Origin of the sequence: Georgenia satyanarayanai (assembly GCF_009193135.1) — a bacterium.
GTDB lineage: Bacteria > Actinomycetota > Actinomycetes > Actinomycetales > Actinomycetaceae > Oceanitalea > Oceanitalea satyanarayanai.
This window is the reverse complement of the sequence record NZ_VUKC01000003.1, coordinates 55,735-111,318: the sequence shown is the minus strand read 5'-3', so window position 1 is coordinate 111,318 and position 55,584 is coordinate 55,735. Positions and strand designations below refer to the sequence as shown.

Genomic DNA, 55,584 nt, shown 5'->3' with positions numbered 1-55,584 from the left:
CGCAGCCTCGATGTGCGCGTCACGCGTGCCGGGTGCTCGGGCGGCATCACCGGCCAGGTGCTCGAGCCGCGCGTGCAGTACGAGGACGGTCGGGTCGTCGTCACGACGGAGGTCGAACCGCTCGGCGACGGTACGTGGGCGTGTCCGAGCAACGACGCGGTCACGGTACGCGTCGAGCTCGACGAACCCCTCCGCGACCGCGATCTTGTCGACGGCGCTTGCCTCGCGGCAGAGTCCGGGAGTGTGAGGCTGTGCGAGGACGCCGTGCGCTGGCGGCCGTGAGGGCCGGTCTGCGCACGGCGCCGATAATGTACATTATGTCAGGTCACGCCAGGTCGTTCCTCCGGTCCTCCCTCGCCGGCTGCTTGATCGACCGGGTCACTGTGAACCTGCCGTTGTCCCCCATCACCTTGGTGGACCCGACGATGCGGCGCAGTGCGCCGGCATGACCGAGCCGTGAGTTGAACACCGTCCACAGCTCACCGCCGGGACGCAGCACCCGGGCGGCCTCCTTGAACAGCGCGATCGCGACGTCCGGCTGGACGCTCGCACCGACGTGGAAGGGCGGGTTGCACACGATGAGGTCCGCGGAGACAGGCGGCTGGCTCTCGAGCCCGTCGGCCCGCACCACCTGGACGCGCCCGCCCAGCGAGTTCGCCTCGACCGTGGCACGCGCCGAACGGACGGCGGCGCTGGACGTGTCGGTCGCGACGACGTGGAGGTCCGGACGGGCCGCTGCGAGCTGGGCGGCGAGGACCCCGGTGCCACAGCCGAGATCGACCGCGTCGCGTGCCGTAGGGCTCATCTCCCCCAGGAAGGTCAGGAGGTAACGCGTCCCGAGGTCGAGCGACGGGCCGGCGAAGGCGGCGCCGTGAGCGGCGATCCACACGCCGTGCTCCTCGTCGAAGTGCCGCCGCGGGAAGGACGGGAAGGTCCCGGGCGGCGTCGGCTGCCGCGCGATGAGGCAGCGCGACTTCTGGCGCGCGAGGGATGCCGTCACGTCGGTGAAGTGCTCCCCCAGGACCTCGTTCATGCTCCGCGACATGTGCTTGAGCCGCCCGCCTGCGACGACGACGACGTCGGGTGCCGCGTGGGCGGCGACCAGCTCGGCGGCCTCCTCCAGCGCCGCCAGCCCGCGCGGGAGCTGCAGCAGCACGACGCGCGCGCCGCTCACGAGCTCCGGGCCGAGGCCCAGCGACCGGAAGGCCCCGGTGAGGCCCTCCCGCTCGGCGTTGGCCGTGAGGGCGCGCTCCTGGACGAGCGCGTCCTGGTGCACCCGCACGTCACGAGCGCCGTGCAGGGCGACCGCACCGAGCGTGAGGGCGCCGTACCGGTCGCCGATCACGGCGACCTCCCCCGGGCCGGTCGCGGCGAGTGCCGTCGTGGCCTCGTCGAGCACGAGCCGGTCAGTGGCGTCGACCGCGACGAGGTCCGGAGCCTCCACGTCGGGGAACCTGCGGAGCCTGCTGAGGTCGAACGCGGGGGCACTCATCCGGCCATTGTCCCAGCATGGCGCCGGGGGTCGTCCCGCTGCCGCGGTCGACCAGGTCGGTACCCCAGGCCCGGGCGGCGAGTACGACGACGCCCCCGGGGACAGGGTCTCCCGGGGGCGTCGTCGTCGGTGCCGCGGCTACTCGACGGTGATCGACAGCTCCGCGGTGAGCGGCGAGGCGTTCCAGCCGCCGTAGCTGATGATGTGGACGCCCGCCGGCAGCTCCAGCTCCAGGTACGGGTCGAAGGCGCCGCCGGCGCCCTCGCTGCTGTCATCCACGCCCTCGAGCTCTCCGGTGGACGTGAAGACCCCGAGCTGGGCGTCGCCCTCGGTGGACACCGAGTCCAGGACGACGGTGCTGCGGTCGGTCAGCTCGAGAGCGGCCAGCCACACCTCCCCCTCGGCGAGGTCGACGGGAACGGGCTCACCAGGAGTGACCATCTCCGGGACCGCGGTCGTGACGGTGAAGTCCGTCTCGACGCTGCTGTGGTAGGCGGCGACCATCACCTCGTACTCCCCCGGCTCGAGGTAGGCGCCGACGGCGGGGTCGAGGGAGCTCGCGTCCGGGTTCACCCGGAAGCGGCCGTGGTCGTCGTTCTCGACGTCGATCGCGCCACCGACCAGCGACATCGTGAGGTCACCGCTCTCGGAGGCGACGTCGACGACGATCGGGGTCGCCTCGTCGACGACGATCGTGCCGGTCCAGGTCTCCCCTGCCCCGATGGAGCCGGGCACGGACTCGCCGATGGCGATCTCGCCGCCGCTCACGGACCCACCGGTGGGGGCGTCCTCGGTGGCGTCGTCGGTCGTCGGGTCCTCGGTCCGCTCGTCGGTCGCCGTGCTGGCCGGAGCCGGCCGCGACGTCGGCTCCGGGTCGTCGTTGCCCCCGAGGAGGAGGACGACCGCGGTCACCGCGACCGCGATGAGGACGGCGGCGGCGACGATGATGCCGATGACCAGGCCCTTGCCCGAGCCCCCCTCGTCCGTGCCGGGCTGCTGGCCGTAGGTGTCCTGGCTCCTGGCGTAGGGCGACTGCCCGTAGGCCTGCTGACCGGCCGGGTACTGCGCGTAGGGCTGCTGCTGGCCGTAGTCCTGCTGCCCGTAACCGGTCTGGCCGTAGGCCTGCTGGGCCTGGTGGCCGTACGGCTGCTCCGGCTGCTGCCCGTAGGCCTGCTGGTGCGGCTGCGCCCCGGTGTTCTGCCCGTAGCCAGGCTGCTGCTGGCCGTACTGGCCCGCCGGGTAGACGGCGGTGTGCTGGGCGCCCGGCTGGTCACCGGTCTGGGTGGGCAGCTGCTCGGTGGGCTGCTGGGCCGTGGCAGGCTGCTCGGCCCCCTGGGCGGGAAGCTGCTCGGTGGGCTGCCCGCCGTACGACTCCCGCGCCGCGGTCTGCTCTGCTGTCGGCTGCCCGCCACTGCTCGCGGCGGACTCCCCCACCTGCTGCGCGGCGCCCTGTGAGGGCGCGAAGTGCTCGGTCCAGGACGCGCCGTCCCAGTAACGAAGCTTGCTCGGGTCTCCTGAGGGGTCCGGGTACCAACCGGCGATGGGATTGCTCATGGGCTGAATAGTAGGAGAGAGCGCACTCATTCCCCGCCACCGGACCATCCTGCGGCATGGGGACCTCTCCCCTGTGCTCCCGGCCTGCGGGGAGCACGACGAGGGGCCCGGGTCGTCCCCCGGGCCCCTCGTCGAGAAGCTGTGTCAGCCGGCGTCGCGGGCGCGCCGCCGCCGGGACAGCTCGTCCTCCACCTCGGCGCCCCCGCGTTCGGCGCGCTCGGTCGGCAGCTCGGCCAGCGAGCCCTCGACCTCGCGCCACACGCGCCCGACGGCGATGCCGAAGACGCCCTGGCCGCCCTGGACGAGGTCGATGACCTCGTCGGCGCTCGTGCACTCGTAGACGCTCGCGCCGTCGCTCATGAGCGTGATGCCGGCGAGGTCGTCCACGCCGCGCTCGTGCAGGTGGTGCACCGCCGAGCGGATCTGCTGCAGCGAGACGCCCGTGTCGAGCAGCCGCTTGACGACCTTGAGGACGAGGATGTCCCGGAAGCTGTAGAGGCGCTGGGAGCCGGAACCGCTGGCGTTGCGGATGGTCGGCTCGACGAGCCCCGTGCGGGCCCAGTAGTCCAGCTGGCGGTAGGTGATCCCTGCCGCCCGGCAGGCCGTGGGCCCGCGGTAACCGGTCTCGGTGTCGAGGTCGGGAAGGGAGTCCCCGAAGAGCATTCCCTGCGCCCGCTGGGGCACCCCGCTCGCTGCGCCGGCCGTCGCGTCGCTGCCGCTCACGTGCACTCCCGTTCGTCCACGCCGCGCACGAGATGTGCTCCGGCCCTGATGACCCCCACGCTATGACCAGGGCGCACCCCAGTCAACGACATGCGCGGCGAGCCGCCATCGGCGTGTCGGTCCAGCGTGTCTGAGGCTCAAGTCGAGGTTGAGGTCGGGGGGCGGCGGGCCGTCTCAGGGCTCGAAGTCCTCCGGCTCGACGTTCTTCAGGAACTCCTGGAAGTCAGAGACCACCTCGGCCTCGTCCTCCGCGTCCATGACGACGCCGGCCGCCGTGAGGACGCTCTCCTCGCACAGCACGGGGCAGCGGGCCCGCAGCGCGAGGGCGATGGCGTCGGAGGGGCGCGAGTCGACGTGCTGGCCCGAGGACAGGACGAGCTCGGCGTGGAACGTGCCCTGCTCGAGGCTCGTGACCCGCACCTGGTCCAGGCGCACGCCCGTAGCGTCGAGGAGGGAGATGAACAGGTCGTGGGTCTGCGGCCGCTCGGGCACGATGCCTGCCTGCGCCGTCGCGATGGACGCGCCCTCACGCGGCCCGATGACGATGGGGAGGACCACCCGCCCGCCGTCGCGGACCGCCAGGACGACGACGACCTCGTTCTCCGGGATGCTCACCCGGACGCCGAGCACGTCCATCTCTCGCATGCCGTAAACGGTACGGCCATCCCAGCGGCGGTGCGCGCGAAACGCGCCCGTGCGCGCGGGGGGCACGGCTCAGCCGAGGTCGTCGACGGCGGCGCGGAGCAGCTCGGCGTGGAGCCGTCCGTACAGCTCACCGAGCTCCTGCGCGCGTGCGGCAGCACGTTCCCGTCCGGCCCCCGAGCGCTGGGCGCGGACCGGGGCGACGACCTGCTCGATCGTGTCGGCCTGCCGCTCGGCTGCCGTGCGCACCGTGCGGAGGTGGCGCGGGCTGATGCCTTGACGGGCGAGGGCCGCCGCGTGCTGGACGACGTCGACGGCGCGGCCCGGGTAGCGCCCGCGCGCGTCGGCGGCGATGAGCCCGGCCTCGGCGATCTCCTCGATCTCGGCGAGGCTCACCCCGGTGAGGTCGGCGATCTCCTGCGCCCGCACCCGCGCCGAGGGGCGAGGGCGGACCAGCTCGCCGTCGCGGGCGACGACGCGGGTGCCGGGGACCGACTCCACGGGACGCCCGGCGTCGAGGTCCTCGAGCTGGTCGCGGATGACGCGCAGCGGCAGGAAGGAGTCACGTTGCGCGGTGAGCGCAAAGCGCAGGCGCTCGACGTCGGCTTGGCTGTACATGCGGTAGCCGGAGCCGCTGCGGCTCGGGCTGACCAGTCCCTGCTCCTCGAGGAAGCGCAGCTTGGAGATGCGGACGGCCGGGAACTCCGGCTGCAGGGCGGCGAGCACCGCGCCGATGCTCATCGTCGGCTCGGTCGACGCACCCGGGGGCCACGGCCGCGGCTGCTCCTGCGGCTCCTCGGGGCGGGACTCTGCTGCGCGGCGGGCGGTCGAGCTCACGAGGCCGGCGCGTCGCCGCGGTGCGGGCTGGGGTGGTAGGTGAGCCGGTACTTGCCGATCTGCACCTCGTCGCCCGCGTTCAGGACGGCGGAGTCGATGCGCTCCCGGTTGACGTAGGTGCCGTTGAGAGAGCCGACGTCACGCACGACGTAGCCGCCCTCGTGGGCGAGGAACTCCGCGTGGCGGCGCGAGACCGTGACGTCGTCGAGGAAGATGTCCGCGGTGGGGTGGCGGCCCGCGAGGGTGCGGTCGGTGTCGAGGAGGAACCGCGCGCCCGCCGTCGGGCCGCGCTGGACGATGAGGAGGGCGTGGCCCGGGGGCAGCCCGTCGATCGCGGCGCGGTCGGGCGGGGGGACGTCGGAGCGCTCCGCGGTCTCGTCGCTCGCACCGATCGCCCCGAAGCGGGCGGTCGTGCTCGACAAGTCCTGCGGCTCGGGCTCGATTCCCATGGCGTGTACTCCCCTCGGCGGCACCACCGGGTTCGTCACCCGGCGCTGGACACCACCATAGTTCCCCACGGGGCCCCTGTGACAGACACCGCGTCCTCCGGACCGGCTCAGCGGTCCTCGACCGGCGCCGGCGTGGCCCACTCGGGCTCGGACAGGGAGCGCACCGAGGTGATCGTCAGCTCCTCGTGCTGGGTCACCTCGGCGGCGGCGCCGGCGCCCCGGATCGAGGACAGTGCGCCGCCGGGGATGTCGAGGGCGACGGCGAGGGTCTGGGGGTCACCGATGGCGTGCCACACGTAGGGGGCGCTGATGTCGACGCCGCTCACCACCAGTCCCCCGGGCCGCGTGCCCAGCCAGCTCGAGGCGGTGATCCGCTGGTCGTTGAGCTCGATGGCCTCCGCGCCGGCGTTGCGGAGCTCCTCGAGCACGGTGACGAAGGTGGGGGCGCTGACGGCGCCGGAGGGGTCGTGGACGACGAGCTCCACCCCGGGCCCGGTCACGGGCAGTGCGCCGGCGAGGATGCCCTGGACCCTGGCCTGCTGCGCGGCCGCCTCCTGCGCGGCCGCGCGCGAGCTCGACCCGGACTCCAGCTCCCCGAGCTCGCGACGCAGCTCCAGGCCCTCCTCGGTGAGCTCGCGGTTGCGCACACTGAGCTCGTCGAGGAGCCGGACGATGTCGTCCTGGCGCATCGTCGCGTACGTGTCCTCCTGCGTCTGGCGGACCTGGACGGCCAGCGCGAACCCGACCGCCGCGCAGAGCAGGACGATGAGGACGTGCACCCACGACGGGTGGCGGCGCAGGAGCAGGTGCCGCAGGCGCCCCGCTCCCCCGCCGGCCGGGGTGGTCTCCGCGTGGCGAGTCATGCCTTGAAGACGTGCCGGCGGATCGAGGCCGCGTTGGAGAAGATGCGGATGCCGAGGACGACGACGACCGCCGTCGTCATCTGGGCACCGACGCCGAGCTGGTCACCGAGGAAGACGAGCAGCGCGGCGATGAGGACGTTGAAGAGGAAGGACACGACGAAGACGCGGTCGTCGAAGACGCCGTCGAGGTACGCGCGCAGGCCACCGAAGAGCGCGTCGAGGGCGGCGACGACGGCGATCGGCAGGTAGGGCTGCAGCACCGCCGGCACCGTCGGCTCGACGGCGATCCCGACGACGACGCCGATGACGAGCCCGATGACAGCGAACACTCAGCGCTCCTCCCTCGGCACGTGCACGCGGCACGGCTCGTCATGACGTCCCATCATCAGCCCTCCCCGGCCTCGTCGTCGCCCAACGGCTCGGCGTGGCGCAGCGTGCGCGCCGTCGTCCCGGGCAGCACGAGCTCCTCCGCCTCCTCGATGGCGACGGAGATCCCGAAGGAGTCGCGCAGCGTCCCCAGGTGCGTGCCACCGGTGCTCCGGGTGAGGCGGGCACGCATGTCACCCGGCGCGCCCACCGCCTCGACGACGTAGGGACGGGCGAGCGGGGCGAGGTCGACGAGGATCGCGGGACCGGCCGAGCGGATGGCGCTGAGCCCGGAGAGTCGGTGCCCGTTGATCGCCACCGCCTCGGCGCCGGCGGACCACAGCGCGTTCGCGAGCACCTGGAGGTCGAGGTCCTGGACACGGCCCAGGTCCGCACCCGGCGCTCCGGCCTGCGCGTCGCGCGAGTCGTCGAGGGTGATGCGCAGGCCCTGGCCGCGGACGCGCGCGCTGCCCGCGTTGAGGGTGAGGAGCTGGACCCGCTCGAGGAACTCCGGGTCGCTGCCGCGCAGGGACTCCTCCTGCAGGCGGTCGATCCGCTCGACGAGCGCGGCGTTGTCGGCCCGCAGCTGCTGCCCGCGTGCGGCCCCCTCGGCCACCTGGGACAGGAGCAGTGCGCGTGCGTCCCCGGCACCGTCGGTCGGGGCGCGCAGCTCGCGCGCCGCCCACACCGCGCCCAGCCCGAGGGTGCCGGCGAGCACGACGACGATGCCCTTGCGCCACCAGGGGAGGGCCCGGGCCGTCCCCTCCGCGCGACGCCGGGCGGCAGCCGCGTAGCCCGGGTCGAGGGGCCGTTCGACGACCTCCCGCAGGAGGGTCATCGACTGATCGGGGCGACCGGGCTGCTCCTTCACGCCGGGCTCGCCGCCCGGCGGTCGCGACGCACGATCCAGGCCACCTGCTCGAGGTAGAGCAGGCAGGCAAACCAGTAGAGACCCACGCCCCACAGGGCGATCGCCCAGCCGGCCGTCGACGCCGCCGCGCCCAGGGCTCCGGGTGCGGAGGACAGGAGGAGGAGCGGGAAGGCGTACATGAGGCAGAAGGTGCCGGCCTTGCCGGCCATGTGGACCGGCAGCGTGCCGTAGCCGTGGCGCAGGAGCACGGGGATCGTGCCGGCGAGGACAAGCTCACGGGCGACGATGACGACGAGCAGCCACCACGGGATGATGTCGCGGTAGGCGAGCCCGATGAGGGTGACGAGGATGTAGAGCCGGTCCGCGGCCGGGTCGAGCATCTGCCCGAGCCGGCTGGTCTGGCCGAAGCGCCGGGCGATGTAGCCGTCGGCCCAGTCGGTGAAGCCGGCGACGGCGACGACGACGACCGCCGCGGCGTCGTGCTCGGCGACGATGAGCCACGCGAAGACGGGGATGAGCGCCAGGCGCAGGAAGCTGATGGCGTTGGGGACCGTCCACACGCGCTCCTCGGCGACGCGCGCCGGCTTCTCGGTGGTCACGTGCTCCAGGGTACGCACGAGGTCGGTCGTGACGGGCGGCGCGCGCCCGGCGTGACCACGCTGTGACCTGGCCGTACTCTTCTCGACCATGCGACTCGGAATGTTCCTTCCCCAGGGCTGGCGCTTCGATCTCGTCGGCATCGACGACGCGCGGCAGTGGCCGCTCATGCGGGACCTCGCCCGCCGCGCCGACGCCGGCCCGTGGGAGTCGGTGTGGGTCTACGACCACTTCCACACGACCCCGGTGCCCAGCGAGGAGGCCACGCACGAGGCGTGGTCGCTCATGGCGGCCCTCGCGGCCAGCACCGAGCGCGTCCGCCTGGGTCAGATGTGCACGTGCATGGCCTACCGCCCGCCGATGTACCTCGCCAAGGTCGCCGCGACGGTCGACCACGTGAGCGGTGGGCGCCTGGAGATGGGTATCGGCGCCGGCTGGTACGAGCACGAGTGGCGCGCCTACGGCTACGGCTTCCCCCGGGCGGGCGAGCGGCTGGCCATGCTCGACGAGGGCGTGCAGATCATGCGGCAGGCCTGGCGCGAGGGCCGGGCGACCTTCTCCGGCACGCACTACGAGGTCGACGGCGCGATCTGCCGCCCCCTCCCCCTCCAGGAGGGCGGTGTCCCGCTGTGGATCGCCGGCGGCGGGGAGAAGGTCACGCTCAAGATCGCCGCCCGCTACGCCGACTACACGAACTTCGACGGCACGCCGGAGGGCTTCGCCCGGAAGTCCGAGCTCCTCGCCGGCCACTGCCGCGAGGTCGGCACCGACTTCGGGCGCATCACCCGCTCGGCCAACTACAACGTCGCCATCGGCCGTGACGAGGCCGAGGTCCGTGACCGGATCGAGCAGCTCGCCGACCGGCTCCGTACGGCGGGCGTCGACGAGGAGCGGGTCCAGCGCGAGCTCGGCTCCGTGCGCGACATGCCCGCGTGCGGGACGCCGGAGCAGGTCGTCGAGAAGCTCCGCGGCCTGGAGGCGCAGGGCATGACCTACGGGATCTTCTACTTCCCCGAGGCCGCTTACGACACGAGCGGCATCGAGCTCTTCGAGCGTGAGGTGGCGCCCGCCCTGCGCTGACCCGCCCCATCTGTGGTTCAACGGTTAGTCAAGCGGTCATCAAGTCCATCACGTTGCGATAACGATCGTCCGGCGCCCGGTCACGGGCCGCGCACCCGCCGCGCGGCCCGGGACGACGGTGACCTCCGCGCAGCGCAGCGCGGATCGCGAGGGGTGCCGACGGCGCCGGCCAGCCCTGTCTGGGGCGTGTTTCGGCGCCTTGTGATCCCCTGCCCAGTTCCCTAGCGTGGCTGGGCACCATGACCACTCGGGGCGACTGGCCGTCTCCGTGCGCTGCATCCTGCGGCCCGGAGGGGGTCCCGAAGACCACAGCCTCGTGCAAACCGAAGGGACCATGATGACCACGACTTCTACCCGCCGACGGGTGGCCGTCCCGGCGGCCGCAGCAGCGGTAGCCCTCGGGCTCGCAGCGTGCGGCGGTGACAGTGGCGGCGAGGACGGCGCGGTCGAGCCGAGCGAGGGCCAGAGCAAGCTCGAGGCTCTCCAGGAGGCCGGCACGATCACCGTGGGCTTCGCCGGCGAGGCGCCCTACAGCTTCCAGGACGACTCCGGTGAGCTCGTCGGGGCGTCGGTGGCGCTCCAGGAGCGCATCTGGGCTGAGCTCGGCATCGACACCGTCGAGGGCGTCGAGTCGCAGTGGGACCAGCTCATCCCCGGGCTCAACGCCGGCCACTTCGACGTCGTGGCCGCCGGCATGTCGATCCTCCCCGAACGCTGTGAGCAGGCGGTCTTCTCCGACCCGGAGTTCCAGTACACGACCGCGCTCATGGTCGAGGAGGGGAACCCGTTCGACGTCCACGACATGCAGGACGTCCTCGAGGCCCAGGGTGAGGGCCTGCGGATGGCGGCCATGTCGGGAGCCATCGAGGCGACCTACGCCACGGACCTGGGCATCGACGCGACCGAGGTCGGCAGCCCGCAGGACGGCATGGACCAGGTGACCGGGGGCCGCGCCGACGTCTTCGCACTCACCGGCATCTCGCTCAACTGGATGGCGGACAACAACCCGGACGCCGCCGTCGAGGTCACCGACACCTTCGTGGCCGTCGTCGACGACGTCGAGCAGGTCGGTGCCGGCGGCACCGTCTTCCGGACCGAGGACACCGAGCTGCGCGACGCGTACAACGAGAAGCTCGCGGAGATCGTCGGGAGCGAGGAGGAGTACCTCTCGGTCGTCGGCGAGTGGGGCTTCACCGAGGGCGAGCGCCCGACCGGTGACTTCACCACCGAGCAGCTCTGCGCCGGCGACATCGGCTGACCGACCTCCTCGACGCCTCCACATGAGTGACAACATCGATGCGCTGATCGCGCTGTGGCCACGGTTCCTCGACGGGATCGTGGCGACCCTCCAGCTGACGATCGGTGGTTCTGCGCTCGCGTTCGTCCTCGCCGCAGGACTGGGCATCATCGCGCGCCACCCCAACGTGGTGGCGCGCGGTGCTGCCCGCGTGTTCATCGAGTTCTTCCGCGGGACCTCACTGCTCGTCCAGCTCTTCTGGCTCTTCTACGTCCTCCCCCTGTTCTTCCCCGACCTCTTCGTCAACCGGGAGGTGGCCGGCCTCGTCGCGGGCATCGTGGGCCTGGGGCTCAACTACGGCGCCTACGGTGCCGAGGTGGTCCGGGGCGCGCTGAACTCCGTGCCCCGGGGGCAGTGGGAGGCGAGCGTCGCCCTCAGCCTGTCTCCGCGGCGCCGGCTGTTCCGGATCGTCTGGCCGCAGGCGTGGGCGATCATGCTCCCCTCGTTGAGCAACCTCGGCATCATGCTGCTCAAGGGCACCGCCGTGGCCTCGGTCATCTACATGCAGGACATCACCTTCGTCGGAGGCGTGCTCCGCCAGCGGACGAACGACACCTTCTTCTCCTACGGCGTGACCATGGTGATGTACTTCCTCATCGCCTACGTCCTCGTCCTCGTCGCCAACTGGGGCGAGGCCCGCGCCAAGCAGCGGTTGGGCACGGCGCAGCCGGCGCGGAGCCTCCTGCGGCCGCGTGCCGCCAAGGCCGGGGCGGTGAGCGCATGAGTGAGGTCTGGAACTGGGAGTACGCCAGCGCGGCCCTGCCGCAGCTTCTCGAGGCCTTCTTCCGGGTGACGCTCGTGGCCACCGTGCTGGGGTCGGTCATCGCCGCCGTCCTCGGGCTGGTCGTCGCCTTCGTCCGGCGCTCCGCGCCCGCGGTCATCGCCAAGCCCGTGCACTGGGTCATGGAGTTCATCCGGATGACGCCGCTGGTCGTCCAGCTGCTCTTCGTCTACTACGCGTTCACCTCGTGGGACCCGCTGTGGATCGGGATCGGCGTCCTCGGGATCCACTACGCGACGTACATGGCCGAGGTCTACCGCTCCGGTATCGACAACGTGCCACCGGGACAGTGGGAGGCGGCGACTGCGCTGTCCCTCCCCCGAGGGCGCACCTGGACGAGGATCGTCATCCCGCAGGCCCTGCGGACGACCGTCCCGGCGCTCGGCACCTGGGTGATCTCGATGTTCAAGGACACTCCGTTCCTCTTCGTCATCACGGTGCCGGAGCTCGTCAACGCCGCGCAGAACGTGGGCTCGCGGACGTTCAGCTACGTCGAGGCCTTCACCCTCGCGGGACTGATCTTCCTCGCGGCCAGCTACCCCACCTCGATCCTCGTCCGGAAACTGGAGAACCGCCTTGCCCGCTACTGACACCACCCCGGTCATCCGCTTCGAGAACGTCGTCAAGCGTTTCGGCGACAACACCGTCCTGGACGACCTCAACTTCGAGGTGGCCAAGGGCGAGCGCGTCACGCTCATCGGCCCCAGCGGCTCGGGAAAGACGACGATCCTGCGCCTGGTGATGACGCTCGAGGACCTCACCGACGGCTTCATCTACATCGACGGCGAGCCCTTCGTGTACGAGAAGCGCGGCGACAGGCGCGTGCGGCAGAAGCAGAAGGCCATCAACCGCGTCTCGACGAAGATCGGGATGGTCTTCCAGCAGTTCAACCTCTTCCCGAACATGACGGTCATCGAGAACATCGTCGAGGCCCCGGTCCACGTGCTGGGCCGGAGCAAGGAGGAGGCCCGTGCCCGGGCGCACGAGCTCCTCGAGCTGGTGGGCCTGTCGGACAAGGCGGACCAGCACCCGACCCGCCTGTCCGGTGGCCAGCAGCAGCGCGTGGCCATCGCCCGCGCGCTGGCGATGGACCCGGAGATCCTCCTCCTCGACGAGGTGACCTCGGCGCTCGACCCCGAGCTCGTCGGCGAGGTGCTCACCGTGCTCCGGGGCATCGCGACGAGCACCGACATCACCATGCTCATCGTCACGCACGAAATGCAGTTCGCCCAGGAGGTCTCCGACCGGGTGATGATGTTCGACCACGGCCGGATCATCGAGGACGGCGCGCCTCGCGAGCTCTTCTCCGCCCCCCGGGAGCAGCGGACGCGGGACTTCCTCCACGCGGTGCTCTGACGCTTCGCAGCGCGCCGGGCGACGAGTCCTGCTCCCGGGTCGGGTCGGGCCTACGATCGGTGCCCATGGCCACCGTGATCCTCGTCCGGCACGCCCGGAGCACCGCCAATACCGCGGGGCTCCTGGCGGGGCGCACCCCCGGCGTCGAGCTCGACGAGACCGGGCGGGAGCAGGCGGCCCGGACCGGCGCCCGGCTCGCCGCGGTCCCGCTCGTCGCCGTCGTCTCCAGCCCGCTCGAGCGGTGCCGCCAGACGGCGCAGGCCGTCCTCGACCACCAGACCGCCGCGCTCCGGGTGGAGGAGGACCTCACCGAGTGCGACTACGGCGACTGGCAGGGCGGCGCCCTCGCCGAGCTCGCCAAGGAGGACCTGTGGTCGGTGGTCCAGCGCCAGCCGTCGGCCGTGGTCTTCCCCGGCGGGGAGTCGCTCGTGGCGATGCACGCCCGCGCCGTCCGTGCGATCCGGCGTGTCGACGCGGCGGTCGAGGCCGAGCACGGCCCAGCGGCGGTGTGGGCCGCCGTCACCCACGGTGACCTCGTCAAGGCGGTCCTGGCCGACGCCCTCGGGCTCCACCTCGACCTGTTCCAGCGGCTGCACGCCGACCCGGCCTCCGCCTCCATCGTGCGTTACACGCCGACCCAGCCCCACGTCCTCGCGGTCAACACCCACGCCGGGGACCTCTCGTGGCTCCGTGCCGCGCCCGAGGGGGCGCAGGTCGGTGGCGGCGTCGGGCCAGCGGTCTCCGCGCCCGCCTCGTAGCATGGGCCCTGTGCCTCAGACCGTCCACACCTTCGACTGGCCCGACCGTCTCGTGATCGGCACGGTGGGACGGCCGGGGTCGCGCACGTTCTACCTCCAGGCCCGTGCCGGCACCCGACTGCTCAGCGTCGCGCTGGAGAAGGAGCAGTCCGCCGCCCTCGTCGAGAAGATCGACGAGCTGCTCGACGAGCTCATGGCCACCGAGGGCAACCGGTACAGCGTCCCCGAGGAGGCACCCCCGGAGCTCGTCGACGACGCCGGCCTCGACGATCCGGTCGAGGAGCAGTTCCGGGTCGGCATCATGGGCCTGGGCTGGGACCCGTCGACCGCGCAGCTCGTCATCGAGGCGGTCCCCGCCCAGCCGGTGGACCCGGAGACCCTCGAGCCGGTCGGGCCGGAGCCAGAGGAGGCGCTCGTCGTGCGGATCCCGGTGGGCGCCGCCCGTGCCTTCGCCGAGCGCACGCGTGAGGTGGTGGCCGCGGGGCGGCCGCTGTGCCCGCGGTGCGGTGAGCCGATGGACCCGGACGGACACGTCTGCGGGCTCCCCGACGACCTCCGGTGACACCCGACCTCGCCGGTGGGGACATCGTCCTCGACGCGCGGATCACGACGGCGTCCAACGCCACCTTCCTCGGCCGGATCGGGGACGTGAGGGTCGTCTACAAGCCGGTCGCCGGCGAGCGGCCCCTGTGGGACTTCCCCGGCGGCACGCTGGCCCAGCGCGAGGTCGGCGCCTACCTGCTCTCCGAGGCCCTCGGCTGGGACCTCGTGCCGCGGACCTGGTTGCGTGACGGGCCGCTCGGCACCGGCATGGCCCAGCTGTGGTGCGAGCCGGACCCGGAGCAGGAAGCCATCACGCTCGTCCCCGCCGACGGGGTCCCAGGCGAGGGCTGGTGCCTCGTCCTGCGCGGCGTCGACGAGGAGGACCGCGAGGTCGCCCTCGTCCACGAGGAGTCCCCCACCCTGCGGCGGATGGCCCTCTTCGACGTCGTCGCCAACAACGCCGACCGCAAGGCCGGGCACGTGCTGGCGATGGCCGGCGGCCACCGGTACGGGGTGGACCACGGACTCACCTTCCACGTGGAGCACAAGCTGCGCACCGTCCTGTGGGGATGGGCGGGCCGTGAGCTCGACGCCGGGGAGGGTGCTGCACTCGAGCGCGTGCGGCACGCCCTGGACGGCGACCTCGGTGCCGCGCTCGCCGGGCTGCTCGCCGCGGCGGAAGTCTCCGCCCTCGCCGGGCGCTGCGAGCAGCTCCTCGCCGCGGGACGGCTGCCCGGCCCGCGCGCGGGGTACCCGGCGATCCCCTGGCCGCCGTTCTGAGCCGCCGCGCTCAGCCCCGCCCGGCGGCGGCTCGGGCCCGCAGCGCCCGCTCGAGGTCGTCGAGCTGCTCGAGGAGGGTGCGGCGCAGCCCGGCCGGTGCGTCCTCGTGCTCGGCGAGCCACCGGCGGGTGCGGGCGACCACCGGGTGGTCCTCGACCGGCCCCTCCGCCGCGTCCACCCAGTCCGGGTAGAGGCCCTCGACCAGGCGCTCGGCGATCTCGATCGACCGACCCGACCACAGCTGCGGCAGCAGCGCGAAGTACGGCTCGACGTAGCCCTCGAGCAGCTCGGCGTGCAGCGGCTGCGTGAGCCCGGCGATGACCGCGTCCACCTCGTCGTTGGACAGCGGGCTCTCCGCCAGCGCCCGGTCCTCGCCCGGTGCGGGCAGGCCGAGGGAGGCCCAGGCCTCCGCCTTCACCGTCGCGTCCGGCCGACCGACCAGCGCGGCGCGGTGCTCCAGCCGCGTGGTCGCCGTGTCCTCGCGGGCGAGCTCGGAGTCCAGCTGCTCCGGGCCGGCCAGGCCGACGGCGGCGAGCGCCCGCCACAGCGTCCACCGCAGCTCGGGGTCCAGACGCAGGCCCGGCACGTCGCTCTCGGCGCCCGCGCCGAGCACCGTCCGGACCCGGCCGGCGGCCTCCGGCGCGCGTGCCGCCGCGTCGGCGAAGGCGCGTGCCCACACCAGCTGCAGGCCCGAGCCGGGCTCCTGCCGCCCGAGCTGGGTGAACGCCTCCTCCGCGAGCAGCGCCCGGGCCCCGGCGCGTACCTCGGTCGGCAGGTAGTGCTCGACGGCGCTCGCCGCGTGGGCGAGCAGGTCACGGGCGATGCCGATCTCCCGCTCCGCCGGCAGCTGGGACACGACGGCGTCGAGGAAGGCCGCGGCCGGCAACGCGCCGTCGCGGGTCGCGCTCCACAGCGCCGACCACAGCACCGCCCGCGACAGGGACTCCTCGATCGTGCCGGCGGACCGCAGCGCGGCCGCCGTGCTGCGCCCGTCGAGGCGCACCTTGGCGTAGGTGAGGTCGTCGTCGTTGACGAGGACGAGGTCGGGCACCAGGATGCCGACCGCCCCGGGCAGCTCGGTGACGGGGCCCGACACGTCGGTGAGGAAACGGTGCGTGCGGACGAGGACGCCGTCGTCGTCGGCCGAGTAGCACCCGACGGCGAGCCGGTGGTCGCGCAGCACCCCGCCGTCGTCGTCCTGTCGCACCCGCAGCGCCGTCACGGTGCCGTCGGCGGCCTCCACCTCCGCGCTGAGCGTCGACGGGCCGGTCGTCTCCAGCCACTGCCCGCTCCACGCCGACAGGTCGCGGCCGGAGGCCTCCTCCAGGGCGGCGAGGAGGTCCGGCAGGGTCGTGGTGCCGAAGGCGTGCCGCTGGAAGTAGGTCCGCGCCCCGGCGAGGAAGGCCTCGGGGCCGACGAAGGCGACGAGCTGCTTGAGCACCGAGGCGCCCTTGGCGTAGGTGATGCCGTCGAAGTTCTGCTTGGCGGCTTCGAGGTCGGGGATGTCGGCGACGACGGGGTGGGTCGTCGGGAGCTGGTCCTGCCGGTAGGCCCAGGCCTTGCGGCGCAGCGCGAAGCTCGTCCACGCGCCGGTGAAGCGGGTGGCGGTCGCCGTCGCGTAGGTGCCCATGTAGTCCGCGAAGGACTCCTTGAGCCACAGGTCGTCCCACCAGCGCATCGTCGCGAGGTCCCCGAACCACATGTGTGCCATCTCGTGGAGGATCGTCGTCGCCCGGCCCTCCCGCTGCGCCTCGGTGGCCTGGGAGCGGAAGAGGTACTTCTCGGTGAAGGTCACCAGGCCCGGGTTCTCCATCGCGCCGAGGTTGTACTCCGGCACGAGCACCTGGTCGTACTTGCCCCACGGGTAGGGGTAGGCGAACGCGTCGTGGAACAGGTCCAGGCCCTGGCGGGTGATGTCGAGGAACTCCTCGGCGTCGAGGTGGGGCGCGAGCGACGCGCGGCACCACAGCCCGAGCGGGACGTCGAGGGTGGTCCCGTCGGCCAGCTCGCGCGACCAGTGCCCCTCGGCGCGGTGGTACGGCCCCGCGACGACGGCGGTGACGTAGGTGGACAGCGGCGGGGTGGGCGCGAAGGTCCACGTGCGCGAGCCGTCGTCGCCATCGACGACGGACTCGACGACCGAGTTCGACAGCACGTGCCACCCGGCCGGGGCGGTGACGACGAACGTCGACGGCGCCTTGAGGTCGGGCTGCTCGGTGCACGCGAAGACGCGGCGCGCGTCGGCCGGCTCGTACTGCGTGTAGAGGTAGGTCTCGCCGTCGACGGGGTCGACGAAACGGTGCAGCCCCTCCCCCGTGCGCGAGTAGGCGGCCTCGCCGCGCACCACCACGGTGGACTCCCCGTCCGTGCGCAACCCGTCGACGGCGACGCGCCCGTCGGCCACCCGCACGAGGCGCTCCTGCCCGTCGACGGCGACGGCGTGCACGCGCGGGCCGAGGAAGTCCAGCCACGTCGTGGTCGCCGTGCTCGACAGGCGCAGGGTCGTCGTCGTCGGGAAGGTCGTGGTGTGCGGGTCGCGGGCGGCGCGCAGGTCCAGCTCGACGGTGACGGCGTGGAGGGTCAGCTGCGCGGCGCGCTCGCGGGTCTGGGTGCGGGTCAGGTTGCTCACGGGGAGGAGCAAAGCACGGAGGGCCGGTCCCGGGCACACGCGGGGACCGGCGCAGCACCGAGCGCACCGGCCCTCTGCGCCGAGCGCACCGTCCGGTGCGGATGGGGTCGCGGCGGGGCCGCGGCGGGGCCGCGGCGGGGTGAGAGGGTGGGCGCATGGCCGGCGACCTCCGCGTGACCTCCTCCGTCACGCTGCGCGAGGAGGAGCTCCAGTGGCGTTTCTCCCGGTCCTCCGGGCCCGGTGGGCAGAGCGTCAACACGACCGACTCGCGGGCCGAGCTCACCGTCGACCTCGCCGCGACGCCCGCCCTGAGCGAGCACCAGCGTGCCCGGGTGCTCGAGGCCCTGGCCGGGCGGCTCGTGGACGGGCGGCTCACCGTGAGCGCGAGCGAGCACCGCTCCCAGCTGCGCAACCGCGAGGCCGCTGCCGAGCGACTGGCCCAGGTGCTGCGCGAGGCGCTCGCTCCCCCGCCGCCGAAGCGCCGGCCCACGAAGCCCTCCCGCGGTGCCCAGCGCCGCCGTGCGGAGAGCAAGACCCGCCGCAGCCAGACCAAGGCCCTGCGCCGCCGTCCCACGGACTGAGGCTGTTCCCTCACCCGTGTACTCGGCGGGGAGGGGGCGGGGCTACGCTCCGGCGGACGCGGTGCCCAGCCAGGTGTGCGGGTTGCGGTCCCAGCACCAGCCCAGCTTGGGCCGGCGCTCGGAGATCCACACGGCGGGCACGCGTTGGTTCGTGCCGGTACGCGAGCCGGCGAGGGAGAAGCAGCGGCCGGGGCGCAGCATGTCCGGACGCAGCACGACGAGCGCCAAGCCCTCGGCGACAGTGAGCGGCCGGCGGCCCTCGGCGCGGATCGCGGTCACCGCGTCCTCGGGCGTGACGCCGAGGAAGCGGGAGCCGGTGTCGACGTCACGCAGGAGGTAGGCCGGCCCCACGGGCACGTCGACGACGGGACGGTAGGTCGCGAGCTCGTCGTCATCGATGACGCTCACGCCGGTGCGCCGTCCCAGCCGCATGGCAGGGACGGCGTCCCCGGGCCGCTCCAGCGCGAGGACGAGGACGAGGGCGACGTGGTCTTCGGGCGGCACGGATGTCGGCTCACCGGCGGGCGGCAGCTCGGCGCGCAGCGGCTCGACAAGCGCTCGCAGCCCCGCCTCGTCGGTGCCGAGCAGCGCGGCGAAGCCGAGCTCGACGTACGCGCGCACCTGACGCTCGAGCTCCTGCTCAGGCGGCGCGGCGGGGTCGAAGCTGGCGGCCGCGGCCGACGGGCCGGCGACGACGGTGGGCAGGTCGGCGGGGTGGGTGACGGTCTGCTGGGGCATGAGGGTGTCCTCCCGGGGTGGTGGGCAGGAGGGGCAACGCGGCGGGGACCGCGCCTCTTCCCACGACGTGGTCCACGACATATCGTCGAGGTGGGCGGCTCGACGTGGAGCCGCCTCCGGTCACCACCGGCGGATCGAGCCACGAGGGAGTACTCGTTCATGACCATCGAGACGGACGTGCCCCAGGACACCGCAGCCCCGCAGCCCACCGTCTACGCCGCACCCGGCACCGACGGCGCGCTCATGTCCTACGAGAAGCGCTACGACAACTACATCGGCGGGCAGTGGGTGCCGCCGGTCAAGGGCCAGTACTTCGAGAACCCCAGCCCGGTGGACGGGAAGACCTTCACCGAGGTCGCCCGCAGCACCGCCGAGGACATCGAGCTGGCGCTGGACGCCGCCCACGCAGCCGCCCCCGCCTGGGGCCGCACCTCGGTGGCCGAGCGCGCCCTGATCCTCCTGCGGATCGCCGACCGCATCGAGGAGAACCTCGAGAGGATCGCCGTCGCGGAGACCTGGGACAACGGCAAGCCGATCCGGGAGATCCTCGCCGCGGACCTCCCGCTGGCGGCCGACCACTTCCGCTACTTCGCCGGCGCCATCCGCGCCCAGCAGGGCGGCATCTCCCAGCTCGACGATGACACCGTGGCCTACCACTTCCACGAGCCGCTCGGTGTGGTCGGGCAGATCATCCCGTGGAACTTCCCCATCCTCATGGCCACGTGGAAGCTGGCGCCGGCGCTCGCGGCCGGCAACGCCGTCGTCCTCAAGCCGGCCGAGCAGACGCCCGCCTCGATCATGTACCTCATGACCCTCATCGGGGACCTGCTGCCCGACGGCGTGCTCAACGTCGTCAACGGCTTCGGCGTCGAGGCGGGCAAGCCGCTGGCAGCCAACCCGCGCATCGCGAAGGTCGCCTTCACCGGTGAGACGACGACGGGTCGGCTGATCATGCAGTACGCGACCCAGAACATCATCCCGGTCACCCTCGAGCTGGGTGGCAAGTCCCCCAACGTCTTCTTCGCCGACGTCATGGCCGCCGACGACGACTACCTGGACAAGGCCCTCGAGGGCTTCACGATGTTCGCCTTCAACCAGGGTGAGGTGTGCACCTGCCCGTCCCGCGCGCTCATCCACGAGTCGATCTACGACGACTTCATGGCGCGGGCACTGCCGCGCGTCCAGGCCGTCAAGCGCGGCCACCCGCTCGACCCGACGACGATGGTCGGCGCGCAGGCGTCCTCCGACCAGTTCGAGAAGATCAAGAGCTACCTCGACATCGGGCGCCAGGAGGGCGCCGAGGTCCTCGTCGGCGGTGACGTCGACACCGTCGAGGGCCTGGACGGCGGCTACTACATCCAGCCGACCGTCTTCAAGGGCCACAACAAGATGCGGGTGTTCCAGGAGGAGATCTTCGGCCCGGTCCTGTCGGTGACGACCTTCAAGGACTTCGACGAGGCCATCGAGATCGCCAACGACACCCTGTACGGCCTCGGTGCCGGGGTGTGGAGCCGCAGCGCCGACACGATGTACCGGGCGGGCCGCGCCATCCAGGCCGGGCGGGTGTGGACCAACACCTACCACCAGTACCCGGCGCACGCGGCCTTCGGCGGCTACAAGCAGTCGGGCATCGGGCGCGAGAACCACCTCATGATGCTCGCGCACTACCAGCAGACGAAGAACCTGCTCGTGTCCTACGCGCCCGGCGCGCAGGGCTACTTCTAGACCGCAGGGCCGGGGCCGCCCCGCGCGGCCCCGGCGCCTCGGGAGTGGAGGACCGATGGACGTCACCGTGCCGCGGGTGGTGGCCCTGCCCGCCGCCGCGGAGCTGCTCGACCGCCTGCGCGACGAGCACGGCCCGCTGATGATGCACCAGTCGGGCGGCTGCTGCGACGGCTCCTCCCCCATGTGCTACCCCCAGGGGGAGTTCCTCGTCGGTGACCGCGAGGTGCTCCTCGGCGTCCTGGACCTGCGCCTGTTCACCGGCCAGGTGCGGCCCGATGCGCCCTCCGGTGCCGACGGCGTGCCCGTGTGGATCTCCCCGCAGCAGTTCGGCGCGTGGCAGCACACCCAGCTCGTCCTGGACGTCGTGCCCGGCCGCGGCTCCGGCTTCAGCGTCGAGGGACCCCACGGGCTCCGCTTCCTCACCCGCTCCCGCGTGTTCAACGCCTCCGAGCTGCGAGCGCTGGAGGACCAGCCCGTCCTCACCGGCGCCGACTGGGACGCCGGGGCCCGCCCGCCGGCGGCCACCCGTCCCCAGGTGGTCACCGACGTTGCCGACGCCTGCGCCATCCCCGGCGGCTGAGCCGCGGCCCTCCCAGGCCTGGACGACGACCTCTCCCCCGCCGCTGAGGTGCTGCTGGACGACGGCTCAGCGCCCGGCCGGACAGGGCGTCCCGGCGAGCAGCGCCGCGCCGAGCACGCCGGCGTCCTGCGGCCGGTCGAGCAGCGTGACGCGGGCGGGCAGGCCGAGCGACGCGAGGAACGGGGAGGCCGCGGCCATGGTCTCGAGCGCGGCCCGGACCCCGGTGAGCAGGCGGACGCCGAGCCGGCTCACCCCACCGCCCAGGGCCACGACCTCGACGTCGAAGGACAGGTGGACGAGCCGCACGGCGTCGGCGACCCCCCGGAGCACCCGGTCGCGGACGGACCGTGCGGTCGGGTCCCCCGCCGCTGCTGCGGCGAAGAGCGCGGCGGGCGGGGGCTGGTCGGGAGCGGGCCACAGGCGGCCGATGGCCGCGCCCGAGCACAGCGTCTCCAGGCAGCCACGCTGGCCGCACGGGCACCGCTCCCCCGCCGGGTCGACCGGGACGTGCCCGATCTCGCCGGCCGAGCCGCTCGCGCCGCGCCACAGCAGCCCGTCGAGGACCACCCCGCAGGCGACCCCGGTGCCGATGTTGAGGTAGGCCATCGACCCGGGCGGCCCGCCGCTCCCGGCCAGCAGGTGGTGGGCGCCCACCGCCGCGGCGTTGACGTCGTTCTCCACGTGCACGGGGGCACCAAGACGCTCACCGAGCCGGGACGCGAGGTCGAGCTCGGCGACACCGAGGTTGACCGCGTTGTGCACCCGCCCGTGCTCCACCGTGCCCGGGACCCCGACGCCCACCGCGGGGACCGCCTCGAGGCCGGCGCCGGCGCACAGCCCGGCGACGGCCGCGACAGCGACCTCGACGACGGCGGCGGGGCCGTGGCCCGAGGGCAGGGCGACCCGGGCGACGAGCGAGCCGTCGTCGCCGAGCAGGGCGGCCGCCGTCGTCGTCCCCCCGATGTCCACCCCGGCCCTCATCCCTTGACCGCCCCGGCGACGAGACCGGAGGTCATCCGGCCCTGGACGAGGAGGAAGAAGACGATGACCGGCACCGCGACGAGCGAGGACGCCGCCATCACCTGTCCCCAGTCGACCTCCCGCGTCGCACTGGCCTGCACGAAGCTGCGCAGCCACAGCGGCAGGGTCGTGTTCTCCTCTCGCTGGAGGATGACCAGGGCGATGGTGAACTCGTTCCAGCACTGGAGGAAGGCGTAGACGCCCGATGCCACCAGACCGGGGGCGAGGAGCGGGAAGGTCACCCGGAAGAAGGCCCGGGTCCGGCTCAGGCCGTCCACCATCGCCGCCTCCTCGAGGTCGACGGGGATCCCTGCCACGAAGCCCCGCAGCATCCACACCGTGAACGGGACGACGAGCGCGGCGTACAGGAGGCTCACGCCCCACACGCTCTCGAGGCCCCCGATGCCCTGCATGAGCTTGTACTGGGCGATGAACAGGCCCTCGGCGGGCAGCATCTGGACGAGCAGGACGGCAAGGACGAAGCTCGTCCGCCCCCGGAACCGGTAGCGCGAGACCGCCAGCGCCGCGAGGAGCGCGAAGAGGAGGCAGACCGACACCGCGAGCAGGGTGACGGACAGGCTCATCCCGAGCGCCGAGAAGAACCCGCCGTCCTCGAGGACACCGCGGAAGTTGTCGAGGCTCCCGCCGGTGGGCAGGAAGCTCGGCGTGAAGCTCTGCAGCCGCCGGTTGGGCAGCAGTGCCGAGCTCCACATCCAGTACACCGGGAACACCCACGCCAGCGCGACGACGAGAGCGACGATGCTGGCCACGGTCCGGCCCGGGCGACGGCGTCGGCGTGCGGCGGGGAGGGCGGCCGTGCGGCCCCGCGCGGGGGCAGCAGGGCCGGCCTTGGTCAGGGTCACGAGGCGTCCTCCTTGAGCAGCATCCGGACGTAGTAGGCGCTCAGCGCCACGGTGAGGAGGAGGACGACGACCGACAGTGCGGCGGCCATCCCGAAGTCCCCGGACCCGGTGCCGAGCTTGTAGATGGCCGTCCCGAGGAGGTCGAAGCGCCCGGACGCGGAGCCGGCGTCCTGGAGCAGCCGCACCTGCGCGAAGACCCGCAGGTCCCACACCAGCTGGAGCAGCAGGACGATCGCCACGACCGGCCGGATGACGGGCAGCAGGATGTAGCGCAGGCGCTGAAGAGGGCCCGCGCCGTCGAGCTGGCTCGCCTCCAGGACCTCGGCGGGGACCTGGGTGAGCCCGGCGTAGACGGACAGCGCCACGAAGGGCACCGACATCCACACGACGACCAGGCCCACGAGGAGGAAGAAGGTGGCGGGGTCGGCGAGCCAGTCGAAACGGTGGAAGCCGGTGAGGCCGGCCCGCTCGAGCAGCCAGTTGACCACGCCCCGCCTCCGGTCGAACAGCCAGATCCACACGGTCATCGCCGCCACGACCGGCATCGCCCAGGCGAGCAGGAGGGTCACCTGGAGGGTCACGCGCACCCAGGGCCACGCCGCGCGCATGAGGAGCGCGACGAGGATGCCGGCGCCCAGCGTCACAAAGGCGGTGACGACGGCGAAGACGACCGACCGGACAACGACGCCCCACATGGCGGGGTCCTGCGCGATCGCCGCGTAGTTGGCCAGCCCGACGAAGGGCGCCGGCTGGCCGAACTGCTGGGCCATGCCGTACTCGCGCAACGAGGTCACCAGCTGCCAGACGATCGGGTACCCGGTGCCCACGAGGAGCAGGGCGAGGGTGGGGACGAGCAGGACGTGGGGCAGGGAGGGGCGGCGCCGCCGGTGTGGCGGTGCGGACGGGTGGGCGGACATGGCGGCTCCTTCGTCGGCCGCGCGGTGGGGGGCCGGCCCCCACCGCGCGGGTGCCTCAGCCGTTGAGCAGCGCCGTGAGCTGCTCGTCGTACTCGGCAGCGAGCTCGGCGACGTCCCCGCCCGCGGCGACCTTGCCGAAGAACTCCTCGAGCAGCGTCGCGCCCTCGACGGCGGCCCACCCGGGTGCGGGAGGGGTGAGCTTGGAGCCGAGGGCGGCCTCGGCCGCCGCTGCGTTGACGGTCGGGTTGAGCTCGACGAAGGCGTCGACGTGCTCGACGTTCGCCGGACCGAGCCCGCTGGAGGCGAGCATCGTCTGGTACTCGTCGGAGAAGATGATGCGCAGGAGCTCGCGGGCGAGGTCCTGCTTCTCGCTGGCGGCCGAGATGGCGATGTTGGACCCGCCGGCGAAGACCGGCGCGACGCTGCCCTCCTCGGTGCCCGGCAGGGCGAAGACCCCGAAGGTCTCGTCGTCCCACTCGAGGACGTCCGGGTCCTCCTCCGTGGGCCGGCCGATCGACCAGTAGGCCCACCCGGGCGCGATGATGGTGGCGGCCTCCGGGACGCCGTCGTCATTGTCGTTGATGTTCACCCACGGGGTGGAGTCGGACTCGGTGACCGGGGCGTTGGAGGCCGTGGTGAACAGGTCCTGGAACTGCCGCAGTCCCTCCTGGGTGGCCGGGTCGGACAGCGCCGAGACCCACTCGTCACCCTCCTGGACGGCGACCTCACCACCGTTGGCGAAGATCCACGAGATGGCGTTGCGCCAGTCCTCACCACCGATGTAGAAGCCGGACCGGTCCTCGGTGCGCAGCCGGGTGACGGACTCGTTGAACTCGGCCAACGTGGTGGGCACCTCCAGGCCGGCCTCCTGCCACACGTCCTTGCGGTACCAGATGAGCCGGGAGCCGAAGTAGTAGGGCAGCGCGTAGTGGGCGCCGTCGACGTCACCGGCGGAGACGAAGGACGGGAGGAGGTCGTCGCCGCCGAGCTCCTCGTAGACGTCGCTGAGGTCACTGAAGGCGCCGACGCCCGTGAAGGTGGAGGCCCAGGTGTTGCCGATCTCCGTGACGTCGGGCGTGCTGCTCGCGTCGGGCAGCGCGGTGGTGAGCTTGGTGACGGCGTCGGCCCAGTCCTGCTCCTCGATGACCAGCTCCGCGCCCGTCTCCTCGGCGAAGGTGTCGGTGAGGTAGTCACGCAGCTCGTCGGGTGTGTCCCCGCCCATGAGCCACAGGGTGAGGGTCTGGTCCTCGGCGGTGGTCTCGCCGTCGGTGCCGGTGTCGGCGTCGCCGCCGCAGGCTGTGAGGACGAGGGCGGTGCAGAGCACCGCTGTCGCCATGATCCGTCGTTGCATCGTCTGGCCTTTCTCGGTGGGTGGGCGGTGGACTAGGTGACTCCGAGCTCCGCGGCGAGCACGATCGCGGCCGCGCCGCGCAGGACGATGTCGTCGGACAGGGAGGCGAGGCGGATGCGCAGGTGCTCGTGGGAGGCGGCGAGCATCCGCTGCCGGAGGGTGTGGACCGCCGCCTCGAGGAAGGGGCCGTCCAGCAGGTCACGGGGGCCGCTGAGGGCGATCTCCGAGACGTCCAGGGTGGCGACGACCGGTGCCAGCGCGATACCGAGCCGGCGCCCCGCCTCGACGAGCGCGCGCGTGCCGTCGCTGTCGAGCAGGCGGCGCAGGTTCGGCACCGCCAGCCAGGCCTCGAGGCACCCGGACCTGCCGCACGCGCACGGTGGCCCGCCGTCGGTGCCGACGACGACGTGCCCGATCTCCCCGGCCGCCGAGTGGGCACCGAGCCTGGGCACGCCGTTGACGAGGACGCCCGCGCCGACGCCGCCGCCGATCCGGATGAGCATGAGGTCGGCGGAGCCCTCCCCGAGACGTCGCTCGGCCATGACGGCTGCGTTCGCGTCGTTCGCCACGTGGACGGTGGCGTGCAGCTCGTCGGCGATGAGCCGCTGCAGCGGGAGGTCGCTCCAGCCGAGGTTGGGGGCGGTGAGCACGGTGCCGCGGGAGTCGACGATGCCCGGGGTGCCGACCCCGATCCCGAGCAGCGGGACGGTTGCCGAGCGCACCGCCACGGCAGCCACCTCGACAGCCAGCCGCGCCGCCTCCCGGCCGGTGGCACCGTCCGTGGCCAGCTCGTGCTCCGCCAGCACCGTGCCCTCGAGGTCGACGAGGCACGAGCGGAAGGTCGTGAGGTCGGACAGGTCGACGCCGACGATGTGCTGCGCGTCCTTGTCGATCTCCAGTAGCGTGGCGGGCTTCCCCGGTCGTGAGCCCGGGCGCTGACCGCGCTCGATGACGAGGGCGGAGTCGAGGAGCTCGGCGACGAGGTCGGAGACGGTGACGCGCGTCAGCCCGGTCTTCCGCGCCAGGTCCGCCCGGGAGAGGGTGCCGTGGACGGCCAGGGTCTGGAGGACGAGGGAGCGGTTGTGCCCGCGCGCCTGGCTGGGCAGCGCCTTGGTGCTCGGGTCGAGCGTGCGACCCCAGGTCGGGACGGCCGGCAGCGGCGCCGGTGTGAGCTTGGTCACGTTAGTTAGTAAACCGTACGTACATTCCCGCGGTCAACGGTTCCCGCGATAACAGGGAGTCCCCAGGAGCGACCGGCGGCGTGCGACTACCCTCGGGGGATGAGCGTCTTCGCCGTCGAGTACACCTACGACATCACCCGCACCGACGACCTCGCCGCCGTGCGCCCCGCGCACCGGGAGTTCCTCCAGGGACTGCTGGACGAGGGCTCGCTCCTCGCCTCCGGGCCGTGGCTCGACAACGCAGCCCCGGGGGCCCTGCTCCTCGTCGTCGCGCAGGACGTCGACGGCGCCCAGCGCCTCCTCGACGAGGACCCCTTCCGCAAGGCCCACCTCGTCACCCAGCGCACCGTGCGGCCGTGGAACCCGGTCATGGGCGCATTCGCCGAGCACGCCTCGCAGTAGGCGGCGACCGTCTGTTAGGTCTAGAGCATGGATGAGTTCTGGCCGTTCCTCCGGTGGGTCGTGGCCGTCGCCGCGGCCGCCGCCGTCGTCATCGTCGTCATGCTCGTCGTCGACCGGGTGATCAACCGGAACCGGGCGAGAGTGCCGGGCCTGCGCCAGGGCTGGCTGCGCGTGCGCCGGCCGCTGGCCGCCCTCCTGCTGTCCATCTCGCTGCGGATCTCCTTCGCGGCGACCGCCGACCGCGGGTCGGTGCGCGACGTCGGGCTCCACGTGCTGCTCGTGCTCACCATCGCCTCGGCGGTGTGGTTCGCCGCCACCATCGTCGTCGCGTGGCTCGAGCACACCCAGCGGCGTGTCGTGGCCCGCAAGGAGGACGACCGCGACCGGCGGCGCACCCGCACCCAGATGCTGCTCGTCCGGCGCCTGGTCAACGCGGCGTTCGTCGTCCTCGGTGTCGCGATGGTCCTCATGACCTTCCCCGGCGTCGAGCAGGTGGGCGCGACGATCCTCGCCTCCGCCGGCCTCCTCAGCGTCGTCGTCGGCATCGCGGCGCAGAGCAGCCTCGGCAACCTCTTCGCCGGCCTGCAGATCGCCTTCACCGACGCGGTGCGGATCGGCGACATCGTCGAGGTCGACGGCACGTGGAGCACGGTCGAGGACATCACGCTCACCTACGTCGTCGTGAGCATCTGGGACGAGCGCCACAAGGTGCTGCCCTCCACGCACTTCACCTCCCAGCCCTTCATCAACTGGAGCCGCACCGGCGACACCGTCACCGGCGTCGTCCACTTCGAGCTCGACTGGCGCACCGACGTCGCGGCGATGCGGGCTGCCTTCGACACGTTCGTGGCCCAGCACCCCGCGTGGGACGGCCGCGGCAAGTCCCTCGTCGTCACCGACTCCACCGGCGGCAACATCACCGTGCGGGCTCTGGTGACGACGGCGAACACCGACGACGACTGGGCCCTGCGCTGTGCCGTGCGCGAGCACCTCGTCGTGTGGTTGCGGGAGAACGACCCCGACGCCCTGCCGGTCCGGCGGGTGACCATGTCCCCCTCCCCCGTCCCGGCCGCCGGGGAGCAGCCGGCGGACTAGCCGCGGCGTCCCTTCGTCGTGCGGGTCGTCGGCGCGGCCGCGGCCGGGTCCTCCGGCCACGGGTGGCGGGGGTAGCGTCCCCGCAGCTCGGCCCGCACCCGCGGGTAGCCGGTGCGCCAGAACCCGGCGAGGTCCGCCGTCACGGCCGCCGGCCGGCGTGCCGGGGAGAGCAGCTCGAGGACGAGGGGCACCCGCCCACCGGCCAGCGCCGGCGCGCCCGGCCACCCGAAGACCTCCTGGATGCGGGCCGCGAGGGTGGGGCGCGAGGGGTCGGAGTAGTCGACCCGCAGCGCCGGGCCCGCCGGGACCGTGACGCGCTCGGGCGCGAGCTCGTCGAGCCGACCAGCCTCGGGCCACGGGAGCAGGCGCCGCAGCGCCGTCGTCGTGTCGACACGGGCGAGGTCCCGGTTGGCGCGCACGCCGGCGAGGTCGGGCCCCAGCCAGTCCTCGACCCGCTCGAGCAGCGCCTCGTCCGAGACGTCCGGCCACGGCGCGCCGAGGGCGGCGTGGAGGAAGGCGAGGCGGCGGCGCAGGGCCATCGCCCCCGGGGGCCACGGCACGAGATCCAGCCCCTCGCGGCGCAGCCCGTCCCGGACGGCGGCGGTGACGAGCGCGGTCGGCGGCCGCGGCAGCGGTTCGCTGCCGAGCTCGATCGCCCCGAGCCGCGCGACGCGGCGGGCCACGAGCCTGCCGTTGCGCCACGCGACGTCGTCCTCGGTCCGCAGGAGCCCGGCGGCCGCCTCGCACGCGGTGGCCTCGTCGATCGGGGCCGCCGAGCGGATGAGCGCGTCGGTCTGACCCGGGGCGCGGGTGGCGTCGGCGACGGCGAGCCACTCGCTGCCGGCGAGCGGCCCGCCGGCCAGCCGTGCGCCCGCTCCCCCCGCGAGCAGGTAGTGGTCGCCGCCCTGCCGGCGGCGGGCCACGCGGTCGGGGTGGGCGAGCGCGGTGACGAGGCCGACGGCGAGGTCGAGCCGGACGACGTGCTCACCGGTGCCCGCCCCGACCCGCCGCGACACCAGCCGCTCCCAGCGGTCCGCCTCGCGGCGCCAGCCGCTGCGGCCGCCGGCCCGGAGCCGACGCAGCGCGGCGACGAGGTCGACCTCGCCCCCGGCGGAGTCCTCCGCGAGCATCGCCACGACCTCCGCCGCGGTGCGGGCACCGACGACCGGGGCGCCGTCGAGCAGGGCCCGGGCCAGCCGTGGGTCCGCGCCGACGTCCGCGATGGCCCGGCCGCGGGGGGTGACCGAGCCGCCCGCGTCCAGTGCGCCGAGCTCGGTGAGCAGGCTGGTCGCCGCGGCGGCGGCCTGGGGCGGGGGCGGGTCGAGCAGCGCGAGTCCGCTGCCGCCGGGCGCGCCCCACAGGGCGAGCTCGAGCATCGGCCCGGCGAGGTCGGCGGTGGCGATCTCCGGCTCCGGGTGCCGGGCGAGCATCGCGTGCTCGGCGGCCGACCAACACCGGTAGACGACACCCGGCCCCTGCCGGCCCGCGCGCCCGGCCCGCTGCTCGGCCGCCGCCTGGCTCACGCTGCGGGTGACGAGCCCGGCGAGGCCGCGGTGGTGGTCGGTCCGCGGCTCCCGCGCCAGGCCGGCGTCCACGACCACCCGCACCCCGGGAACGGTGAGGGAGGACTCGGCCACCGCCGTCGCGACGACGACCCGGCGCGTCGTCCCGGGCCGCAGCGCCCGGTCCTGCTCGGCGGGAGGGAGCCGTCCGTGCAGGGCCAGCACCTCCGTCCCGCCCCCGCGGAGGCGGCGGACGGCGTCGTCGACCTCACGCGCGCCGGGGAGGAAGACGAGGACGTCGCCGTCCTCCTGGGCCAGCGCGCGGCGCGCGACGTCGGCGACGTGACCGAGGAACTCCGGACCGGTGCCCCGCGGCGTGAGCCGCGGGGCGGTCCGTGGCGGTGGGCACCACACCGTCTCGACCGGGTGCAGGGCGCCCGGGACCGTGACGACGGCGGTGCCCGGTCCGAGGAGTTCCGCCACGCGGTCCGCCTCGACGGTCGCCGACATCGCCACGAGCGCGAGGTCCTCGCGGAGCGTGGCACGGGCCTCGACGAGCATGGCGAGAAGCAGGTCGGAGTCGATCTGCCGCTCGTGGACCTCGTCGAGGACGACGGCCCTCACCCCAGGGAGCTCCGGGTCGCGCTGGAGGCGGCGCAGCAGCGTCCCGGCGGTCACCATCTCGACGAGGGTGTCCGGTCCCGTCTGCCGTTCCCCACGCACGGAGAAGCCCGCGACACCCCCGACGGGTTGTCCGAGCAGGCCGGCGAGGCGGCGGGCGGCCGCCCGTGCGGCGATGCGCCTCGGCTGGGTGACGACCACCCGCCCCCCGAGGGCGACGGCGAGCGCGGGGGGCACGAGTGTCGTCTTGCCGCTGCCCGGCGGTGACTGGAGGACGGCGGTGCCCCCGGACGTCGCGGCCCCGACGAGGTCGGCGAGCCCGGCGGTGACGGGCAGCGCCGGTGGGGCGGCGAGCAGCGCGGAGAGATCGGACAGGGCCACACCCCCAGTCTGCCGCCCGCCGTGCCGACCGGGCGCCTCCGCGCCAGACTGACCGGATGAGAACGGTAGGAGTCGAGGAGGAGCTGCTGCTCGTGCGCAGTGGTTCGGGCCGGGCGATGTCGGTGGCGCCCCAGGTGGTGCGGAGGGCCGAGAGCGCCGCACGGGAGCTGGCCACGGTCGCGGGACGGGGCTCGAGCGTCGGTGGTGAGCTGCAGCGTGAGCAGGTGGAGACGGACACCGTGCCCCACCGCAGCATGGCCGAGCTGGGCGAGGAGCTCGTCGCGTGGCGCGCCCACGCGGAGCACGCGGCCCGCCGCGAGGGCGCGCGGGTCGCGGCGCTGGGGACCTCCCCGCTGCCCGTCGAGCCGCTCCCCGGCGAGACGGAGCGCTACCGCCTCATCATCGACCAGTTCGGTCAGCTCGGCACGGAGCAGCTCGTCTGCGGCTGCCACGTCCACGTGAGCGTGGAGTCCGACGAGGAGGGCGTGGCCGTCCTCGACCGCATCCGCGTCTGGCTGCCCGTCCTGCTCGCGCTGAGCGCCAACTCCCCGTACTGGCAGGGCCGGGACTCCGGCTACGCGAGCTACCGCTCCCAGGTCATGGGCCGCTGGCCCACCGCCGGGCCCGAGGACGTCTTCGGCTCTGCCGAGGCCTACCACCGGTACGTCGCGGACGCCGTGGCCACCGGCGTCGCCGTCGACGAGGGGATGGTCTACCTCGACGCCCGGCTGTCCGCCTCCTACCCCACCGTCGAGATCCGCGTCGCCGACGTGTGCCAGGACCCGCGCGACGCCGTGCTCCACGCCGCGCTGTGCCGCGCGCTCGTCGACACCGCCGCCACCCGCTGGCGCGCCGGGGACCCGGCGCCCGACGTCCCCACCCGGATGCTGCGGCTGGCCACCTGGCAGGCGGGACGCTACGGCACGAGCGGGGAGCTCCTCGACCCGACCACCTCCCTCCCACGCCCCGCGGCCGAGGTCATGGAGGCACTCGTCGCCTTCGTGCGGCCCGCCCTCGAGGCGAACGACGACCTCGCCCTCGTCACCGAGGGCATCGCCCGCCTGCGGAGGGTCGGCACAGGCGCCGACCGTCAGCGGCGGGAGCTGGAGCGCACCGGCGACCTCACCGACGTCGTCGCCGCAGCGGTGCGTGCAACCCACGAGCTGGAAGGAGAGGGACCGTGACCTCACTGTGGCTCGGTGCCGGACCGGAGACGGTCCCCGGCGCCGACCGATTCGCAACCGCGCCGGTCACCGGACGCTACGACGTCGCCGTCGTCGGTGCCGGGCTGACCGGACTGGCGACGGCGGTGCTCCTCGCCCGCGCGGGCCTCGCCGTCGTCGTCCTCGAGGGCCGCTACGTCGGCGCGGGGACCACCGGGCACTCGACCGCCAAGGTGTCCCTCCTCCAGGGCACCCGGCTCTCGGCGATCGCCGCCCAGCACGGGCCCGAGCTCCTGGGCAAGTACGTCGCCGGCAACCGGCTCGGGCAGGAGTGGCTGCTTGCCGAGTGCGCGCGGCACGACGTCCCCGTCCAGCGACGTGCCGCCGTCACCTACGCCGCCGGCCCCCAGCAGCTGCCCGCGGCGGAGGCGGAGCACAGGGCGGCGCTCGCCGCCGGGCTGCCCGTCGAGTGGCGTGACTCCTTCACCCCGCCCTTCCCCGCGCTCGCCGGGACCTGGCTGCCCGATCAGGCCCAGGTCGACCCGATGGACGTGCTCGCGGCCCTCGCGCTCGAGGCGGAGGCCGCCGGCGTCGTCGTGCGGACCGCTGCCCGTGTCACCGACGCGCACGGCAAGGACGGCGCCGTCGTCACGACGCGCGGCACCGTCCACGCCGAGCGCGTCGTCCTCGCCACCGGCATCCCGTTCGCCGACCGCGGCGGCTACTTCGCCCGGCTCGAGCCGCAGCGCTCCTACTCCCTCGCCCTGGCCGTCCCCGAGCCCACCGGCCTGCAGATGTCCATCACCGCCGGCGCCCCCACCCGGTCGGTGCGTACCGTCCCCGCCGAGGACGGCGAGATCGTCGTCGTCGGCGGCGCCTCCCACGTCGTCGGGCGGGCCGACTCCCCGCGGGCGCGGGTGGAGAACCTCCTCACGTGGGCGCGGCGGTGGTTCCCCGGCGCACGGGTCGTCGCCCGCTGGTCCGCCCAGGACTACCACCCGGTCGACGAGCTGCCCTACGTGGGCCCCCTCCTGCCCCGGGACTCCCGGGTCCTCGTCGCCACCGGTTTCGCCAAGTGGGGCATGACGAACGGGGTCGCGGCCGCCCACGTGCTCACGGCCTACCTCACCGGTGACCTGCCCGAGTGGAGCGACGCCTACCGCAGCTGGCGCCGCCGGGAGATGACGGGCCTGGCCGAGGCGGTGCGGCTCAACGCCGGGGTCGCTGCGCAGCTGGCCGGCGGCTACGCCCGCGCGCTGACCAACCCCGAGCCCGGGGGCAGCCCGGCCCCGGAGGAGACCGAGCCGGACCCGACGCAGACGACGACGGACGACACCCCGGCGGAGGGCATGGGCTGCGTGGTCCGTCGGGGCCTGCAGCCCGTCGCCGTCTCGACCGTAGACGGCGTCACCCGCGCCGTCTCCGCGGTCTGTCCCCACCTCGGCGGGGTCGTCCGGTGGAACGACGAGGAGCGGTCGTGGGACTGTCCGCTCCACGGCTCGCGCTTCGCCGCCGACGGCGAGCTCCTCGAGGGTCCGGCCACCCGGGGGCTGCCGGTCCGATGAACGCCCCGCACCAGTCCGCGCACCCGCAGTGGCGGACGCGGGTGGCGCTGCCACGCGACGTCGCCCGCCCGTGGTGGTGGCGCGAGCAGTGGCGGCGCAACCCGCGGCTCGCCCTGGCGTTCCGCGCGGCCCTCGCCGCCGCGCTCGCCTGGGCGCTGGCGGGCGTCGTCCCGGGCGCGCTCGCCGCCGAGTACCCGTACTACGCGCCGTTCGGGGCGGTGATCGCCACGACGTTCACGCTGGCAGGCTCCGTGCGCGACTCCCTCCAGGCGGTCGGTGCCATCGCGGCGGGCGGGCTGGTCGGGATGGGGGTCGACCTCCTGCCCGTCACGGGCGTCATCGCCATCGCGCTCGCCGTCGTGGTCTCCGTCGTGCTCGCCGGATGGCACCGGCTCGGGGCGATGGGTGGCTGGGTGCCGACGGCGGCGCTGTTCTCGCTCATCATCGGCAACCCGGACGGTTCCTACGTGAGCGCGTATGCCGGCCTCACGTTCCTCGGTGCGCTCGTCGGCGTGACCGCCAACGCCGTGTTCCCGCCGCTCCCGCTCGCCCCCGCACAGTCCGTCGTGCGCCGCTTCCGGCAGACGGTGGCCACGGACCTCGGCGAGCTCGCCGACCTCATCGACGAGGAGGAGCTGCCGACGCTCGCCGAGTGGCAGCGCGAGCACGCGTCCTCCCCGCGGGAGCGTGCGCAGATGCACGCGGCGGTGACGGAGGTCGGCGAGGCGGCGCACCGCAACCGCCGCGCCCGCCGGTACAGCGGGTCGATCGACGCGCTCCGGGAGGAGGCGCGGGTGCTCGACCGGCTCGGGCTCGTCGTCACCGACCTCGCCGACCTCATCCTCGGTGACGTGGGAGCCGGCCGTGTCGACCGGTCGGAGGTGCTCGCCGGGGACAGCGGGGCACGCGTCCGTGCGGCCCTGCGGACGATCTCCGCGGCGCTCGAGAACACCACTCCGGCAGGGACGGCCGACCCGCACGTCTCCTCCGACGAGACACCGCTGTCGAGCGCGCACGCCTCCGACGCCGTCCAGGACGCGCGCGACGTCGCGCCCCGCAACGACGACCAGATCCTCTACGACGGCGTGGTGCTCGCCCTCGAACGGGCCGTCGACTCCCTCGCGCGCGTCGAGCGCACCGACTGAGTCGGACGGCCGTCGCGCCGGCCGCCGGCACACGCCATGATGAGGGCAGCCAACCCCGAGTCCCTGGAGCAGCAGCTGTGTCCCAGCCACACGACATCTCGACCACACCGCAGTGGGCGGCCCTCGAGGAGCACGCCTCCGCCACCGCCGGCACCACCCTGCGTGAGCTCTTCGCGGCGGACCCGCAGCGCGGTGAGCGACTGGCCCTGGAGGCCGCGGACCTCTACGTCGACTACTCGAAGAACGGGGTGACCGACGAGACCCTGCGGCTGCTCACCGACCTCGCCCGCGCCGCGGGCGTGCCGGAGCGGGCCGAGGCGATGTTCCGCGGCGAGCACATCAACACGACCGAGGACCGGGCCGTGCTCCACACGGCCCTGCGGGCGCCGCGGGACACCGAGCTCGTGGTCGACGGCCAGGACGTCGTCGCGGACGTCCACGACGTCCTCGACCGGATGGCCGCCTTCAGCGAGCAGGTGCGCAGCGGGCGGTGGCGTGGCCACACCGGCAAGGGCATCACCCGCGTCGTCAACATCGGGATCGGCGGCTCCGACCTCGGCCCGAAGATGGCGACGATCGCCCTTGCGCCCTACGCGGACCGGTCCATCACCTGCGAGTTCGTCTCCAACGTCGACGGCGACGACATCGCCCCTGTCCTCGCGGGGGCGGACCCGGAGGAGACGCTGTTCGTCGTCGCCTCCAAGACCTTCACGACGATCGAGACGATCACCAACGCGACGACCGCGCGGGAGTGGCTGGTCGCCGCCCTCGGTGACCGCTCCGCCGTCGCCAAGCACTTCGTCGCGGTCTCGACGAACGCCGAGAAGGTCGCGGAGTTCGGGATCGACACCGAGAACATGTTCGGGTTCTGGGACTGGGTGGGCGGGCGGTACTCGATGACCTCCGCCGTCGGGCTCTCGCTCATGGTGTCCATCGGCCCCGACCACTACCGCGACATGCTCGCCGGCTTCCACGCGATGGACAGCCACTTCCGCACCGCGCCGCTCGAGCGCAACCTGCCCGTGCTCCTCGCCCTCATCGGGGTGTGGCACCGCAACTTCCGCGGCAGCGCGACCCACGCGGTGCTCCCCTACAGCGAGTACCTGTCCCGCTTCCCGGCCTACCTCCAGCAGCTCGACATGGAGTCCAACGGCAAGTCCGTCACCCTCGACGGCGCACCGGTGAGCGTGCAGACCGGACCGGTCGTGTGGGGCGAGCCCGGCACCAACGGCCAGCACGCCTTCTACCAGCTCATCCACCAGGGCACCCAGACCGTGCCGGCGGACCTCATCGGCTTCGTCCACCCCGCCGACGACGTCCCCGGCCACCACGACCAGCTCACCGCCAACCTCCTCGCGCAGGCCGAGGCGCTGGCCTTCGGCAAGACGGGAGACGAGGTGCGGGCGGAGGGCGCCGCCGAGGAGCTCGTCGCGCACAAGACCTTCGCCGGGAACTCCCCCACGACGCTCGTCCTGGCCCCGCGGCTCACGCCCTCCGTGCTCGGCCAGCTCGTCGCGCTCTACGAGCACAAGGTCTTCGTCCAGGGAGTCGTGTGGGGCATCAACTCCTTCGACCAGTGGGGCGTGGAGCTCGGCAAGGTGCTCGCCAGGGCCATCGGGCCCGAGCTCAGCGCCGACGAGGAGCCCGAGCTCGGCCACGACTCCTCGACCAACGCCCTCATCCGCCGCTACCGCCGGGCGCGGCGCGCCTGACCAGCGCCCGGGGGGGCGCCGGGGAGACGGCTCAGCCGAGCTGCTCGCGCACCCAGGCGATGTCGGCGCGGTGCTCCTCGGGGCCGCCCGGGGTCTCGACGACCACCGGGGCGCCGGCCTCGCGCAGCAGGGCGGCGAGGTCCTCCAGCGGGAGGCTGCCCTCGCCGAGGTTGGCGTGCCGGTCGGCACCGGAGTCGAAGGCGTCGCGGCTGTCGTTGGCGTGGACGAGGTCGATGCGGCCGGTGACCGCTCGCACCCGCTCGACGAGGCCGGCCAGCTCCTCGCCCCCGGCGTAGGCGTGGCAGGTGTCGAGGCAGAGGCCGACGTCGGCCCCGCCGTCGGCCTCCGTCACCGCGGCCCAGAGCCGCTCGAGCCGCTCCACCCCGCGTGCCATGGCCCGGGTGCCGCCGGCGGTGTTCTCGATGAGCACCGGCACCTTGGCGTCGAGCTGCTCGATGCACTTGCGCCAGTTGTCGAAGCCGACGGCGGGGTCGTCGGCGGCCAGGACGTGCCCGCCGTGGACGATGATCCCCGCGGCCCCGATCTCGGCCGCGGCGTCGACCTGCTTCTGCAGGAGCTTGCGGCTGGGGATGCGGATGCGGTTGTTCGTCGTGGCGACGTTGAGGACGTACGGGGCGTGGACGTAAAGGGCGACGCCCGCCTCGGCCGCCGCCGCCCGCAGGGCCTCGGCGCCCCCGGCGTAGCGGACCTCCGGCCCCTTCCAGCCCTGGGGGTCCCCGAGGAAGAACTGCACCGCGTCCGCGCCGCGGGCCTGCGCCTCGGCGATCGGGTCGGTCTGGTCGACATGTGCTCCGACGACTGCCATGACACCGACCCTAGCCGGTGGCACCGACACGTCAGCGCCCGAGGACGGCGTGCGCGACCGTGAAGTGGACGAGCAGGCCGGTCGCCACCGCGGGGTCCACGCCCTCCGGCCCGCCGCGGAGCAGCGGCTCCACCCTCACCGCGCTGCCCGGCGGTGATCCGTACAGTGGGAGCCCCCGCGCCCCGACCGAGACGAGGACACCGATGCCCCCGACGGACGCCGCCGTGCTCCACGGATTCCGCCTGCGCAACGCCGAGCGGAACCTCGGCGTCTACGGTGTCCACCTCCACCGGGAGGGGCACGAGCCGGTCGAGCACCGCTTCCGGAACGACGACACCGTCGAGGTCTACTCGGCGTCCAAGACCGTCGTCGCCGTCGCCGTCGGGATCGCGCAGGCGGAGGGCCTGCTCGGGCTCGACGACGCCGTCGTCGAGTTCTTTCCCGGGGTCTTACACGCCGACGGCGTCGAGGCCATGACGGTGCGCCACCTGCTCCAGATGACGAGCGGCACCACCTGCTCCTGGCACACGCCGGTCCGCGGCGAGGAGCCCGACCTCCTCGGCGCGTTCCTCGCCGCCGAGCTCGCCGCGCCGCCCGGGGACCGGTTCATGTACACCAACGCGTGCAGCTACGCGCTGAGCCGGATCGTGCACGCCGTGAGCGGGCAGGACCTCCGGGACTACCTCGTGCCCCGACTCTTCGACCCGCTCGGGATCGGCAACCCGCAGTGGTTGCGCTCCCCCCAGGGCTACAGCCTCGGGGCGGTCGGCCTGCAGCTGCGCACGAGCGAGCTGGCGCGCCTCGGCCGGCTGCTCCTCCAGGAGGGCCGCTGGGGCGAGGACCAGCTCGTCCCCGCGGACTTCGTCGCCGCGATGCACACCGACGTCGTCGAGACCGCGGGCTTCCCCGACCCGGAGTCCATGGCCGGCTACGGATACCAGGTGTGGCGCTGCACGGTCGACGGCGCCTGGCGGGCCGACGGGAAGTACGGCCAGTTCTCCGTGGTGCTGCCCCGTCAGCGGGCGGTCGTCACCGTCACCGCCCACCACGAGGGTGCGGCCAACGACATCCTCCGCGCGGTGTGGGACGAGGTGCTTCCCCAGCTGGCCACGCACTGAGCTGCCGGCGCGCCGGCACAATCCCGGCGCGTCGGGGAGGGCCGATACTGAGGTCGTCACCTGCCGATCACCAGAGAGACACCGTGGACGACGCCGCACCCCCCTCCCCTGCCCGCCCGCGAGTTCCCACCGCCTGGGTCATCGGGCTCGCCGCTGCCGTCCTGGTCGGCGCGCTCGCGGGTGACGCTGCCCTCCCGCTCGTCCTCGGCGGTCTCTACCTCGTGGTCACCGCCGGCTGGGCCCTGTCGCGCCGCCGCCGTCGCACCGGACCGATCGGCCGCAAGGGGCTGGGCGCCGCCGTCGGGGTGGGGGTCGTCCTCCTCCTCACCGGCGGAGCTGTCGCGGGGCCGGCCGACCACGTGTCACCTCCGCGCGCGACCACCGCGCCCGCAACCTCCACGCCGGCCCCGGACCGGGCGGCCACCCCGCCACCGACCGCCACCGCGGCGCCGCCGGCGAGCGCGGACGACGAGCAGGGCGCGCCCGGCGCCGCCCTCACCGCGGCCCGCGAGCTCGAGGTCAAGGGCCGCGCCCCGCGCAAGGGCTACGACCGCGACCTCTTCGGCAGGGGCTGGGTGGACACCGACCACAACGGCTGCGACACCCGCAACGACATCCTCGCCCGTGACCTCACCGGGCTGACCTTCCGGCCCGGCACCCGGGACTGCGTCGTCACGTCCGGGACGCTGGCCGACCCCTTCAGCGGGGAGACGATCGCCTTCGCCCGCGGCAACGACACGAGCACCGCGGTCCAGATCGACCACGTCGTCGCGCTGTCGGACGCCTGGCAGAAGGGGGCGCAGCAGTGGGACACCGACACCCGGGTGCGCTTCGCCAACGACCCCCTCAACCTCCTCGCCGTCGCCGGCCCGCTCAACGGGCAGAAGGGGGACGGTGACACCGCCACCTGGCTGCCCCCGAACCGCTCGTCCCGCTGCGCGTACGTCGCACGGCAGGTGGGCGTCAAGCACTCCTACGGCCTGTGGGTGACGCGGGCCGAGCAGGACGCCATGGTGCGGGTGCTCGGCGACTGCCCCGACCAGCCGCTGCCGGCGGGCGCGGGGCCACGCGAGGTCCGCACCGCACCCACGCGCACCCAGGACGGCGCGCCGGCCAGGGACGCCCCCTACGCGAGCTGCGCGGAGGCGCGGGCCGCCGGCGCCGCACCGGTCCGCGCCGGTGACTCCGGCTACGCCCGCCACCTGGACGGCGACGGGGACGGCGTGGGCTGCGAGTGAGCGAGCGAGCACCCCTCCCGCCGCCCGAAACCCCCGGGTAACGTCCCGCACTCCTCGGCGAAACACGTGCTGCCTACCGTCGCAGTCGACTGCGGCGCGGACGCGCCGCCGACGTCGACCCGGAAGGCAGGACCCATGCCCCCCAGACCCCGCCCACGTCGAGCAGTGCTCGCCGCGCCCCTGTGCGCCGGCGTGCTCGTGCTCGGCGCCGCACCCGCCCTCGCGGCACCGGACACCACGGGCCTGAGCCTCGCCGTGCCGGCCACCGCGGCCGTCGGGGACACGATCACCGCCAGCCTCGAGCTCGGTGACGCCGCGGACGTCTACGCCTACGCCCTCACCGTCGAGGTCGACCCCGAGGTCCTCGCCGTCGTGCCTGACAGCGCCACCGGCCCGGCGGGCGGCTTCGACAGCACCGAGCTCGCCGAGCCGGGCGCCACCGTCGTCCACAGCCGCCTCGGGAGCTCCCCCGCCCTGGCGGGTGACCTCGCCGCGGGGGTGCAGCTCGACGTCGTCGGCCCCGGCACGACGACTGTCGCCGTGTCCGTCGAGCTCGTCGGCGCCGACGGGACGACGACGACCCTGCCCGCCGCCGTGAGCGCGGACATCACCGTCGACGCGCCCGAGCCCACCCCGACCGACCCCGAGCCCACCGAGCCGGAGCCCACGGCCACCGAGCCGGAGCCCACGCCCACCGACGCGGACGACGACGGAGCGTCCGACGACGACACCCCGGCCCCCGCCCCGCCCGCTGCCTCGGGCGGCGGCTCCCTCCCCTCGACCGGCCTCGACGCCTCCCTCCTCGTCCTGGCCGCGGCCGCGCTGACCGCCCTCGGTGGCACCGCGGTCCTCGTCCGTCGCCGGACGGGAGGTGCGCTGTGAGCACGCGCCGCCGCGCCCTCGCCGCCGTCCCCGCCGCCGGCGCGCTCGTCCTCACGGGCGCCGCCGTCCAGGCGCAGCCGCTCGAGGCCCACACGCTCGTCCTGCCGCCCTTCCACGCCGAGCTCGACCTCACCGGTGACGGTCAGGTGACCGCGGCGGACCTCGACCTCGTCGCCGACCACCTCGGCTCCCCCGCCGACGTCGCCGAGTGGGGTGCCCGGGCGGACACCGACGGCGACGGCGCCCTCACCGTCGCCGACCTCGCTGCCGTCTCCCAGCGGATGGTCTACGACGACGGCCCCTTCGAGCTCGTCGAGGCCTCGGTCCTCGACATGCAGGCCGCGATGAACGCCGGCGTGACGACGTCCGTCGCTCTCACCGAGGAGTACCTCGAGCGGATCGCGGCGTACGACCGCACCCTCGTCGACCCCGACGGGCGGCCGCTCAACTCGGTCATCGCGACGAGCGAGGCTGCCCTGTCCGCCGCGGCCGCCGCGGACGAGCGGCGCGCGTCGGGCGGCATGACGAGCCTGCTCCTCGGTGTGCCGGTGGCCGTCAAGGACAACGTCAACACCCGCGACATGCCGACCACCGGGGGCTGCGGCTGCTGGGAGGACAACCTCACCGGCACCGACGCCTTCATGGTCGAGGGGCTGCGCGACGAGGGCGCCGTCGTCCTCGCCAAGACGAGCCTGGACGAGTTCGCCTTCGGCTTCGTCTCGGAGTTCTCCGCGGGCGTCGCTCCCGGTGAGACGCTCCTCGCCGCGAGCCCGCACAGCACGAGCCGCACCGCCGGTGGGTCCAGCGGCGGCACGGGCGCGGCGATCAGCGCCAACCTCGCCGGGATCGGGTTCGGCACGGACACCGGCGGCTCGATCCGGGTGCCGGCGTCCTACAACCAGCTCGTCGGGATCCGCCCGACCGTCGGCCTCGTCAGCCGCGACGGCATCATCCCCCTCGCGCTGAGCCAGGACACCGCGGGCCCGATCACCCGCAGCGTCACCGACGCCGCCCTCGCGCTGGACGCCGTCGTCGGCGTCGACCCGGCGGACCCGGTCACCGGTGAGCAGGCCGGCAAGGTGCCTGCCTCCTTCGCCTCGTCGCTGGACGCCGAAGCACTCGACGGCGCACGGATCGGCTACCTGCCGTCCATGGTCGGCACCAACCCGACGACCGCCCGCCTCTTCGCGCAGGCCGTCGCCACCCTCGAGGACCGGGGCGCGACCGTCGTCGAGCTCGCGGCGCCCGCTGAGCTCCCCGCCGTCCTCGGGGAGCCGAGCGGCAGCACGAACGAGTTCCGCCACGACCTCGAGGGCTACGTCGCCAACCACCTCGCGCCGCAGGTGACGGCGCGCTCCATCGACGACATCCTCGCCACCGGCCACTACGTCACCTCCCGCCAGCGCAGCTACGAGCAGCGGGCCGCGGTGAGCGAGGAGACCTACGAGGCGTGGGCCGGACCCGAGGGCAGTCACACGCAGGCACTGGCGCAGGGGCAGGCGCTCGTCACCGGGCTCCTTGAGGAGCACGCGCTCGACGCGCTCGTCTACCCCACCGGTACGCCCTACGGGACCCAGGGACAGAACCTGCGGCTGAGCCCCAACACCGGGATGCCCGCGGTCAGCGTGCCGATGGGGCAGGCCACCGAGGCGGACGGCACGGTGCCCGGCGCCGGCGTCAACCTCGAGCTCCTCGGGCGGGACTACGCCGAGGGCACGCTCCTCGGTCTCGCCTACGCCTTCGAGCAGGCGACGCAGGCGCGCACCTCGCCCGCGCTCTACGGCCCGCTCGGCTAGCGGGCCGCTGCGCGCCGCCGGGGCATCGCCACCCGGTCCAGGTCGAGCGCGAGGACGACGGCGGCCCGTCCCGCCGTCACCCTCGCCTGCTCCCGCAGCGGCTCGAGGTCCGGGTACCGGGAGGAGAAGTGGGTGAGCACGAGGGTGCCCGCTCCCCCGGTGGCGGCGAGCGCACCCGCCTGCCCCGCGGTGAGGTGGCGGTACTCGTGGGCGAGCGCGGCGTCCTCGTCGGCGAAGGTGCACTCGGCGACGAGGAGGTCGGCGCCGTCGGCGAGCTCCTCGGCGCCCGTGCACGGGGCGGTGTCCATGACGAGGGCGAAGCGCTGGCCGCGGCGCGGCACGCTCACGTCCTCGAGCGCCACGCCGCCCAGCCGGCCCGCGCGCTGGAGGCGGCCGACGTCGGGGCCGCTGAGGCCGGCGGCGGCGAGCCGCTCGGGCAGGAGGGTGCGCGAATCCGGCTCGACGAGCCGGTAGCCGTAGGTCTCCACCCGGTGGTGCAGCGGCCGGACCTCCAGGCCCGGGGCCACCTCCCCGGCGGCCCCGTGCGGCCGGAGCCGCAGGTCCAGCCCCGGCGTCGCGACGGACACGAGCGCGCGGACCACCTCCTCCCCGCTCGCCGGGTAGTGGAGGTGGACGGGGTGGGTGACGCCGTCGAGCACCATCCGCGACAGCACGCCGGGCAGGCCGTAGCAGTGGTCGCCGTGGACGTGCGTGAGGCAGATGTGGTGGACCTGCGTGGCCGACACCCCGGCGTGGGTCATCTGCCGCTGCGTGCCCTCCCCGGGGTCGAAGAGGTAACCCCGCCCGTCCCACAGGAGCAGGTAGCCGTTGTGGTTGCGGGCGCGCGTGGGCACCTGGGAGGCGGTGCCGAGGACGACGAGCTCACGCACGGACGGGCGCCGGCTGGTGGGAGGTCATGTCGGTGGATCGTAGTCGCGGCCCGGGTCACCGGGGCGACCCGCCCCACCCCGCCCCCACCGTCGGCTACGGGCGGCGGGCGACGGCGAGGAACACCGGGTGGGCGACGCCGTCGCGCTCCACCGCCCCGCAGTCGCGGACGCCGACGTCGACGAGGCCGGCCCGCTCCAGACGTGCGGCCAGCTCGGCCCGGTCGAAACCGTCGTGGGTGTCGACGTCGTGCCGGTGGAAGGTGCCGCCCTCGGTGCGGTCGAGGTCCGCCACGCACAGGTGGCCACCGGGCGCCAGCAGCCTGCTCAGCCCCGCGAGCACCCGGTCCAGCTCCCGCACGTGGTGCAGGACGAGCGAGGCGACTGCCAGGTCGAAGCGCGCGGAGGGGACGTCGTCGGTCTCGAGGTCGAGGTCCCAGACCCGCCCGCCGGGGAAGCGCCCCGAGGCGACCTTCTCCACGAGCACGGCGCGCATGCCGGCGGAGCTGTCCGCGAGCGTCGCCGCACCGACCCGCCTGCCGAGCGCCTCGGAGACGAGCCCGGTCCCGGCGCCGTACTCGAGCAGCCGCAGGCCCGGGTCGAGCGGGACCGCGGCCGCGACGGCCTCGGCGACCTCCCGGGCGCGCGCCACCTTGGCCGGGTCGCTGTCCCAGCCGGCCGCCCTGTCGTCGAAGCTGCCCATGCGGCCAGCCTGGCACGGGCGCGGCCCGAGACACGTCACCGCTCAGCAGCGTGCCGCCGGTAGCCTCGGGACGCGCCCTGCCGGACCACCGGCCCCCGACCGACCAAGGAGCACCCGCGTGACCGCGACCGCCGACCTGCAGGACTTCATCACCGGCCTGCCGAAGGCAGAGCTGCACCTGCACATCGAGGGCACCCTGGAGCCCGAGCTGAAGTTCGCCCTCGCCCAGCGCAACGGGATCGAGCTCGAGCACTCCTCCGCCGAGGAGGTCCGCGCCTCCTACGACTTCGACTCCCTGTCCTCCTTCCTCACGGTCTACTACGACTCGATGCGGGTGCTCGTCACCGCCGACGACTTCTACGACCTCGCGACGGCCTACCTCGCCAAGGCGGCGAGCCAGAACGTGCGCTACGCCGAGATCTTCTTCGACCCCCAGGCCCACACCTCCCGCGGCGTGCCCTTCGCGACGGTCATCGGTGGCCTGCGCCGGGCGCTGGTCGACGCGCGCCGCGACCTCGGCATCCACGGCGAGCTCATCCTGTGCTTCCTGCGCGACTTCACGGCCGAGCACGCGATGAGCACCCTCATGGAGTCCCTCCCCTACCGCGACTGGATCCTCGGCGTGGGCCTGGACTCCGACGAGCGCGGCAACCCGCCGGCGAAGTTCGCCGCCGTCTTCGCCCGCGCCCGTCAGGAGGGCTACCTCCTGACGATGCACTGCGACATCGACCAGGACGGCACCCACGAGCACATCCGCCAGGTCGTCGAGGACATCCGGGTGGACCGCATCGACCACGGCTCCAACGCCTTCGAGCGCCCCGAGCTCGTCGCGGCGATCAAGGAGCGCGGCCTCGGCCTCACCTGCTGCCCGATCTCCAACGGCTGGGTGGTCGACGGCGTCAAGGAGACCGAGATCGTCGGCCTCCTCGAGCAGGGCGTCAAGGTCACCCTCAACTCCGACGACCCCGCCTACTTCGGCGGCTACGTGGCGGAGAACTACGTGCGCCTGGCCGAGGTCGCGGGCCTGAGCCGCGACCAGCTCGTCCGGCTCGCCCGCAACTCCTTCGACATCGCCTGGCTCAGTGGCCGGGAGCGCGAGGAGTACCTCGCCGAGCTCGAGGCCTACGCCGCCGGCGCCTGACCGAACGGGCCACCACCGCCGAGGACCCGGGCGCTGAAGCGCTCGGCGATCCGGCGGTGGGTGGCGCCGTCGGGGTGCAGCTCGTCCGGCAGCGGCAGCTCGGCGTGGTCGCCGACCCCGTAGAGCTCGCGCCCGTCGAGGTAGAACAGGTGCGCGTCCGTGGCGGCCCGCTGCGCGACGACGGCGGCGAGCTCCTCGCGCACGACGGTGAGGGTGAGCTTCCCCGCCGCCACCTCGGCCGGGTCCCCGGTGGCGCGGAAGGCCGTCCGCCCAGCAGCCAGGGCGTCCAGGTCGAAGGCGCCCGGGCCGGGGGTGTCCTCGTGGATCGGGGTGTGGAGCGGGGACACGACGAGCAGCGGCGTCGTCGGGTGCCCCTCGCGCAGGGTGTCGAGGAACCCGTGGACGGCCGGGCCGAAGACGCGGCGGCGCATGACGTCGCCGCCGACGACGTTGATCCCGATCTTCACACTGAGCAGGTCCGCCGGTGCGTCCCGCATCGTGCGCGCGACGAAGGGGTCGAGCAGCGCGCTGCCGCTGAGGCCGAGGTTGAGGAGGTCCAGCCCGCCGCCGAGGGCGACCAGTGCCGGCCAGGGGCCGGTGGGGTGCTCGGCGTTGGAGCCGTGGCTGATCGAGCTGCCGTGGTGCACCCAGCGCCGTCGGGCGGTACCAGCCGGCGCCTCGACCGGGGCGTCGGTGCGGAGGGCGACGAGCTCGAGCGCCTCGTTGTGCGGCAGCCACAGCTCGAGGTCCTTGACGCCTGCCGGGAGCCCGGCGAAGCGGACGGTGCCCACCTCGCCCGGCTCGTGCTCGGCCGCCCCGGTGGCCATGTCGATGGTGACGGTCGTGGCGGTGGGAGCGACGGCCTGGGCCACGAGGATCCCGTCGACGAGGAGGTCGAAGACCCCCTCGGGGCGCGGCGGTGCCCCGCGGAAGCCGTAGCGCGTGGGCAGCACGTCGAGCTCGACGACGGTGGCCGCGGTCCGCAGCGCGAACCGGGCGCCCGCGGGCTGGCCCTCGGCGAGGTGGAGCTGGGGGTCGGTGCACTGGGCGCGCGCCCACGCCGGGAGCCGGTGCGGCACGACGCCGTGGGCGCCCCGTTCGAGCGCGAGGACGCCACGCAGGACGTCGGTCGTGATCGGGGTCCTCGTCCAGCTCTCGCCCACGTGGGGTCCCCCGCGCCGCGGCGGCTCAGTCCCGGCGGCCGCGCACGAGCCGGCGGGCGCCCGCGACAGCGGCGGCACCCGCGAGCACCCAGGGCCCGGCGACGAGGATCGGGTCGATCCACTGGTGCTTGACGTCGGCGCGGCTGCTCCCGCGGCGCGCGGCGAGGCCGTCGTGCGTGAGCTCGGCGCGCACGCCGGTCTCGGTGACCGGGTTGTCGGGGCGCGCGCTCGCGAACGAGCGGAGGTGGCTCTCGACCGCGTCGACCCGGTCCGCGGCGATGAGGAGCAGCCAGTGCGCGGCGCGCGCCTCGCTGAAGCGCTCGTAGGAGTAGCGGCGGATGGCGCCGGACAGCCCGTGCAGCGGCGCGACCGTGCCGAAGACGGGGGTGAGCCTCATGTGCTCGATGGACCGCTCACGGGGGGAGGTCTCCTCCTGCTGCTCGGGCAGGTCCCAGTGCGCGCCGGTGGGCTCCGCGCGCTCCTTGGGGTAGGAGGGCCGGTCGGCGGGGTCGAGGTCGACGCCCCACCCGGGGATCCGGGCGCGGAGCTCCGCGGCCGAGGGCACAGGGGGTCCGGCGGAGGTGTAGACGGGGATGCGCTCGCTCATGCCAGTGTCCTTCCTAGTTCGCGCCGGGCACGATCAGGGGCTTGATGCAGCCGTCGAGCTTCGCCGAGAAGATGTGGTACCCCTCGGCGATGTGCTCCAGCGGGATGCGGTGGGTGACGATCTCGCTCGGCTTGAGGTGCCCGTTCCTGACGTGCTCGAACAGGCGTGGCCACTGCCGCTTGACCGGGGCCTGGTTCATCCGCAGCGTCAGGCCCTTGTTGAGGGCGTCGCCGAACTTGACGGCGCTGAAGATCGGTCCGTAGGCGCCCATGACGGAGATCGTGCCGCCCTTGCGGACGCCGTCGATGGCCCAGTTGAGCGCGACCGGTGAGCCGCCCTGGAGCTTGAGCTTGGCCGCCGTCACGTGCTGGAGGAAGTTGCCGTCCGCCTCCGCACCCACGGCGTCGATGGCGACGTCCACGCCCAGCCCGTCGGTGGTGCGCTTGAGGTGGACGACGACGTCGTCGAGCTCGGCGAAGTTCACCGTCTCCGCGTGGGCGAAGGTGCGGGCCTTCTCCAGCCGGTACTCGAGGTGGTCGATGACGATGACCCGGGCGGCGCCCATGAACCACGCCGTCTTGGCGGCGATGAGGCCGACGGGGCCGGCGCCGAAGACCGCGACGGTGTCCCCCTCGCGGATCTCCCCGAGCTGGGCGCCGAAGTAGCCGGTGGCGACGGCGTCGGTGAGGAGGAGGGCGTCCTCGTCGTCCATCCAGTCCGGGATGATCGTCGGCCCGACGTCCGCGAAGGGTACCCGGACGTACTCGGCCTGCCCGCCGTCGTACCCGCCGGTCGTGTGGGAGTAGCCGTAGATGCCGCCGACCGCGGTGGCGTTGGGGTTGACGTTGTGGCAGTTGGAGAGCAGCCCGCGGGAGCAGAAGTAGCACGAGCCGCAGGAGATGTTGAAGGGCACCATGACCCGGTCGCCCGGCGTGAGGCTCTGCACCGAGGACCCGACCTCGTGGACGACGCCGATGAACTCGTGGCCGAAGGTCATCCCGACCCGAGTGTCCGGCATCATCCCGTGGTACAGGTGCAGGTCGGAGCCGCAGATGGCGGCGAGCTCGACCCGGACGATCGCGTCGTTGGGGTGCTCGATCCGCGGGATGTCCTTCTCCTCGACGCGGATCTTGTACGGACCGCGGTAGACCATCGCACGCATGGTGTCTCCTCACTGCCGTTGGCCAGCCAGGGTGACACGGGTCACCTCCGCCCGCCCGTCGAAGGTTCGGGCCCTACCGCGCCGCGTGCACGCTCCGACCGCGGGGCCGGGCGCGGCGGTACCACCCGGCGAGGAGCATGACGGCGAGGAGCACCTCGGCGCCGTCGCCCCCGTAGTACATGAGCTGGGCGGCCGCCTCGGCGTGCACCGTGCCGTGGTGGTGGCTCTCCGCGGCACGGGCGTAGAGGGTCTTGGCGAGGGAGGCGTGCGCGCCGGCGGCGACGACGAGCACGCCCAGCCGCAGCGGTAGGCGCGGCCGGTGCGGAGCGGGGTCCGGCCCGGCGATCGCCCAGGTGTACAGCCACCCGGCGAGGACGAAGTGGAGGAGCACGACGGCGGTGAGGGCCGAGCTCCGTGCCGCGTGCTCGTGCAGCGGGGTGAGGTAGAGGAGGGCCGTCGCACCGACGGTGAGGAGCCCGGCGACGACCGGGTGGCTGAGCACGCGGACCGGACGGCTGCGGAGCACGGTGGACAGCCGCCGCGCCGCCGTCGTCGGCAGCGACCCGAGCGCGAGGCGGACGGGCGCAGCGGCCACCAGCCCGAGCGGGGCGTACATGCCCAGGAGCAGGTGCTGGGCCATGTGGGCGCGGTGGTCGGTGCCTGCGGCCTGCGCCAGTGGCGGGAGCAGCGCGACGGCGACGGTCACGGCGCCGGCTACCCAGGCGGCGGTGCGCCACACCGGCCACCGCGGCAGGCCGGACGGTCGCCGGGCGAGGAGCAGGAGGTAGCCGCCGAGCAGCGCCGCGGCGGCCAGCGCGCTCGGCAGCCACGGGGTCATGTGCGCGTGGCGCGCACGAGGAGCAGCACCCCGGCCAGCACGAGGAGCACCGCGGAGGCGAGCCAGGCGGCGTCGTAGGGCAGGAGCTCGACGTCGTAGCGCACCTGGTGCAGTCGCAGCACCTTGTGGACGACGACGCCGTCGAAGAGCTGGAAGCCCCCTGCCCCGAGGAGCGCGCCCGCCGCGACCGCACCGCGGTGCAGCCCGCCGCGGCGGGCGAGGTCGGCGACGAGGAAGATCCCCGCGACGAGCACGACGAGCTCGGCGGCGTGGAGCAGGCCGTCGGCCAGGAGCCCCACTTGCGGGGTGGAGCGGTCGTAGAAGTGGTGCCAGCCGAGGATCTGGTGGAAGACGATCTCGTCGACGGCGGCCATGACGCCCACACCGATGAGCGCGGCCACCCAGGTCGAGCGGCGCCGGTCCCGTGCGTCCATCCCCGCTCACCTCCCCCGTGTCTCGCCCCGAGCCTGCCACGGCGGCCCGCGTGAAGCAGTGCGAACGGCTCAGCGCCGCTCGAGGCGGACGAGCACCTCCGCGTGCGGGGTCTGGGGGAACATGTCGAGCACCTGGCCCTGCACCGGCACGAGCGAGGGCATGGCGGCGAGGTCACGGGCGAGGGAGGTCACGTTGCAGCTCGAGTAGAGCACGTGGCGTACCCCGGAGCTCTCGAGCCAGCCGGCGAGGGCGGCACCGATCCCGCGCCGGGGAGGGTTGACGACGACGAGCTCGGGCGCCCGCGCGGCGGACAACGCGAACGTGGTCGCGTCCCCGGCGAGGAAGCGGACCGACTCGAGCCCGGCGTCGAGCCGGCTGCGCTCGGCGGCTGCGACGGCCGCCTCGCTCGTCTCGATGCCGACGACGTCCCGCCCGGGGGCTGCGCAGTGCAGGGCGAAGCCGCCCACCCCGCAGTACAGGTCCCACACCGAGGAGGGCGCGACCTCCGCCACCCAGCGGCTCGCCTGCGCGTAGAGGGCGGCCGCGACGGCGGTGTTGGTCTGGAAGAAGCCCTGCGGGCGCAGGTGGAGGTGGACGCCTCCCAGCCGCATCTCGAGGGTCTGCTGGTCGGTGAGGACGATCTCCTCCTCCCCCTCGACCACGGCCTTGTGCTCGGGCAGGAGGTTGACCGAGGCGACGGCGAGCCGCGGCAGCGCCTCCCGCAGCCTCGGCAGGTGCTTGCGCACCCGGGGCAGCGCCTCGGAGGAGCGCAGGACGAAGCGCACCATGAGCTCGCCGGCGGGCGACTCGGTGACGACGAGGTTCTTCAGCTCCCCGCGCCGGGTGGGCACGTCGTAGGGGATGAGCCCCGCCGTCGTGATGAACCGGGTGAGCGGCTCGAAGGCGGCGCGGATGCCCGGGGCGATGATCCCGCAGGCGCGCAGGTCGGTGCCCCGGCCCTCGGCGTCGAGGATCCCGAGCGTCGGGGCGGTGGGACTGCCCCCGACCACCATCTTCGCCTTGTTGCGGTAGCCGTCCTCGGCGCTGGGGAACGGCTCGAGCCAGGTGAGGTCCCGGTGCGCGGCGAGCAGCGTGCGGACGTGCTCCTGCTTGCCGGCGAGCTGCTCGGCGTAGGGGCGCCCCATGAGGGTGCACGAGCCGCAGCGGGCGGCGTCGAAGTAGGAGCACTGCATGGCCGCTCCAGCCTACGGGCTGCGGTCGCCCGACGGCGGTAGAGATCCGTCACCCGCTCCCCACCCGGTCGCGTCGCACGTGTCGATCCTGCGTCGCACCTCCCGGGGACGAGCCCGAGGTGCGACGCCTCGCTGACGCGGCGGGGCGCCTACCGGCCGAGGCGGGGGATGCCGCGCGCGGCGTCGAGCTCGTCGCGGCTGGGCGCGAGGCCGTCGGAGCCCCCGGCGAGCTGGGCGGCGACAGCGGCGTTCTCGACGAGCTCGTGGAGCGTGCCCCACACCGCGGTGCGCAGGTCCGGCCGGTTGGCGACGCCGAGGAGCCCGGCCTTCCACAGCGCGTCGATGACACCGGCGGCGAAGGCGTCCCCCGCGTCCGCGCCCCGGCCGTGGACCGTGGCCGTGAGGCCCACGGCGTTGACCGCCCACGCGCCGTCGCCGACGGCGGAGACGACGACGATGCCGGGGCCGGCCGCCACCCACCGGCGCAGGACGTTCTCGCGTGCCTCGCCCGGGTAGAGCAGCTCGAGGTCGCCGGTGGTGGCGATGACGACGTCGGCGCGGGCGACCATCGACTCGACGCGGGACCGCACCTCCTCGCGCCGACCGGGCAGCTCGCCGCGCAGACCCGGCTCGTAGACGATCGTCGCGCCGGGGCGGTAGGCGCTCACCGTCCGCGTCACGGTCTGCGCGGTGGGCTCGCGCAGCGCGCTGGCGGAGCCGACGTGGACGACGAGCGGGTGGTGGAGCGGCCCGGAGGGGCGCCGGCGCCGCAGGCCCGTGCCGTCCGCGGGGATGCGCTCGACCGGCCGGCCCAGTCGCTCGAGCCCCTCGGCGACGCGCGCGCCGGCGGCCTCGCGGCTGGCGACGTCGTCGACGACGACGACGGCGGGCGAGTCGAGCACGCGGCGGTCGGTGAGGGTGGGGGTGGGCGCCCAGGCGAAGGTCGTCGGCGGCTTGCGGCCGTCACCGAGCGTGGGGTCGTCGCTGCTCCGGCGCAGCGGGGTCCCCTGGTCCGGGGCCTTGCGCGAGGGGACCGAGGTCCGCGCCGAGCGCTCCTGCTCGTCGGTGTCGATGGTCGTCGCGGCGTCGCTCATGCGTCGTCCTACCCCCCGTGTGCTGACGGTGCTTCTGCACACAACCTACGTCCGCGCGACGTTCCCGCAAGGCGGTATGGCGTCCCGGAAGACCAGCCGGTCCCCGGGGCGTGCCTGCGCCAGGACGTCGCGGTCGGCCTCCCGGACGACGGCGAGGACGGGGTAGCCGCCGGTGACCGGGTGGTCGGCGAGGAAGACGACGGGGCGCCCGTCCGACGGGAGCTGGACGGCCCCGGCGACCGTGCCCTCGCTCGGCAGCTCGGAGTCGTCGGCGCGCTGGAGGGGCACGCCGTCCAGCCGGAGCCCCACCCGGTTGGACCGGTCGGACACCGTCCACTCCTGGGAGAGCAGCCGCTCGAGCGACTCGGGCGTCACCCGGTCGGCCCGCGGCCCGAGAACAACACCGACGCGCAGCACACCGGGCGCGCCCACGCGGCCGGGCTCCGGCTGTCCGACGGCCGTGGCGGGCGGCGGACCGACCGGGAGGACGGTGCCCGGGGCGAGGGGCGGGGGTCCGGTGCCGGAGAGCAGGTCGGTCGACCGGCTGCCGAGCACGGGAGGGACGGTGATCCCGCCGCGGACGGCGACGTAGGCGCGGAGCCCCACCGCCGGGTGGCCCAGGCGCAGGACGTGGCCGTCGGGGAGCAGGAACGGGGCGTCGGTCGGCGGGTGGGCGAGCTCCTCGCCGTCGTGCAGGAGCGTGAGGGGCACGGGCGCCCCGGAGACGGCGAGGACGTGGTGGCCGGTGGCGCGCAGCTCGAGGCCGCCGAGGACGGTCTCGACGACGGCGGCGGCGCGGTCGTTGCCGACGAGGCGGTTGGCCTGGCGTGCCGAGCCGCGGTCCGCGGCCCCGGAGGGGCTGACACCGAGGTCGAGCATCCCGCTGCGGCCGAGGTCCTCCAAAAGGCTCTGGGCACCGGTGGCGAGGACGGTGAGGGCGGGGCCGGGCGCGGCGGCAGCGCGGGCCGGCGGCCTGCTCCGGCGCACGGTGACACGTTCGCGCACGGGCCGGAACCGCACCCGGTCCCCGGGCCTGAGCAGCGCCGGTGGCTGCCGGTCGAGGTCCCACACGGGCGCGTCGGTGTGACCGAGGAGCTGCCACCCGCCGGGCGAGGAGCGCGGGTAGACGGCGGAGAAGGTGCCGGCGAGGGCGACGGACCCGGCCGGGACGGCGGTGCGCGGGCTCGCCCGCCGCGGCACGGCGAGCGTCGTCGGGCCGACGAGGTAGGCGAAACCGGGCGCGAACCCGCCGAAGGCGGCCGTCCACTCCTCCCCCGAGTGGGCGGCGACGACACCCTCGACGCTCAGCCCGGTGTGCTCGGCCACGAACGTGAGGTCCGCGCCGTCGTACACGGTGTCGAGGACGACGACCTCCCCCGCCGGCGGGGGCGCGGGCGGCGCGGGGAGGTCGCGCAGCACGGGCGCGAGGCGGTCCCGGGCGGCCCGGTCGGTGGCGCGGACGAGCACGGTGCGTGCGGCGGCGAGGACCTCGGCCTGTCCGGGCAGCGGGGCGGCGGTGAGGGCGGCGTGGAGGCCGAGCACCTCGGCGAGGTCGGCGCACCCGACGAGCAGGGCCCGCTCCCCCACCGGGCGGACCTCGCGGCCGGTCACCGGAAGCCGGCCACCGGGACACCGGCGGCGTCGAGCGCGGCGCGTACCGCCGTCGCGATGGCGACGGCGCCGGGGGTGTCGCCGTGGACGCACACGCTGCGCGCCCGCACCGCGACGGTGGTGCCGTCCACCGCCGTGACGGTCCCCTCGGTCGCCATCCGCAGCACCCGGTCGGCCACCTCCTGCGGGTCACTGACGACGGCGCCGGGCCGCGACCGTGGGACGAGGGTCCCGTCGGGCAGGTAGGCGCGGTCGGCGAAGGCCTCGACGACGGGACGCAGGCCCGCCGCGTGCGCCTCCTCCTCGATGACGGTCCCGGGCAGCACGAGGACCGGCAGGCCGGGGTCGACGGCGGCGACGGCAGCGGCGACGGCACGGGCCTGCGCGCGGTGGTGGACGATCGCGTTGTAGAGCGCGCCGTGCGGCTTGACGTACCGGACCTCGGTGCCGGCCGCGGCGGCCAGCGCCTGCAGCGCCCCGATCTGGTAGACGACCTCGTCGGTGAGCTCGGCCGGGTCGACGTCGAGGAATCGGCGTCCGAAGCCGGCGAGGTCGCGGTAGGACACGTGCGCGCCGACGGCCACCCCGGCCGCGGCGGCCTGGGCGCAGGTGCGGCGGGCGGTGCGCGGGTCCCCCGCGTGGAAGCCGCAGGCGACGTTCGCGCTCGTGACGACGCGCAGGATCGCGGCGTCGTCGCCCATCGTCCACGCACCGAAGGACTCCCCGACGTCGGCGTTGAGGTCGATCGTCACCGAGGGCTCCTTCCGGGCGGGCGGCGGGTGTCCGCTGCCCAGCAGCGTATCCGCCGCCCACCCCTTCCGATTGTGCGACCGGGTGGGACGGCGGCACGCTGGGGCCATGTCCAACCCCACTGCCGCAATCCTCGTCATCGGCGACGAGATCCTCTCCGGGCGCACCCGCGAGGCCAACGCCCACCACCTCGCCGGCGAGCTCACCCGGGTGGGGATCGACCTCGCGGAGATCCGCGTGGTCCCCGACGACCACGACGCCATCGTCGAGGCGCTCGACGCCCTGCGGGAGCGGTACACCCACGTCTTCACCTCCGGCGGGATCGGCCCCACCCACGACGACATCACCGCCGACGCGGTCGCCGCCGCCTTCGGGGTGGGCATCGAGGTCCGCGCCGACGCCCGCGCCCTCCTCGAGGAGGCCCTCGCCCGCCGCGGCGCGACCCCTACCGCCGACCAGCTGCGCATGGCGCGCATCCCCGACGGCGCGAGCCTCATCGTCAACGGCGTCTCGGGGGCGCCGGGCTTCACGATCGGCAACGTCCACGTCATGGCCGGCGTGCCGAGCATCTTCGTCGCCATGCTCGACGCCGTCCTCCCCACCCTCGCCGGAGGGGTCCCGATCCGCTCGCGCGAGGTGCGCTTCGAGGTCGGTGAGGGGCGTGTCGCGACCCAGCTGCGGCTCCTCGCCGAGGAGATGCCCCGGCTCGGTTTCGGGTCCTACCCGTTCAGCGAGGGCGAGCTGCGGGGGACCAACGTCGTCGTCAGGGGGACGGAGGACGCGCTGCTGGAGGACGCGGTCGCGCGGCTCGAGGCGCTGCGGGCCTCGCTCGCCCGCTAGTCGGACGCGTCTCAGCGCAGGTCGCGGCGCATGAGGACGCGGGGGAACCCGTTGAGCACCGAGCTCGTGTCGGCGGCCTTGACGAAACCGGCGCGCTCGAAGACCGCCCGGGTGCCGACGTAGGCCATCGTGAGGTCGACGCGCGCGCCGCCGTTGTCGACCGGGTAGGCCTCCACGGCCGGCGCCCCGCAGGACCGCGCGAGCTCGACGGCGCCCGCGACGAGGTGGTGGACGATGCCCTGCCCGCGGTGGCCGGGGCACACCCGCACGCACCACAGCGACCACACGGGCAGGTCGTCGACGTGCGGGATCCGCCGGTTGCGGGCGAAGCTCGTGTCCGCGCGCGGGTGCACGGCGGCCCAGCCCACGACGTCGTCACCGTCGTAGGCGAGGACGCCCGGCGGCGGGTCCGCGGCGACGAGCTCGCGCACCCGCTCCCCGCGGGCGGGGCCGCGCAGGGCCAGCTGCTCCGAGGACGGGAGGCGGTAGCTCAGGCACCAGCACACGTTCGCGTCCGGCCGCTTCGGGCCCACCATCGTCGCGACGTCCTCGAAGACGACGGCGGGGCGCACCTCGATCGTCATGGCGTCATGATCCGACGTCCCCGGGGCAACTGGAAGGGGATCGCGACGCGTGACGAGGAGGTAGCGTCGGCGCTGCCCTGCCCCGACCTCGGAAAGACTGCGATGACGCCCTCCGCCCCCTCCGTCGACACCTCCCTGGCCCACCGCACCGCCCACGCGACCGTCACCGTGCACGGCGCCGACGGTGCCCCGCTCGCTGACACCGACGTCACCGTCGAGCAGGTCCGCCACCGCTTCGCCTTCGGCAACATCGGCTTCGACCTCATCCCGCTCGCCAACGGCGAGACGTCCGGCGGGGTCGAGAGCGTCTTCGGCGGGGCGGCGCCCGACCAGGGCGAGCACCTCGCCGCCCTGTGGCTGGACGTCTTCAACACCGCGACGCTGCCCTTCTACTGGGCCGGCTTCGAGCCCGAGCGCGGACGTCCGGACACCGCACGGCTGCTCCGCACCGCCCGGTGGTTCCAGGACCGGGGCGTCGCGGTCAAGGGTCACCCGCTCGCCTGGCACACCCTCGCGCCGGACTGGCTGCGCGAGCTGCCGACGGCGGAGGTCGCCG

The 55,584-nt window shown here is 74.1% G+C and carries 56 protein-coding genes (2 of these 56 cut by a window edge); 25 read left to right on the top strand and 31 right to left on the bottom strand.

Annotated elements, in window-relative coordinates; genetic code table 11:
• On the top strand, positions 1-282 hold the 3' portion of the coding sequence (locus GD632_RS05390; RefSeq protein WP_152189585.1) for a hypothetical protein. It extends 171 nt beyond the left edge of the window; the window shows 282 of its 453 coding nt (coding positions 172-453); its start codon lies beyond the left edge, outside the window; the stop codon is at positions 280-282.
• 43 nt (positions 283-325) lie between these two features.
• On the opposite strand, the gene GD632_RS05385 is transcribed toward GD632_RS05390, so the two are convergent.
• From GD632_RS05385 to GD632_RS05340, 10 genes are all read right to left on the bottom strand, one after another.
• The gene (locus GD632_RS05385; RefSeq protein ID WP_152189583.1) at positions 326-1,492 is read right to left on the bottom strand and encodes a class I SAM-dependent methyltransferase; all 1,167 of its coding nucleotides are present in this window, start codon (positions 1,490-1,492) and stop codon (positions 326-328) included.
• A gap of 138 nt (positions 1,493-1,630) precedes the next feature.
• On the bottom strand, positions 1,631-3,046 hold the full coding sequence (locus GD632_RS16375; protein ID WP_193311356.1) for a DUF2510 domain-containing protein: 1,416 nt from the start codon (positions 3,044-3,046) through the stop codon (positions 1,631-1,633).
• Positions 3,047-3,190: 144 nt separating this feature from the next.
• The gene (locus GD632_RS05375; RefSeq protein WP_152190118.1) at positions 3,191-3,709 is read right to left on the bottom strand and encodes a MerR family transcriptional regulator; all 519 of its coding nucleotides are present in this window, start codon (positions 3,707-3,709) and stop codon (positions 3,191-3,193) included.
• Between the two features lie 234 nt (positions 3,710-3,943).
• The gene (locus GD632_RS05370) at positions 3,944-4,414 is read right to left on the bottom strand and encodes a bifunctional nuclease family protein (RefSeq protein ID WP_152189578.1); all 471 of its coding nucleotides are present in this window, start codon (positions 4,412-4,414) and stop codon (positions 3,944-3,946) included.
• Positions 4,415-4,483: 69 nt separating this feature from the next.
• Complete coding sequence (gene ftsR / locus GD632_RS05365) at positions 4,484-5,248, bottom strand: transcriptional regulator FtsR (RefSeq protein WP_226924630.1); 765 nt, start codon at positions 5,246-5,248, stop codon at positions 4,484-4,486.
• Complete coding sequence (locus GD632_RS05360) at positions 5,245-5,697, bottom strand: FHA domain-containing protein (protein WP_152189576.1); 453 nt, start codon at positions 5,695-5,697, stop codon at positions 5,245-5,247. Before GD632_RS05360 ends, ftsR begins: the two co-directional genes overlap by 4 nt.
• A gap of 107 nt (positions 5,698-5,804) precedes the next feature.
• A complete protein-coding gene (locus GD632_RS05355; protein ID WP_152189574.1) occupies positions 5,805-6,560 on the bottom strand; it encodes a DUF881 domain-containing protein in 756 nt (251 codons plus the stop codon).
• Positions 6,557-6,889: a small basic family protein gene (locus GD632_RS05350; RefSeq protein ID WP_152189572.1), complete on the bottom strand. Its 333-nt coding sequence runs from the start codon at positions 6,887-6,889 to the stop codon at positions 6,557-6,559. Before GD632_RS05350 ends, GD632_RS05355 begins: the two co-directional genes overlap by 4 nt.
• Positions 6,890-6,945: 56 nt before the next feature.
• Positions 6,946-7,797, bottom strand: a complete 852-nt coding sequence (locus tag GD632_RS05345; protein ID WP_226924629.1) for a DUF881 domain-containing protein — start codon at positions 7,795-7,797, stop codon at positions 6,946-6,948.
• Positions 7,794-8,396, bottom strand: a complete 603-nt coding sequence (locus tag GD632_RS05340) for a CDP-alcohol phosphatidyltransferase family protein (protein ID WP_226924627.1) — start codon at positions 8,394-8,396, stop codon at positions 7,794-7,796. The genes GD632_RS05345 and GD632_RS05340 overlap by 4 nt, the downstream gene beginning before the upstream one ends.
• Before the next feature lie 88 nt (positions 8,397-8,484).
• Between GD632_RS05340 and GD632_RS05335 the strand changes: the two genes are divergently transcribed.
• From GD632_RS05335 to GD632_RS05300, 8 genes are all read left to right on the top strand, one after another.
• Positions 8,485-9,474: an LLM class F420-dependent oxidoreductase gene (locus tag GD632_RS05335; RefSeq protein ID WP_152189565.1), complete on the top strand. Its 990-nt coding sequence runs from the start codon at positions 8,485-8,487 to the stop codon at positions 9,472-9,474.
• 334 nt (positions 9,475-9,808) lie between these two features.
• Positions 9,809-10,732, top strand: coding sequence for a transporter substrate-binding domain-containing protein (locus tag GD632_RS05330; RefSeq protein ID WP_152189562.1), 924 nt, complete (start codon positions 9,809-9,811; stop codon positions 10,730-10,732).
• Between the two features lie 22 nt (positions 10,733-10,754).
• Positions 10,755-11,495, top strand: coding sequence for an amino acid ABC transporter permease (locus tag GD632_RS05325; RefSeq protein WP_152189560.1), 741 nt, complete (start codon positions 10,755-10,757; stop codon positions 11,493-11,495).
• Positions 11,492-12,142, top strand: a complete 651-nt coding sequence (ehuD, locus tag GD632_RS05320; RefSeq protein ID WP_152189558.1) for an ectoine/hydroxyectoine ABC transporter permease subunit EhuD — start codon at positions 11,492-11,494, stop codon at positions 12,140-12,142. The genes GD632_RS05325 and ehuD overlap by 4 nt, the downstream gene beginning before the upstream one ends.
• The gene (gene ehuA, locus GD632_RS05315; RefSeq protein ID WP_152189556.1) at positions 12,129-12,908 is read left to right on the top strand and encodes an ectoine/hydroxyectoine ABC transporter ATP-binding protein EhuA; all 780 of its coding nucleotides are present in this window, start codon (positions 12,129-12,131) and stop codon (positions 12,906-12,908) included. Before ehuD ends, ehuA begins: the two co-directional genes overlap by 14 nt.
• Before the next feature lie 65 nt (positions 12,909-12,973).
• The gene (locus GD632_RS05310) at positions 12,974-13,666 is read left to right on the top strand and encodes a histidine phosphatase family protein (protein ID WP_152189554.1); all 693 of its coding nucleotides are present in this window, start codon (positions 12,974-12,976) and stop codon (positions 13,664-13,666) included.
• Positions 13,667-13,676: 10 nt separating this feature from the next.
• On the top strand, positions 13,677-14,228 hold the full coding sequence (locus GD632_RS05305) for a DUF3090 domain-containing protein (protein ID WP_152189552.1): 552 nt from the start codon (positions 13,677-13,679) through the stop codon (positions 14,226-14,228).
• A complete protein-coding gene (locus GD632_RS05300; protein ID WP_152189550.1) occupies positions 14,225-14,989 on the top strand; it encodes an SCO1664 family protein in 765 nt (254 codons plus the stop codon). The genes GD632_RS05305 and GD632_RS05300 overlap by 4 nt, the downstream gene beginning before the upstream one ends.
• Before the next feature lie 10 nt (positions 14,990-14,999).
• On the opposite strand, the gene pepN is transcribed toward GD632_RS05300, so the two are convergent.
• Positions 15,000-17,618 (bottom strand): aminopeptidase N, encoded by a 2,619-nt coding sequence (gene pepN, locus GD632_RS05295; protein ID WP_226924623.1) that lies wholly within the window; start codon positions 17,616-17,618, stop codon positions 15,000-15,002.
• Between the two features lie 155 nt (positions 17,619-17,773).
• Here pepN and arfB point away from each other — a divergent pair, with 155 nt between their 5' ends.
• On the top strand, positions 17,774-18,199 hold the full coding sequence (arfB, locus tag GD632_RS05290) for an alternative ribosome rescue aminoacyl-tRNA hydrolase ArfB (protein WP_152189545.1): 426 nt from the start codon (positions 17,774-17,776) through the stop codon (positions 18,197-18,199).
• Positions 18,200-18,241: 42 nt separating this feature from the next.
• Here arfB and GD632_RS05285 read toward each other — a convergent pair whose 3' ends face one another.
• Entirely contained in the window at positions 18,242-18,937 is a 696-nt protein-coding gene (locus GD632_RS05285) for a DUF5701 family protein (RefSeq protein ID WP_226924621.1), read from the bottom strand.
• 159 nt (positions 18,938-19,096) lie between these two features.
• Between GD632_RS05285 and exaC the strand changes: the two genes are divergently transcribed.
• On the top strand, positions 19,097-20,662 hold the full coding sequence (gene exaC / locus GD632_RS05280; protein WP_152189543.1) for an acetaldehyde dehydrogenase ExaC: 1,566 nt from the start codon (positions 19,097-19,099) through the stop codon (positions 20,660-20,662).
• Positions 20,663-20,717: 55 nt separating this feature from the next.
• The gene (locus GD632_RS05275) at positions 20,718-21,242 is read left to right on the top strand and encodes a DUF779 domain-containing protein (RefSeq protein ID WP_152189540.1); all 525 of its coding nucleotides are present in this window, start codon (positions 20,718-20,720) and stop codon (positions 21,240-21,242) included.
• Between the two features lie 66 nt (positions 21,243-21,308).
• Here the strand turns inward: GD632_RS05275 and GD632_RS05270 are convergent, their stop codons facing one another.
• Genes GD632_RS05270 through GD632_RS05250 form a run of 5 tightly spaced genes read right to left on the bottom strand, consistent with a single transcriptional unit; the run spans position 21,309 to position 26,574 of the window.
• A complete protein-coding gene (locus tag GD632_RS05270; RefSeq protein WP_319633104.1) occupies positions 21,309-22,211 on the bottom strand; it encodes an ROK family protein in 903 nt (300 codons plus the stop codon).
• Between the two features lie 8 nt (positions 22,212-22,219).
• Positions 22,220-23,125: a carbohydrate ABC transporter permease gene (locus GD632_RS05265; protein ID WP_405002524.1), complete on the bottom strand. Its 906-nt coding sequence runs from the start codon at positions 23,123-23,125 to the stop codon at positions 22,220-22,222.
• The gene (locus tag GD632_RS05260; RefSeq protein WP_152189536.1) at positions 23,122-24,042 is read right to left on the bottom strand and encodes a carbohydrate ABC transporter permease; all 921 of its coding nucleotides are present in this window, start codon (positions 24,040-24,042) and stop codon (positions 23,122-23,124) included. Before GD632_RS05260 ends, GD632_RS05265 begins: the two co-directional genes overlap by 4 nt.
• 55 nt (positions 24,043-24,097) lie before the next feature.
• Complete coding sequence (locus GD632_RS05255) at positions 24,098-25,393, bottom strand: extracellular solute-binding protein (RefSeq protein WP_152189534.1); 1,296 nt, start codon at positions 25,391-25,393, stop codon at positions 24,098-24,100.
• Positions 25,394-25,425: 32 nt separating this feature from the next.
• Complete coding sequence (locus tag GD632_RS05250; RefSeq protein WP_226924620.1) at positions 25,426-26,574, bottom strand: ROK family transcriptional regulator; 1,149 nt, start codon at positions 26,572-26,574, stop codon at positions 25,426-25,428.
• Positions 26,575-26,673: 99 nt separating this feature from the next.
• Here GD632_RS05250 and GD632_RS05245 point away from each other — a divergent pair, with 99 nt between their 5' ends.
• Positions 26,674-26,976: a YciI family protein gene (locus GD632_RS05245; protein ID WP_152189532.1), complete on the top strand. Its 303-nt coding sequence runs from the start codon at positions 26,674-26,676 to the stop codon at positions 26,974-26,976.
• Between the two features lie 27 nt (positions 26,977-27,003).
• Positions 27,004-28,071 carry a mechanosensitive ion channel family protein gene (locus tag GD632_RS05240; RefSeq protein ID WP_152189530.1) on the top strand — a complete coding sequence of 356 codons (1,068 nt, stop codon included), beginning with the start codon at positions 27,004-27,006 and terminating at the stop codon, positions 28,069-28,071.
• Here the strand turns inward: GD632_RS05240 and hrpB are convergent.
• Positions 28,068-30,575, bottom strand: coding sequence for an ATP-dependent helicase HrpB (hrpB, locus tag GD632_RS05235; RefSeq protein ID WP_226924619.1), 2,508 nt, complete (start codon positions 30,573-30,575; stop codon positions 28,068-28,070). The two genes, GD632_RS05240 and hrpB, sit on opposite strands and share 4 nt — an antisense overlap.
• Before the next feature lie 56 nt (positions 30,576-30,631).
• Between hrpB and GD632_RS05230 the strand changes: the two genes are divergently transcribed.
• From GD632_RS05230 to pgi, 4 genes are all read left to right on the top strand, one after another.
• A complete protein-coding gene (locus GD632_RS05230; protein ID WP_152189528.1) occupies positions 30,632-31,759 on the top strand; it encodes a carboxylate-amine ligase in 1,128 nt (375 codons plus the stop codon).
• Positions 31,756-33,303, top strand: a complete 1,548-nt coding sequence (locus GD632_RS05225) for an FAD-dependent oxidoreductase (RefSeq protein WP_226924617.1) — start codon at positions 31,756-31,758, stop codon at positions 33,301-33,303. Before GD632_RS05230 ends, GD632_RS05225 begins: the two co-directional genes overlap by 4 nt.
• Positions 33,300-34,448: an aromatic acid exporter family protein gene (locus GD632_RS05220; protein ID WP_152189526.1), complete on the top strand. Its 1,149-nt coding sequence runs from the start codon at positions 33,300-33,302 to the stop codon at positions 34,446-34,448. The genes GD632_RS05225 and GD632_RS05220 overlap by 4 nt, the downstream gene beginning before the upstream one ends.
• A 77-nt stretch (positions 34,449-34,525) precedes the next feature.
• Positions 34,526-36,160, top strand: a complete 1,635-nt coding sequence (gene pgi, locus GD632_RS05215; protein WP_152189524.1) for a glucose-6-phosphate isomerase — start codon at positions 34,526-34,528, stop codon at positions 36,158-36,160.
• Between the two features lie 31 nt (positions 36,161-36,191).
• On the opposite strand, the gene GD632_RS05210 is transcribed toward pgi, so the two are convergent.
• Positions 36,192-36,986 (bottom strand): deoxyribonuclease IV, encoded by a 795-nt coding sequence (locus GD632_RS05210; protein ID WP_152189521.1) that lies wholly within the window; start codon positions 36,984-36,986, stop codon positions 36,192-36,194.
• A 203-nt stretch (positions 36,987-37,189) separates the two neighbouring features.
• Here GD632_RS05210 and GD632_RS05205 point away from each other — a divergent pair, with 203 nt between their 5' ends.
• The 4 genes from GD632_RS05205 to GD632_RS05190 all read left to right on the top strand — a co-directional run bounded on the left by GD632_RS05205 (position 37,190) and on the right by GD632_RS05190 (position 42,020).
• A complete protein-coding gene (locus GD632_RS05205; protein ID WP_152189518.1) occupies positions 37,190-38,104 on the top strand; it encodes a serine hydrolase domain-containing protein in 915 nt (304 codons plus the stop codon).
• Positions 38,105-38,187: 83 nt separating this feature from the next.
• Positions 38,188-39,342: a GmrSD restriction endonuclease domain-containing protein gene (locus tag GD632_RS05200; RefSeq protein WP_226924615.1), complete on the top strand. Its 1,155-nt coding sequence runs from the start codon at positions 38,188-38,190 to the stop codon at positions 39,340-39,342.
• A gap of 135 nt (positions 39,343-39,477) precedes the next feature.
• Positions 39,478-40,224 carry a cohesin domain-containing protein gene (locus GD632_RS16370; protein ID WP_152189516.1) on the top strand — a complete coding sequence of 249 codons (747 nt, stop codon included), beginning with the start codon at positions 39,478-39,480 and terminating at the stop codon, positions 40,222-40,224.
• Complete coding sequence (locus GD632_RS05190) at positions 40,221-42,020, top strand: amidase family protein (RefSeq protein ID WP_152189514.1); 1,800 nt, start codon at positions 40,221-40,223, stop codon at positions 42,018-42,020. The genes GD632_RS16370 and GD632_RS05190 overlap by 4 nt, the downstream gene beginning before the upstream one ends.
• Here the strand turns inward: GD632_RS05190 and GD632_RS05185 are convergent.
• Both GD632_RS05185 and GD632_RS05180 read right to left on the bottom strand, forming a co-directional pair.
• Positions 42,017-42,910 (bottom strand): ribonuclease Z, encoded by an 894-nt coding sequence (locus tag GD632_RS05185; RefSeq protein WP_152189512.1) that lies wholly within the window; start codon positions 42,908-42,910, stop codon positions 42,017-42,019. The two genes, GD632_RS05190 and GD632_RS05185, sit on opposite strands and share 4 nt — an antisense overlap.
• Positions 42,911-43,004: 94 nt before the next feature.
• Complete coding sequence (locus GD632_RS05180) at positions 43,005-43,610, bottom strand: class I SAM-dependent DNA methyltransferase (protein ID WP_152189508.1); 606 nt, start codon at positions 43,608-43,610, stop codon at positions 43,005-43,007.
• A 118-nt stretch (positions 43,611-43,728) separates the two neighbouring features.
• On the opposite strand from GD632_RS05180, the gene GD632_RS05175 reads away from it, so the two are divergent.
• The gene (locus GD632_RS05175; RefSeq protein ID WP_226924611.1) at positions 43,729-44,751 is read left to right on the top strand and encodes an adenosine deaminase; all 1,023 of its coding nucleotides are present in this window, start codon (positions 43,729-43,731) and stop codon (positions 44,749-44,751) included.
• Here GD632_RS05175 and GD632_RS05170 read toward each other — a convergent pair.
• From GD632_RS05170 to GD632_RS05130, 9 genes are all read right to left on the bottom strand, one after another.
• A complete protein-coding gene (locus GD632_RS05170; RefSeq protein ID WP_152189503.1) occupies positions 44,733-45,914 on the bottom strand; it encodes a GDSL-type esterase/lipase family protein in 1,182 nt (393 codons plus the stop codon). The two genes, GD632_RS05175 and GD632_RS05170, sit on opposite strands and share 19 nt — an antisense overlap.
• A 25-nt stretch (positions 45,915-45,939) precedes the next feature.
• Positions 45,940-46,521 carry a hypothetical protein gene (locus GD632_RS05165; protein WP_152189500.1) on the bottom strand — a complete coding sequence of 194 codons (582 nt, stop codon included), beginning with the start codon at positions 46,519-46,521 and terminating at the stop codon, positions 45,940-45,942.
• A gap of 13 nt (positions 46,522-46,534) precedes the next feature.
• Positions 46,535-47,683, bottom strand: coding sequence for a zinc-dependent alcohol dehydrogenase (locus GD632_RS05160; RefSeq protein WP_152189498.1), 1,149 nt, complete (start codon positions 47,681-47,683; stop codon positions 46,535-46,537).
• A 73-nt stretch (positions 47,684-47,756) separates the two neighbouring features.
• Positions 47,757-48,521, bottom strand: a complete 765-nt coding sequence (locus tag GD632_RS05155) for a cytochrome c oxidase assembly protein (protein WP_152189496.1) — start codon at positions 48,519-48,521, stop codon at positions 47,757-47,759.
• Positions 48,518-48,955 (bottom strand): DUF2243 domain-containing protein, encoded by a 438-nt coding sequence (locus GD632_RS05150; protein WP_152189494.1) that lies wholly within the window; start codon positions 48,953-48,955, stop codon positions 48,518-48,520. Before GD632_RS05150 ends, GD632_RS05155 begins: the two co-directional genes overlap by 4 nt.
• Before the next feature lie 69 nt (positions 48,956-49,024).
• A complete protein-coding gene (gene rlmC, locus GD632_RS05145; protein WP_152189492.1) occupies positions 49,025-50,149 on the bottom strand; it encodes a 23S rRNA (uracil(747)-C(5))-methyltransferase RlmC in 1,125 nt (374 codons plus the stop codon).
• A gap of 149 nt (positions 50,150-50,298) precedes the next feature.
• Positions 50,299-51,243: a hypothetical protein gene (locus GD632_RS05140; RefSeq protein ID WP_152189489.1), complete on the bottom strand. Its 945-nt coding sequence runs from the start codon at positions 51,241-51,243 to the stop codon at positions 50,299-50,301.
• Positions 51,244-51,288: 45 nt separating this feature from the next.
• The gene (locus GD632_RS05135) at positions 51,289-52,854 is read right to left on the bottom strand and encodes a 5-oxoprolinase subunit B/C family protein (protein WP_152189487.1); all 1,566 of its coding nucleotides are present in this window, start codon (positions 52,852-52,854) and stop codon (positions 51,289-51,291) included.
• Positions 52,851-53,555 (bottom strand): LamB/YcsF family protein, encoded by a 705-nt coding sequence (locus GD632_RS05130; RefSeq protein WP_405002526.1) that lies wholly within the window; start codon positions 53,553-53,555, stop codon positions 52,851-52,853. The genes GD632_RS05135 and GD632_RS05130 overlap by 4 nt, the downstream gene beginning before the upstream one ends.
• Positions 53,556-53,712: 157 nt before the next feature.
• Here GD632_RS05130 and GD632_RS05125 point away from each other — a divergent pair, with 157 nt between their 5' ends.
• On the top strand, positions 53,713-54,444 hold the full coding sequence (locus tag GD632_RS05125; RefSeq protein ID WP_152189483.1) for a competence/damage-inducible protein A: 732 nt from the start codon (positions 53,713-53,715) through the stop codon (positions 54,442-54,444).
• Between the two features lie 11 nt (positions 54,445-54,455).
• On the opposite strand, the gene GD632_RS05120 is transcribed toward GD632_RS05125, so the two are convergent.
• Complete coding sequence (locus GD632_RS05120) at positions 54,456-55,028, bottom strand: GNAT family N-acetyltransferase (protein ID WP_152189481.1); 573 nt, start codon at positions 55,026-55,028, stop codon at positions 54,456-54,458.
• Positions 55,029-55,130: 102 nt separating this feature from the next.
• Between GD632_RS05120 and GD632_RS05115 the strand changes: the two genes are divergently transcribed.
• On the top strand, positions 55,131-55,584 hold the start of the coding sequence (locus GD632_RS05115) for an endo-1,4-beta-xylanase (RefSeq protein WP_152190102.1). It continues 836 nt past the right edge of the window; only the first 454 of its 1,290 coding nucleotides appear in the window; the start codon lies at positions 55,131-55,133; its stop codon lies beyond the right edge, outside the window.

Bases quoted from the DNA above. Each gene is read 5' to 3' on its own strand.
- GD632_RS05385 (WP_152189583.1), bottom strand. From the start codon at position 1,492: ATGAGTGCCCCCGCGTTCGACCTCAGCAGGCTCCGCAGGTTCCCCGAC.
- GD632_RS16375 (WP_193311356.1), bottom strand. From the start codon at position 3,046: ATGAGCAATCCCATCGCCGGTTGGTACCCGGACCCCTCAGGAGACCCG.
- GD632_RS05375 (WP_152190118.1), bottom strand. From the start codon at position 3,709: ATGCTCTTCGGGGACTCCCTTCCCGACCTCGACACCGAGACCGGTTAC.
- GD632_RS05370 (WP_152189578.1), bottom strand. From the start codon at position 4,414: ATGCGAGAGATGGACGTGCTCGGCGTCCGGGTGAGCATCCCGGAGAAC.
- GD632_RS05360 (WP_152189576.1), bottom strand. From the start codon at position 5,697: ATGGGAATCGAGCCCGAGCCGCAGGACTTGTCGAGCACGACCGCCCGC.
- GD632_RS05355 (WP_152189574.1), bottom strand. From the start codon at position 6,560: ATGACTCGCCACGCGGAGACCACCCCGGCCGGCGGGGGAGCGGGGCGC.
- GD632_RS05335 (WP_152189565.1), top strand. From the start codon at position 8,485: ATGCGACTCGGAATGTTCCTTCCCCAGGGCTGGCGCTTCGATCTCGTC.
- GD632_RS05330 (WP_152189562.1), top strand. From the start codon at position 9,809: ATGATGACCACGACTTCTACCCGCCGACGGGTGGCCGTCCCGGCGGCC.
- GD632_RS05325 (WP_152189560.1), top strand. From the start codon at position 10,755: ATGAGTGACAACATCGATGCGCTGATCGCGCTGTGGCCACGGTTCCTC.
- ehuD (WP_152189558.1), top strand. From the start codon at position 11,492: ATGAGTGAGGTCTGGAACTGGGAGTACGCCAGCGCGGCCCTGCCGCAG.
- GD632_RS05310 (WP_152189554.1), top strand. From the start codon at position 12,974: ATGGCCACCGTGATCCTCGTCCGGCACGCCCGGAGCACCGCCAATACC.
- arfB (WP_152189545.1), top strand. From the start codon at position 17,774: ATGGCCGGCGACCTCCGCGTGACCTCCTCCGTCACGCTGCGCGAGGAG.
- GD632_RS05285 (WP_226924621.1), bottom strand. From the start codon at position 18,937: ATGCCCCAGCAGACCGTCACCCACCCCGCCGACCTGCCCACCGTCGTC.
- exaC (WP_152189543.1), top strand. From the start codon at position 19,097: ATGACCATCGAGACGGACGTGCCCCAGGACACCGCAGCCCCGCAGCCC.
- GD632_RS05275 (WP_152189540.1), top strand. From the start codon at position 20,718: ATGGACGTCACCGTGCCGCGGGTGGTGGCCCTGCCCGCCGCCGCGGAG.
- GD632_RS05260 (WP_152189536.1), bottom strand. From the start codon at position 24,042: ATGTCCGCCCACCCGTCCGCACCGCCACACCGGCGGCGCCGCCCCTCC.
- GD632_RS05255 (WP_152189534.1), bottom strand. From the start codon at position 25,393: ATGCAACGACGGATCATGGCGACAGCGGTGCTCTGCACCGCCCTCGTC.
- GD632_RS05245 (WP_152189532.1), top strand. From the start codon at position 26,674: ATGAGCGTCTTCGCCGTCGAGTACACCTACGACATCACCCGCACCGAC.
- GD632_RS05240 (WP_152189530.1), top strand. From the start codon at position 27,004: ATGGATGAGTTCTGGCCGTTCCTCCGGTGGGTCGTGGCCGTCGCCGCG.
- GD632_RS05230 (WP_152189528.1), top strand. From the start codon at position 30,632: ATGAGAACGGTAGGAGTCGAGGAGGAGCTGCTGCTCGTGCGCAGTGGT.
- GD632_RS05220 (WP_152189526.1), top strand. From the start codon at position 33,300: ATGAACGCCCCGCACCAGTCCGCGCACCCGCAGTGGCGGACGCGGGTG.
- GD632_RS05210 (WP_152189521.1), bottom strand. From the start codon at position 36,986: ATGGCAGTCGTCGGAGCACATGTCGACCAGACCGACCCGATCGCCGAG.
- GD632_RS05205 (WP_152189518.1), top strand. From the start codon at position 37,190: ATGCCCCCGACGGACGCCGCCGTGCTCCACGGATTCCGCCTGCGCAAC.
- GD632_RS16370 (WP_152189516.1), top strand. From the start codon at position 39,478: ATGCCCCCCAGACCCCGCCCACGTCGAGCAGTGCTCGCCGCGCCCCTG.
- GD632_RS05180 (WP_152189508.1), bottom strand. From the start codon at position 43,610: ATGGGCAGCTTCGACGACAGGGCGGCCGGCTGGGACAGCGACCCGGCC.
- GD632_RS05165 (WP_152189500.1), bottom strand. From the start codon at position 46,521: ATGAGCGAGCGCATCCCCGTCTACACCTCCGCCGGACCCCCTGTGCCC.
- GD632_RS05160 (WP_152189498.1), bottom strand. From the start codon at position 47,683: ATGCGTGCGATGGTCTACCGCGGTCCGTACAAGATCCGCGTCGAGGAG.
- GD632_RS05155 (WP_152189496.1), bottom strand. From the start codon at position 48,521: ATGACCCCGTGGCTGCCGAGCGCGCTGGCCGCCGCGGCGCTGCTCGGC.
- GD632_RS05150 (WP_152189494.1), bottom strand. From the start codon at position 48,955: ATGGACGCACGGGACCGGCGCCGCTCGACCTGGGTGGCCGCGCTCATC.
- rlmC (WP_152189492.1), bottom strand. From the start codon at position 50,149: ATGCAGTGCTCCTACTTCGACGCCGCCCGCTGCGGCTCGTGCACCCTC.
- GD632_RS05140 (WP_152189489.1), bottom strand. From the start codon at position 51,243: ATGAGCGACGCCGCGACGACCATCGACACCGACGAGCAGGAGCGCTCG.
- GD632_RS05130 (WP_405002526.1), bottom strand. From the start codon at position 53,555: ATGGGCGACGACGCCGCGATCCTGCGCGTCGTCACGAGCGCGAACGTC.
- GD632_RS05125 (WP_152189483.1), top strand. From the start codon at position 53,713: ATGTCCAACCCCACTGCCGCAATCCTCGTCATCGGCGACGAGATCCTC.
- GD632_RS05120 (WP_152189481.1), bottom strand. From the start codon at position 55,028: ATGACGATCGAGGTGCGCCCCGCCGTCGTCTTCGAGGACGTCGCGACG.